Source organism: Nocardiopsis ganjiahuensis DSM 45031 (genome assembly GCF_000341085.1).
Taxonomy (GTDB): domain Bacteria; phylum Actinomycetota; class Actinomycetes; order Streptosporangiales; family Streptosporangiaceae; genus Nocardiopsis; species Nocardiopsis ganjiahuensis.
This window is the reverse complement of record NZ_ANBA01000009.1, coordinates 57,672-115,342: the sequence shown is the minus strand read 5'-3', so window position 1 is coordinate 115,342 and position 57,671 is coordinate 57,672. Positions and strand designations below refer to the sequence as shown.

General features: G+C 71.6%; 45 protein-coding genes and 1 riboswitch. Of the genes, 29 read left to right on the top strand and 16 right to left on the bottom strand.

Going from position 1 to position 57,671, the window contains the following annotated elements; genetic code table 11:
- Positions 1 to 137: 137 nt before the first annotated feature.
- From D458_RS0111765 to idi, 4 genes are all read left to right on the top strand, one after another.
- Positions 138 to 1,541: a family 2B encapsulin nanocompartment shell protein gene (locus D458_RS0111765; protein WP_017586949.1), complete on the top strand. Its 1,404-nt coding sequence runs from the start codon at positions 138 to 140 to the stop codon at positions 1,539 to 1,541.
- 35 nt (positions 1,542 to 1,576) lie between these two features.
- Positions 1,577 to 2,947 carry a family 2 encapsulin nanocompartment cargo protein terpene cyclase gene (locus D458_RS0111760; RefSeq protein WP_017586948.1) on the top strand — a complete coding sequence of 457 codons (1,371 nt, stop codon included), beginning with the start codon at positions 1,577 to 1,579 and terminating at the stop codon, positions 2,945 to 2,947.
- 115 nt (positions 2,948 to 3,062) lie between these two features.
- Positions 3,063 to 3,935 (top strand): geranyl diphosphate 2-C-methyltransferase, encoded by an 873-nt coding sequence (locus D458_RS0111755; RefSeq protein ID WP_017586947.1) that lies wholly within the window; start codon positions 3,063 to 3,065, stop codon positions 3,933 to 3,935.
- Between the two features lie 89 nt (positions 3,936 to 4,024).
- The gene (gene idi, locus D458_RS0111750; RefSeq protein ID WP_017586946.1) at positions 4,025 to 4,633 is read left to right on the top strand and encodes an isopentenyl-diphosphate Delta-isomerase; all 609 of its coding nucleotides are present in this window, start codon (positions 4,025 to 4,027) and stop codon (positions 4,631 to 4,633) included.
- 90 nt (positions 4,634 to 4,723) lie between these two features.
- On the opposite strand, the gene D458_RS0111745 is transcribed toward idi, so the two are convergent.
- The 5 genes from D458_RS0111745 to D458_RS0111725 all read right to left on the bottom strand — a co-directional run bounded on the left by D458_RS0111745 (position 4,724) and on the right by D458_RS0111725 (position 9,989).
- Positions 4,724 to 5,620 carry a GntR family transcriptional regulator gene (locus D458_RS0111745; RefSeq protein WP_017586945.1) on the bottom strand — a complete coding sequence of 299 codons (897 nt, stop codon included), beginning with the start codon at positions 5,618 to 5,620 and terminating at the stop codon, positions 4,724 to 4,726.
- Between the two features lie 61 nt (positions 5,621 to 5,681).
- Positions 5,682 to 6,704, bottom strand: coding sequence for a 4-hydroxythreonine-4-phosphate dehydrogenase PdxA (gene pdxA / locus D458_RS0111740; RefSeq protein WP_017586944.1), 1,023 nt, complete (start codon positions 6,702 to 6,704; stop codon positions 5,682 to 5,684).
- A complete protein-coding gene (locus D458_RS0111735) occupies positions 6,701 to 7,894 on the bottom strand; it encodes a four-carbon acid sugar kinase family protein (RefSeq protein WP_017586943.1) in 1,194 nt (397 codons plus the stop codon). The genes pdxA and D458_RS0111735 overlap by 4 nt, the downstream gene beginning before the upstream one ends.
- A complete protein-coding gene (locus tag D458_RS0111730; RefSeq protein ID WP_026119215.1) occupies positions 7,891 to 8,940 on the bottom strand; it encodes a 2-keto-3-deoxygluconate permease in 1,050 nt (349 codons plus the stop codon). Before D458_RS0111730 ends, D458_RS0111735 begins: the two co-directional genes overlap by 4 nt.
- A 371-nt stretch (positions 8,941 to 9,311) precedes the next feature.
- Positions 9,312 to 9,989, bottom strand: coding sequence for an HNH endonuclease family protein (locus D458_RS0111725; RefSeq protein WP_017586941.1), 678 nt, complete (start codon positions 9,987 to 9,989; stop codon positions 9,312 to 9,314).
- 367 nt (positions 9,990 to 10,356) lie between these two features.
- Between D458_RS0111725 and D458_RS0111720 the strand changes: the two genes are divergently transcribed.
- From D458_RS0111720 to D458_RS38235, 4 genes are all read left to right on the top strand, one after another.
- Complete coding sequence (locus tag D458_RS0111720) at positions 10,357 to 11,190, top strand: hypothetical protein (RefSeq protein ID WP_026119214.1); 834 nt, start codon at positions 10,357 to 10,359, stop codon at positions 11,188 to 11,190.
- Positions 11,191 to 11,418: 228 nt separating this feature from the next.
- On the top strand, positions 11,419 to 13,668 hold the full coding sequence (locus D458_RS0111715) for an AAA family ATPase (protein WP_152521117.1): 2,250 nt from the start codon (positions 11,419 to 11,421) through the stop codon (positions 13,666 to 13,668).
- Entirely contained in the window at positions 13,665 to 14,927 is a 1,263-nt protein-coding gene (locus tag D458_RS33400; RefSeq protein ID WP_017586939.1) for an McrC family protein, read from the top strand. Before D458_RS0111715 ends, D458_RS33400 begins: the two co-directional genes overlap by 4 nt.
- Positions 14,924 to 15,145: a DUF7669 domain-containing protein gene (locus D458_RS38235; RefSeq protein WP_449406590.1), complete on the top strand. Its 222-nt coding sequence runs from the start codon at positions 14,924 to 14,926 to the stop codon at positions 15,143 to 15,145. Before D458_RS33400 ends, D458_RS38235 begins: the two co-directional genes overlap by 4 nt.
- Here D458_RS38235 and D458_RS0111705 read toward each other — a convergent pair.
- Positions 15,142 to 15,660, bottom strand: coding sequence for a DoxX family protein (locus D458_RS0111705; RefSeq protein ID WP_017586938.1), 519 nt, complete (start codon positions 15,658 to 15,660; stop codon positions 15,142 to 15,144). The genes D458_RS38235 and D458_RS0111705 overlap by 4 nt on opposite strands.
- 688 nt (positions 15,661 to 16,348) lie before the next feature.
- On the opposite strand from D458_RS0111705, the gene D458_RS0111700 reads away from it, so the two are divergent.
- Positions 16,349 to 16,711: a cupin domain-containing protein gene (locus D458_RS0111700; protein ID WP_017586937.1), complete on the top strand. Its 363-nt coding sequence runs from the start codon at positions 16,349 to 16,351 to the stop codon at positions 16,709 to 16,711.
- A gap of 116 nt (positions 16,712 to 16,827) precedes the next feature.
- On the opposite strand, the gene D458_RS0111695 is transcribed toward D458_RS0111700, so the two are convergent.
- Positions 16,828 to 19,113 (bottom strand): HelD family protein, encoded by a 2,286-nt coding sequence (locus D458_RS0111695; protein ID WP_017586936.1) that lies wholly within the window; start codon positions 19,111 to 19,113, stop codon positions 16,828 to 16,830.
- Between the two features lie 406 nt (positions 19,114 to 19,519).
- Here D458_RS0111695 and D458_RS0111690 point away from each other — a divergent pair, with 406 nt between their 5' ends.
- The 5 genes from D458_RS0111690 (at position 19,520) to D458_RS0111670 (ending at position 25,786) form a co-directional block, all read left to right on the top strand.
- Positions 19,520 to 21,766: an anthranilate synthase component I gene (locus tag D458_RS0111690; protein WP_017586935.1), complete on the top strand. Its 2,247-nt coding sequence runs from the start codon at positions 19,520 to 19,522 to the stop codon at positions 21,764 to 21,766.
- 168 nt (positions 21,767 to 21,934) lie between these two features.
- Complete coding sequence (locus D458_RS37560) at positions 21,935 to 22,075, top strand: GPGG-motif small membrane protein (protein WP_017586934.1); 141 nt, start codon at positions 21,935 to 21,937, stop codon at positions 22,073 to 22,075.
- Between the two features lie 284 nt (positions 22,076 to 22,359).
- Positions 22,360 to 23,157, top strand: coding sequence for an FAD-dependent thymidylate synthase (gene thyX, locus D458_RS0111680; RefSeq protein ID WP_017586933.1), 798 nt, complete (start codon positions 22,360 to 22,362; stop codon positions 23,155 to 23,157).
- Positions 23,158 to 23,442: 285 nt separating this feature from the next.
- The gene (locus D458_RS0111675) at positions 23,443 to 24,414 is read left to right on the top strand and encodes a PRC and DUF2382 domain-containing protein (RefSeq protein ID WP_017586932.1); all 972 of its coding nucleotides are present in this window, start codon (positions 23,443 to 23,445) and stop codon (positions 24,412 to 24,414) included.
- Positions 24,415 to 24,601: 187 nt separating this feature from the next.
- Positions 24,602 to 25,786: an amidohydrolase gene (locus D458_RS0111670; RefSeq protein WP_017586931.1), complete on the top strand. Its 1,185-nt coding sequence runs from the start codon at positions 24,602 to 24,604 to the stop codon at positions 25,784 to 25,786.
- Between the two features lie 7 nt (positions 25,787 to 25,793).
- Here the strand turns inward: D458_RS0111670 and D458_RS0111665 are convergent, their stop codons facing one another.
- Entirely contained in the window at positions 25,794 to 26,369 is a 576-nt protein-coding gene (locus D458_RS0111665) for a chorismate mutase (RefSeq protein WP_017586930.1), read from the bottom strand.
- Positions 26,370 to 26,569: 200 nt separating this feature from the next.
- Between D458_RS0111665 and D458_RS0111660 the strand changes: the two genes are divergently transcribed.
- A complete protein-coding gene (locus D458_RS0111660; RefSeq protein ID WP_017586929.1) occupies positions 26,570 to 27,793 on the top strand; it encodes a hypothetical protein in 1,224 nt (407 codons plus the stop codon).
- Positions 27,794 to 28,016: 223 nt separating this feature from the next.
- Positions 28,017 to 28,601 carry an SRPBCC family protein gene (locus D458_RS0111655; protein ID WP_017586928.1) on the top strand — a complete coding sequence of 195 codons (585 nt, stop codon included), beginning with the start codon at positions 28,017 to 28,019 and terminating at the stop codon, positions 28,599 to 28,601.
- 15 nt (positions 28,602 to 28,616) lie between these two features.
- On the opposite strand, the gene D458_RS34825 is transcribed toward D458_RS0111655, so the two are convergent.
- The gene (locus D458_RS34825; RefSeq protein WP_017586927.1) at positions 28,617 to 30,344 is read right to left on the bottom strand and encodes a hypothetical protein; all 1,728 of its coding nucleotides are present in this window, start codon (positions 30,342 to 30,344) and stop codon (positions 28,617 to 28,619) included.
- Between the two features lie 253 nt (positions 30,345 to 30,597).
- On the opposite strand from D458_RS34825, the gene D458_RS0111645 reads away from it, so the two are divergent.
- The 9 genes from D458_RS0111645 to D458_RS0111605 all read left to right on the top strand — a co-directional run bounded on the left by D458_RS0111645 (position 30,598) and on the right by D458_RS0111605 (position 45,443).
- Positions 30,598 to 31,998 (top strand): flavin monoamine oxidase family protein, encoded by a 1,401-nt coding sequence (locus tag D458_RS0111645; protein WP_017586926.1) that lies wholly within the window; start codon positions 30,598 to 30,600, stop codon positions 31,996 to 31,998.
- A 198-nt stretch (positions 31,999 to 32,196) separates the two neighbouring features.
- Complete coding sequence (locus tag D458_RS0111640; RefSeq protein WP_017586925.1) at positions 32,197 to 34,002, top strand: carbon starvation CstA family protein; 1,806 nt, start codon at positions 32,197 to 32,199, stop codon at positions 34,000 to 34,002.
- 294 nt (positions 34,003 to 34,296) lie between these two features.
- Entirely contained in the window at positions 34,297 to 35,052 is a 756-nt protein-coding gene (locus tag D458_RS0111635) for a CDP-alcohol phosphatidyltransferase family protein (protein WP_017586924.1), read from the top strand.
- A 245-nt stretch (positions 35,053 to 35,297) separates the two neighbouring features.
- On the top strand, positions 35,298 to 37,802 hold the full coding sequence (locus D458_RS0111630) for a mannose-1-phosphate guanyltransferase (RefSeq protein ID WP_017586923.1): 2,505 nt from the start codon (positions 35,298 to 35,300) through the stop codon (positions 37,800 to 37,802).
- A 626-nt stretch (positions 37,803 to 38,428) separates the two neighbouring features.
- Positions 38,429 to 38,971 (top strand): FHA domain-containing protein, encoded by a 543-nt coding sequence (locus D458_RS0111625; RefSeq protein ID WP_026119212.1) that lies wholly within the window; start codon positions 38,429 to 38,431, stop codon positions 38,969 to 38,971.
- A 168-nt stretch (positions 38,972 to 39,139) separates the two neighbouring features.
- Positions 39,140 to 39,613, top strand: a complete 474-nt coding sequence (locus D458_RS0111620; RefSeq protein ID WP_017583139.1) for a bifunctional nuclease family protein — start codon at positions 39,140 to 39,142, stop codon at positions 39,611 to 39,613.
- A 466-nt stretch (positions 39,614 to 40,079) separates the two neighbouring features.
- Positions 40,080 to 40,568 (top strand): MerR family transcriptional regulator, encoded by a 489-nt coding sequence (locus D458_RS33390; RefSeq protein ID WP_017586922.1) that lies wholly within the window; start codon positions 40,080 to 40,082, stop codon positions 40,566 to 40,568.
- A 233-nt stretch (positions 40,569 to 40,801) separates the two neighbouring features.
- Positions 40,802 to 40,892: riboswitch (glycine riboswitch) on the top strand.
- Positions 40,893 to 40,989: 97 nt separating this feature from the next.
- Positions 40,990 to 43,887, top strand: coding sequence for an aminomethyl-transferring glycine dehydrogenase (gene gcvP / locus D458_RS0111610; RefSeq protein ID WP_017586921.1), 2,898 nt, complete (start codon positions 40,990 to 40,992; stop codon positions 43,885 to 43,887).
- Positions 43,888 to 44,183: 296 nt separating this feature from the next.
- Positions 44,184 to 45,443: a tetratricopeptide repeat protein gene (locus D458_RS0111605; RefSeq protein ID WP_026119210.1), complete on the top strand. Its 1,260-nt coding sequence runs from the start codon at positions 44,184 to 44,186 to the stop codon at positions 45,441 to 45,443.
- 239 nt (positions 45,444 to 45,682) lie between these two features.
- On the opposite strand, the gene D458_RS0111600 is transcribed toward D458_RS0111605, so the two are convergent.
- From D458_RS0111600 to D458_RS0111585, 4 genes are all read right to left on the bottom strand, one after another.
- The gene (locus D458_RS0111600) at positions 45,683 to 45,871 is read right to left on the bottom strand and encodes a DUF5999 family protein (protein WP_017586920.1); all 189 of its coding nucleotides are present in this window, start codon (positions 45,869 to 45,871) and stop codon (positions 45,683 to 45,685) included.
- Between the two features lie 220 nt (positions 45,872 to 46,091).
- Positions 46,092 to 47,522 (bottom strand): threonine/serine exporter family protein, encoded by a 1,431-nt coding sequence (locus D458_RS0111595; RefSeq protein ID WP_017586919.1) that lies wholly within the window; start codon positions 47,520 to 47,522, stop codon positions 46,092 to 46,094.
- A gap of 208 nt (positions 47,523 to 47,730) precedes the next feature.
- Positions 47,731 to 48,492, bottom strand: coding sequence for a response regulator (locus D458_RS0111590; RefSeq protein ID WP_017586918.1), 762 nt, complete (start codon positions 48,490 to 48,492; stop codon positions 47,731 to 47,733).
- Between the two features lie 101 nt (positions 48,493 to 48,593).
- Positions 48,594 to 49,397 carry a RecB family exonuclease gene (locus D458_RS0111585; RefSeq protein ID WP_017586917.1) on the bottom strand — a complete coding sequence of 268 codons (804 nt, stop codon included), beginning with the start codon at positions 49,395 to 49,397 and terminating at the stop codon, positions 48,594 to 48,596.
- 103 nt (positions 49,398 to 49,500) lie between these two features.
- Here D458_RS0111585 and D458_RS0111580 point away from each other — a divergent pair, with 103 nt between their 5' ends.
- Positions 49,501 to 50,673, top strand: a complete 1,173-nt coding sequence (locus tag D458_RS0111580) for a site-2 protease family protein (RefSeq protein WP_051049664.1) — start codon at positions 49,501 to 49,503, stop codon at positions 50,671 to 50,673.
- Between the two features lie 32 nt (positions 50,674 to 50,705).
- Here the strand turns inward: D458_RS0111580 and D458_RS0111575 are convergent, their stop codons facing one another.
- Both D458_RS0111575 and D458_RS0111570 read right to left on the bottom strand, forming a co-directional pair.
- Entirely contained in the window at positions 50,706 to 51,179 is a 474-nt protein-coding gene (locus D458_RS0111575) for a hypothetical protein (protein ID WP_017586915.1), read from the bottom strand.
- Positions 51,180 to 51,211: 32 nt separating this feature from the next.
- The gene (locus D458_RS0111570) at positions 51,212 to 52,543 is read right to left on the bottom strand and encodes a helix-turn-helix domain-containing protein (RefSeq protein ID WP_017586914.1); all 1,332 of its coding nucleotides are present in this window, start codon (positions 52,541 to 52,543) and stop codon (positions 51,212 to 51,214) included.
- Between the two features lie 294 nt (positions 52,544 to 52,837).
- Here D458_RS0111570 and D458_RS33385 point away from each other — a divergent pair, with 294 nt between their 5' ends.
- Positions 52,838 to 53,173, top strand: a complete 336-nt coding sequence (locus tag D458_RS33385; protein ID WP_017586913.1) for a hypothetical protein — start codon at positions 52,838 to 52,840, stop codon at positions 53,171 to 53,173.
- A gap of 269 nt (positions 53,174 to 53,442) precedes the next feature.
- On the opposite strand, the gene ppgK is transcribed toward D458_RS33385, so the two are convergent.
- Positions 53,443 to 54,198 carry a polyphosphate--glucose phosphotransferase gene (gene ppgK / locus D458_RS0111560; protein WP_017586912.1) on the bottom strand — a complete coding sequence of 252 codons (756 nt, stop codon included), beginning with the start codon at positions 54,196 to 54,198 and terminating at the stop codon, positions 53,443 to 53,445.
- Positions 54,199 to 54,396: 198 nt separating this feature from the next.
- Between ppgK and D458_RS0111555 the strand changes: the two genes are divergently transcribed.
- Both D458_RS0111555 and arc read left to right on the top strand, forming a co-directional pair.
- On the top strand, positions 54,397 to 55,383 hold the full coding sequence (locus D458_RS0111555; RefSeq protein ID WP_017586911.1) for a tRNA (adenine-N1)-methyltransferase: 987 nt from the start codon (positions 54,397 to 54,399) through the stop codon (positions 55,381 to 55,383).
- Between the two features lie 364 nt (positions 55,384 to 55,747).
- Positions 55,748 to 57,517 carry a proteasome ATPase gene (gene arc, locus D458_RS0111550; protein ID WP_017586910.1) on the top strand — a complete coding sequence of 590 codons (1,770 nt, stop codon included), beginning with the start codon at positions 55,748 to 55,750 and terminating at the stop codon, positions 57,515 to 57,517.
- Positions 57,518 to 57,671: the final 154 nt, after the last annotated feature.

The window sequence follows — 57,671 nt, the reverse complement described above, 5'->3', positions numbered from 1 at the left end:
CTCGTAAAGTGATCGGCGGTTTGCGGGGTGTGTTCCGGGCCCTCCGGTTCCGCCCCTTGGCCCTCTCATCTCCGTGTTCCCGACCATCGCCGGGAAGCCACGGTCACACGCGACCACCTTGAGGAGAGTCACCGCCGATGTCGATCGACTCAGCCCCCGAAGTAAGCACCAGCCAGCAGCGGAGCCTGACGACCGCGGCCGCGCGCAACCTGGCCACCACCACCAAGTCCGCTCCGCAGATGCAGGGCAAGAGTTCCCGCTGGCTGCTCAAGACCCTCCCCTGGGTCCAGACCGACGGCGGCGCCTACCGGGTCAACCGGCGTCTGACCTACACCATCGGCGACGGCCGGATCGACTTCGTGCAGACCGGCTCCGAAGTCCGCGTCATCCCGCGCGAGCTGGGAGAGCTGTCCCTGCTGCGCGGCTACGACGACATCGAGGTCCTGGAGGCCCTGGCCGGGCGCTTCGTCCAGCGGGAGTTCGAGCCCGGAGAGGTACTGGTCCAGGAGGGGAACCCCGCCGACCACCTCTGCCTGATCGCCCACGGGCGGGTGCACAAGACCAGCAGCGGGCCCTACGGCGAGACCAACCGGCTCGGCGTCCTGGCCGACGGCGACAAGTTCGGCGAACGCTACCTCCTCGACACCGAGCCCGGCTGGGAGTTCACCGTCAAGGCGGCGACCGCGGGCACCCTGCTGGAGCTGCCGCGCCAGGAGTTCATCACGATCCTGGACGACTCCCCGAGCCTGCAGGCGCACGTCCAGCGGTACCTGTCCGTGCCCGGTCAGCGCCAGAACAAGCACGGCGAGGCCGAGATCGCCCTGTCCTCCGGCCACTCCGGCGAGGTCGACCTGCCCGGCACCTTCGTGGACTATGAGCTCAAGCCCCGCGAGTACGAGCTGAGCGTGGCCCAGACCGTGCTGCGCGTGCACACCCGGGTCGCCGACCTCTACAACAAGCCGATGAACCAGACGGAGCAGCAGCTGCGGCTGACCGTCGAGGCGCTGCGCGAGCGGCAGGAACACGAGCTGGTCAACAACCCTGAGTTCGGCCTGCTGCACAACGCCGACTTCAAGCAGCGCATCCAGACCCACTCGGGACCGCCCACCCCGGACGACCTCGACGACCTGATCAGCATGCGCAGGGGCACCCAGTACATGTTCGCCCACCCCCGCGCCATCGCCGCCTTCGGCAAGGAGTGCAACAAGCTGGGGCTCAACCTCGGCTCCGTGGACGTCAACGGCCACCACCTGCCCGCCTGGCGCGGAATCCCGATCCTGCCCTGCGGCAAGATCCCGGTCTCGGAGCACCACACCTCGTCGATCATCGCGGTGCGTACCGGTGAGGACAACGAGGGCGTCATCGGACTGCACCAGACGGGGCTGCCCGACGAGATCGAGCCCGGCCTCAACGCCCGCTTCATGGGCATCGACGACCAGGCGCTCATCTCCTACCTGGTGAGCACCTACTTCTCCGCCGCCGTGCTCGTTCCGGACGCGCTCGGGGTCCTGGAGAACGTCGAGGTCCGTCCCCGTGCCTGACCGCCCGGCACCGTCAGGGAAGGAGGTCTGAGACGGTGTCACTGATGTCCAGGATGTCCGCGTCCACCGCCGGGCACAGGACGGCGGAACTGGTCAACGCCCTGCTCCGTGATCCGCACCGCCCCGGCAAGCCCGACCTGCTCGCGGAACCGAACGGCTCGGGCCCCTCCGGCCCGTCCCCGGCCGGGCCGACCGCCCCGGGCACGACCGCACCCCGTGCGACCGCACCCCTGCTGCCCCCCAGACCCACCGGGCTCGGCACGTCGGCGGCCAGGATCCTGCTGCCCGAGGCGCCCCGGAGCACCGGTCCGGTCCCGGCTGCGGCCTCGGTCGCCCGGAGCGCCGACGCCACGGCCTCGGTCCGGGCCCTCCCGAGGACCCCGACCGCACCGTCCGGGACCGGGTCGACCGGTACCGGGACGGCACCGGTGGACGGGGGCTCACCGGTGCCCGCCCTGTACTGCCCTCCCGCCGTCCGGGACGATCCGGCCCTGGGCGAGGAGGTCAACGACCGGCTGGTCGAGTGGGCCGCCGAGGTCGGCGTCTACCCCGGCCAGCTCGACAAGGTCCGGTCGGCCGGCTTCGGCCGCCTCATCATGCTCGCCCACCCCGAGACCAGCGATCCCGACAGGTTGTTGGCGGCGGCCAAGTGCGCCCTCGCCGAATGGTCCGTGGACGACCACTACGTGGACGGCGAGGTGGAGGAGGCCCGCCCGGAGCTGCTCGGCCAGCGGCTGGCGATCGCCCACTCGGTGATCGACCAGGCGCACCTGCCGCTGAAGTACGCACCCCAGCTGGAGGAGGTGGTGCGCGCGGACCCGGTCATGGTCGCCCTGCGTTCGAGCCTGGACAACCTGGCCGGAATCGCCTCCCACGCCCAGGTGCGCCGGCTCCGGCACGAACTCGGCATCATGTTCGTGGCCTACAACCAGGAGGCGGTCTGGGCGACGACGGGCCAGCGGCCGCCCGTGTGGGAGTTCCTCATGCACCGGCACGAGAACAGCTTCGTCCCGTGCATGGCGCTGATCGACACGATCGCCGGATACGAGCTCTCCCAGGAGGAGTTCGCCGACCCCCGGGTCCGCCGGGTGTTCACGATGGCGGGTTCGGCGACCGTGATCGTCAACGACCTGTACTCCATGGCCAAGGAGGACCCCTCCGACTTCAGCGTGCCCAGGCTGATCGCCACGGAGGAGGGCTGCTCCGACCGCGAGGCGGTCGAGCGCACCGTGCTCCTGCACGACGAACTGATGCACACCTACGAGGCGGAGGCGGCCGCGCTCGCGCTCACCGGGTCACCGGAACTGCGCCGCTTCCTCGCCGGGGTGTGGGCGTGGACCGGCGGCAGCCGCGAGTGGCATGCCAGCAGCGGCCGCTACCACGGCACCGGAACCGGCGCGAACTGACCGGAGGCCGAGCCGTACACCCGAAGTCCCCCGGCGCGGGCCCGCACGGCCCCCGCTCCGGTTCGCCACGCCGCGAACCGACCGAACACACCACCACGACAAGGAGTCACACACGATGACCACGACCATGCCCTCTCAGAACCAGGCGCCGACCCAGGTCCTGCGCACCGCCTACCAGCGGTCCGTGGCCGAGTACTGGAACGCGGAGAAGGACCCGGTCAACATCCGCCTCGGTGAGGTCGACGGCCTGTTCCACCACCACTACGGGATCGGTGACTACGACCCGTCCGTCCTGGAAGGGCCCGAGGAGACCCGGGAACAGCGGATCATCGAGGAGATGCACCGCCTGGAGACCGCGCAGGCGCACGTGCTGCTGGACCACCTCGGGGACATCACCCCGGACGACCGGATCCAGGACACCGGTTCCGGCCGGGGCGGCACCAGCTTCATGGCCAACGCCCGGTTCGGCTGCCACGTGGACGGTGTGAGCATCTCCGAGCAGCAGGTGGACTTCGCCAACGCCCAGGCCCGGGAGCGGGGCGTGGACGACAAGGTGCGGTTCCACTTCCGCAACATGCTGGACACCGGTTTCGAGTCGGGTTCGATGCGGGCCACCTGGAACAACGAGTCCACGATGTACGTGGACCTGTTCGAACTCTTCAGCGAGCACGCCCGCCTCCTGGAGTACGGTGGCCGCTACGTCACCATCACCGGCTGCTACAACGACGTCACCGGCGGCCGGTCCAAGGCGGTCAGCCGGATCGACGAGCACTACACCTGCAACATCCACTCCCGGAGCGAGTACTTCCGGGCGATGGCGGCCAACGGCCTCGTCCCGATCAACGTCGTCGACCTCACGGCCGCGACCATCCCGTACTGGGAACTGCGGGCGCAGTCGCAGGTGGCGACCGGGATCGAGGACCCGTTCCTGACCGCCTACAAGGAGGGCAGCTTCCACTACCTGCTCATCGCCGCCGACCGGGTCTGACCCGGCCGACCGGGGCCAGGGGCGCCCGCGGACACCGCGGGCGCCCCCGGCCGGACCGCCGCCACACCGTCGAACAAGGAAGGGCGCCCATGACCGCCGACACCGAAACCGACACCGGGACCACCGGCCCCGCGGACCGGACCGTGCCGGGCGAGCGCCGCCCGATCATGCTCGAACTGGTCGACGAGGACGGAACGACGACGGGCACCGCCGAGAAGCTGTCCGCACATCAGGCCCCGGGGCGGCTGCACCGGGCCTTCTCGGTCTTCCTCCTGGACGAACAGGGGCGGCTCCTGGTCCAGCGCCGTGCCCTGAGCAAGTACCACTCGCCCGGGGTGTGGTCCAACACCTGCTGCGGACACCCCTGGCCGGGGGAGCAGCCCTTCGCCGCCGCGGCCCGGAGGGTGGGGGAGGAACTGGGCACGGCACCCGCGTTCATGCGCGAGGCCGGGACGGTGTCCTACCACCACCCGGACCCCGACTCCGGTCTCGTGGAGCGCGAGTACAACCACCTCTTCGTGGGTCTGGTCCGGGGCGGGCTCCGCCCCGACCCGGAGGAGGTCGCCGAGACCGCGTTCCTCGGCCCCGCCGAACTGGCCCGGGCCCGGGACGGGGGTGCGTTCTCCGTGTGGTTCCCGACCGTGTTGGACGCGGTGCGGCCCGCGCTGAACGAGATGGGGGACGGCGCCTCCTGGTGAGCGCCGTCCGCCGTGGCGGGGCCGGCCCCGCCACGGGAAGGTCCCCGTCCACCGACCACGCCTCGGAGACCGGGCGGGGCGGTGCCGCGGTCAGCCCTGGCCGCGCAGGCGCTCCAACTCGGCGTGCAGTTCCCCGGCGAGGGCCACGGCACGGTCGAGACCGGCCGGCGGCGCGGAGCGCGCGGGCGCGGCCGGACCCGGTCCGGGCCGTTCGGTGAGAGACGGGTCCGGGGTGATGCGCACCTGGTCCGCGGCGCCGTCGGCCTCGATGTCGAAGACCACCCGGTCCGAGCGGTGCCAGCTCTCGAACCACTCCAGCGGCAGCCCGTTCTGGTCGAAGGTCCCGCCCTCCAGGAGCAGGAGCGGGGCTCCGTCCGACACTCCGAGTTCACGGGCGATGCGAGCGTCCGCGGGGACGGCGCGGATCTGTCTGCGGCCGCTGCTGGGCACCGCGTCGAAGCGGGTCTCCATCAGCCGGTGCAGGGAGGCGTCGCGCAGCATCGCCGCGTCCAGGTCGGCGAACCGGTCGGCGGGAAGCCAGGTACGCACGTAGGACAAGGCCTCTCCGTCGACCGAGCGAACGCGTTCGAGCCGCAGGAGTTCGACCGAGCCCAGGTGATGCACGGCCGAGGGGTTTCCGGCCCGGACGGGTTCCAGGGCGAGCACCGCGGTGGCCAGGTCCAGGCCCTCGGCGGAGAACTGGTCGAACAGCCCGGTGACCCGTTGCACGAGGCGGTGGTGCTCGGTGGGCACCGCCGCGACCGGGGCCCGGCCGCGCGTCCTGCGGACCGCTCCCTCCTCCTCCAGAGTGGCGAGGGCCTGTCGGACGACGCTGCGGGAGACACCGAAGCGTTCGCGCAGGGCGGCCTCACTGGGCAGGGCGTCGCCAGGCGGGATCGAGCGGTCGCGGATCTCCGCGCGCAGCACGCCGGCCACCTGCGTGTGCAGTGGCCGGGGGACGGAGCGGTCGACTGGCATGGCGGCCATTCTAGGGCGTGGGCGGGCCCCTGTTCCCCCGGAGTCCCGCGGCGAACAGGGGCGGGCGTGCTCAGGCTCCGGTGGCGCGCCACACGTGGCCCCAGCCGGGGGCGAGCTCGGCGGCCCTGCGCAGAGCCAGGACCAGGCTGGCCTCACGGGCGATGCCCCGGCCCGCGATGTCGAAGGCCGTGCCGTGGTCCACCGACACCCGCACCACGGGCAGCCCGGCGGTGATGTTGACCCCGTCGTCGCCGTAGACGGCCTTGAAGGGGGCGTGGCCCTGGTCGTGGTAGCAGACCGCCACGAGCTTCCACTTGCCCTTGACCGCTGCGGGGATGAGCGCGTCGGCGGGCAGCGGTCCGTGCGCGTTGATGCCCTCGGCGCGGGCCCGTTCGATCGCCGGGGCGAGGACGTCGGCGTCCTCGTCACCGAACAGGCGGTTCTCCCCGGCGTGCGGGTTCAGGCCGGCCACCCCGATGGGCTCGTCGGCGTCGCCCTGGGCACGGGCGAACGCGCTCATCAGCCGCAGGACCTCCAGCGTCCGCTCCTGGGTGACGTCGCCGATGGCCTGGCGCAGGGACACGTGCGTGGTCAGGTGGAAGAAGGACAGGTCGCCCGCGGACAGGACGAGGCTGTAGTCGCTGACCCCGAACTCGTGCGCGAGCAGTTCGGTGTGCCCCGGCCAGGCGTGCCCCCCGAGGTGCATGGCGGCCTTGTTCAGCGGAGGCGTGACGATGCCGTCGACGAGTCCGCGCTTGGCCAGGTCCACGGCCTCGATGACGAAACGCGCAGCGCCGTCACCCGCTTCCGCGCTGAGCTCGCCGTAGGGGACGTGGCCGAGGGAGGGGCCGGTCTGCACGATGTCGATCACCCCGGCAGCGTCGGCCGCGTCCGCGGGGGAGGAGACGGGGTTGACCGCTGCGGGGTCCCCGCCCACGGCGGTGACGGCCCTGCGCAGGGCGTCGGCGTCACCGATGACGACGGGCCTGGCGTGTTCGCGGACCCCGGGGTGGTGGAGCAGCGCCTTGGCGGTGATCTCCGGGCCGATGCCCGCGACGTCGCCGAGGGTGACCGCGAGGGTGGGGCGGTTCATGTGTTGCTGCCTTTCGTGTGGCGGACCGCCTGGGCGGCGTCCAGTAGTGCGTTCGGGGTTCCGAAACCCCCGGCCTTGGTGACGATGGCGCGGCCGTGGAGCGGTCCGCCGGACAGGGTGCCGATCGGGATTCCGGGGGCCACCTCCCCGGTCAGGGTGATGGCGCGGGCGTTCAGCGCTGTGGTGAGGGCGCGGGCCCCGTCGCCGCCGGTCACGACGAACCCGGACACCTCGTGCCGGGCCGCGAGGTCGGCGGCGAGGGTGCCGAGGCGGCGGGCCACGGCGGCCGGGTCGAGGGCGCCGTCGCGGTCCTCGGGCGCGACCAGTGCGGTACGGGGCCTGTCCTGCCCGAACCTGGCCAGCACCCCTTCCCTCCACGAACCCCAGGCCCCGGCGTCGGCGAGGTCCTCGGGCGCGGGCTGCTCGATCGCGGTGTGTTCGTCGGCGTCCAGCACCGCGACCTGTTCGCGGGCGTTCTGGTGCAGGGAGGTGACGACGACCAGGGCGGGCGCCGGGGCCGTCTCCCCCGCCCAGGTCCGGGCGAGGCGGGAGGCGAGTCCCGCCGAGCCCACGGGCACGGCGTCGGGGCCGAGCGCGGTGACGGCGGCGGCGACCCGGTCGAGGTCGGTGTCGGTCTCGGCGTCCACGACCACGACGGGGCCGTTCGCGCGCAGCCGGGCCGCGTCGGCGGCGGGGTCCGAACCGTCCAGGCGGACGTGTCGCGCGCCGAGGAGTTCGGGGACGCGGCTCTCGGTCACGGGGGTCACCGGGTCCCGGCCGACGGCGGTGCGGTGCACCTCGACACCGTCGACGAGCAGGACCCCGTCACGGATGGTGCGGCCGTTGGCGGGGAAGGCCGGGCACACCACGGCGACCGCGTTCGTCGACCAGACCGCCAGTACCGCGTCGATCTCCGCCCGGATGGGGCCGCGCAGTGTGGAGTCGACCTTCTTGTACAGGCGTTCGACTCCGGCTCCGCGCAGGCGTCGTACGGCCTCCGCGGCCTCGGCGGCGGCCTCATCCTCGGGCAGCGCCCGGGAGTCGGTGGTGACCGCGACGACCTCGGCAGCCGACTCGGCGGCGGTGAGCTGCAGTTCGGTCCGCCAGCCCGAGCGCACGAACTGGACGGCGGTGTCCCCGGCACCGGTGAGGTCGTCGGCGACCACGGCCACGTGCGGTGCGGCGGTCATGCGCCCTCCTCCTTGCCGTCGGTCCCGGCTGCCGTGTTCTCCAGTTCGGCGCTCTCGGCTTCAGCGCGTTCGGCCTCGGCGGGCGAGGCGCCGGCCCGGCGCAGGACCCAGGTGGTCACCAGGGGCGCGAGGAGCGCGGTGATCAGCACGCTCGCCGCCACCTGGGTGGTGGCCGTGCCCGCGTAGGCGGCGAAGGACGGGTCGGCGGCCGCGACGATGGCCGGTGTGGCCACGGCGTTGCCGGAGGCGGTTCCGGCGGCGAAGCCGATGCCGGACTCCTTGCCGCGCCGCAGCAGGTACCGGTAGCCGAGGTAGACGAATCCGCCGGTGACCAACGTGATGGCCACGCCCAGCAGGATGCCGGTCAGCCCGCCCCTGACCACGTCGGTGAGGTTGATGCCCGTGCCCAGGGCGAAGGCGAAGAAGGGGATGACGATCGAGGGGACCGGTTTGAGGACCTCGCGCCACTGGGCGTCCAGGTTGCCGATGAGCACGCCGAGGAGGAACGGGATGATCGCGGCGACCATGGTCATGGCGGGGATCTGCCCGAGCCCGGAGGCGCCGATGAACAGCAGGGCGAAGAACGGGCCGTCGTTGACCGCGCCCGCGATGTAGGCGCCCCGGTCCCTGGTCCGCCCGTACTGGCCGGTGACCGCGAGCCACAGCCCGCCGTTGGCGTTGGTGGCGGCGGCGATCATCGCCAGGACGGAGATGCCCAGTACGCCCTCGGGGCCGGTGAACATCGCAAGACCGATGATGAGCAGGCCGGGGATGACACTCTTGCCGAGGAGGACCACACCGGTGGTGGCCAGCACGGGGCCGCTGGTGCGGAGCGTGATCTGGGTGCCGGTGGCGAAGATCAGCAGGGCGATCAACGGCATGGCGCTGTCCTTGAACAGCGCGGTGGTGAAGCTGCCGATGTCGAGGGCGGCGGGTGAGAAGGTACCGATGACCGACCCCAGGACCAGGGGGATGAGCATGGTTCCGCCAGGGACCTTGTTCATCCAGTGGAAGAGGGGCACTGGTGACCCGTGGTTGTCGCGCATGAGTGTCCGTTCGGAGGAGCCCGGTCGGATGACGTGAGGCAAGGGACCGGTTCACAGATTGTCCGTACAGATTGTACGTACAATTTCGTGTGAGTCCAGCGCACGGGCACAGAAGTTCACACCCGCGGCCGGTGACCGGGCCGCGGAGCGGGCCCGGCCACCGGAGCGGAGCGCGCGATGGGGCGGGCTCCGGCCACCCGCGCCGCCCGGGCGGCCCCGGTTCTGGAACAGCGATCGGCCCGGAACTCGTGTTCCGGGCCGATCCGATCAGGTCGCCCCTGGCCGGGGGCCAGACCGTGCCGGGCGCCGTGCGGCCGGTCCTGGGCGAGGCCGCCGGTGCTGGACGGGCTCGGCGGACCGCACCACCGGCGTCAGCAGCGGGTGTTGATGGTGCTCTGGATGGAGGACTTCTCGGCGCTGGTGACCGAGAGGCCGTAGCGGTGTTTGACGTTGACCCACGCCTTGACGTAGTCGCAGTGGATCGCGGTCCGGGGCGGCATCCACTGGGACGGGTCCCGGTCGCCCTTGGAGCGGTTGCTGGAAGCGGTCACCGCCCACAGCTGGGGGGAGTTGACGTCGTTGGCGAAGTTCTGTCGCTGCGCCGTCGACCAGGTGTTGGCCCCGGACCGCCAGGCCTCGTGCAGGGGGACCATGTGGTCGATGTCGAACGAGGAGGCGTTGTCGGTCCAGACGCCGTCGTACTCGCTGGACCACCGCCCGGAGGTGGGGCGGCAGGAGCTGTCCACCTGGACGGTGTGGCCGTCCCGGCGCAGGACGTGCTCTCGGGCGTCGCACGGGCTGGAGATCACGACCCAGTGCGGAAAGAGGCTCCGGTCGTAACCGGAGCCGTTGTTCTTGGCCCGCACCGTCAGCCCGTTGAGCTGGGCCTGGGCGGCCGAGGCCGACGGGATGCCCGGAGGCAGGACGTGGTGGGCCAGCGCGGGGGTGGCCCAGCCGAGGACCGAGACGAGGACGGCCGCCGCCAGGAGAGTCAGGAGGCCGGTCAGGCTCCGGTAGGGGGCTCGGGGGCGAGAGGGGGTCGCGGGCAAGGTGTCTCCTTGGGGGAGGAGCGGGTTGTTCGAACCCTCACACCATGATCGTTCTCGTGGCGTCCGACCAGTCCCCTTGCGTTAATTTCCCACTGTCTTACGGTGGCGCCCCGGTGACGGACCCACCCGTGCTCAGCTCCCCGAGTCCCGGTGGCGGACCGGCCCGCGACACAGGAGGAGGGCTACGAGCCTTCGAGAACCTTCGGCGGGTGTTGTTGTGCCCGCCACCGCGGGTGAACCGCACGCCGTCACGCCGGCCAGGAGCGGCTCGGCGGATCGTGACGTAAGTGTGGTGTTCCTGAGCACGGGAAATGCGTATAAGCGAATTAAGTTCTCATTCGTCACGAAGAGAACGAAAGTTACCGTCATGCCCCCACGTTTCACCGCCGCCCCCTGGATGGCGGCTCTTCTCTGCCCGATCCTCGTCGGGTGCGCCCCGGTCCAGGACCTCCTGGACCGGTCCGTGCCGGACCTGGAGTCCGTCAGCGAGCTGAACCCCGCGGACCGGGTGGACCGGGACGACCCGTTCGCGGGCAGCCCCGCCGAGGACTACGGCGAAGGGTTCCCCGTCCCGGAGGCCGAGGCCGTCGGATCCTTCACCCGGGAACAGGTCGAGCAGTCCTACGCGCACACCCAGGAGTTGCTGGAGGCCGTCTACCTGAACCAGGACGCGGTCTTCGACGAGGACAACAGCGAGCTCACCGGACTGCTCACCGGCCAGGCCCTGGAGTGGTACCTGGACAACCTCGGCAACGAGGACTTCGAGCTCAACAGCCGCCACCTGCCCTTCAACCTCACCCCCGGCACCGCCGAACCCGTCGGTGACGAGGTCAGGGTGGACGGCTGGATGCGCGCGGAGGCGGCCCGGGACGACCAGGGCTGGGACTACCTCTCGGTGGTCACCGAGTACACCATCGTCCACCCCGTCGCCCGGCCCGGCGGCCACCCGGCCTCGACCCGGCTGGTCACCTCGCACTTCGGCGAGGTCGGCTTCTACGAGGCGGGCGGGGAGGAACTGGAGGCGGCACCCATGTGGACGCGCTTCGTGGCCCCGGTGCACTGCCTGGAGGAGTACACCTTCACCCCCCTCTACGAGGACGAGCAGCCCAGGGGGGAGCAGCCCAGAGGCCTGCGTGAGGACCCCTACGACATGGAGGGCACCGGGGACCCGGACAGCTGCGGGGCGGTCAAGGACACCTGACCGACTCGCGCCGAGCCCCAGGACCTGCCCGAGGCGCGCCGTGTACCGCCGGGACGGTGCCCGGCCTTCACCGGCAGCGGCGCGGCAGCCCTCCGCGGCGGTGACACGGGCAGGAGCGGACGCTCCACCAGCAGGGGCTGGGCCTCACGGGCCCGGTCCCGTTTTCTCTCCCGGAGCCGCACGGCGTATTCTTCGGCCGTCCGGAACGGGTGCGGGAGAGGCGGCCTGATGGTGGCGAACGGCAGCGGTGTGCACGGGGGAGCGGCGGGAACGCGCTGTGTGGAGGCCGCGGGGGCCATCCTGCGCGGGTCGGCGGTCACCGGGCGCTCGGCCTTCGCGCCCGAACTCGAGTCCTGGACCCCGGAGGTGGTCGAGGAGCTGGTCCGCGGGTTCGTGGAGCAGCCGGACACCTCCAGTGACGACTTCCTGACCAAGCTCAGGAAGCAGCTGCGCGGGGTCTCCGCCGAGGCGGTGGTCCTGGCCGCCGAACTGCTGTACCTGAACATGCTCCCGCTGGCGGGCGCCACGATCGGGGTCGGCCGCAAACGGGAGATCATCGCCGAAGTGCTCTCCTTGCAGGACCGGGACGTGGAACTGCCAGAGCGGTTCGACGCGGCGATGGAGGGCGTCGTCCTGGGCGGTACGGCCTTCCTCAACCTGCGCTGGGCCCAGTTCGCCTTCCTCATCCGGCTGGCCGGCGCCCTGCTCGACATGGAACCGCGGGAACGGGAGGTCCTGCTCTTCGACCCCTGGGCGTTTCGGGAGGCTGCCCGGCAGGTGATGCCCGACAGGGGCGGCGGCGAGCGCGCCCGGGCCCAGTACCACCTCCTGCTCTGGCTGGTCTTCCCCGAGACCTTCGAAGCGATCACCAACCTCGACCACAAGCGCCAGATCGTGGCGGCCTTCGCCGACCGGATCGGTGGCGGGAGCGCGGACGAGGACCGGGACCTTGCGGCCGTCCGCGCCGAACTCCAGCAGGCTGGCGGCGCTCGGGTCGACTTCTACGCCGAGCCCTGGGCCGGGCTGTGGCGCCCCGCCGAAACCGAGGTCACCCAGCGCGGCTGGCTGGTGCGGGGCGCCAACGTCGGCGGGGTCAACCTCGTCCCCGAGTGGCTGGAACGGGGGTTCTGCTCCCTGTCCTACCGCGAACTCGGCGAGATCGCCCCGGGCACCCCGCACGAGGAGATCGACCGGCTGCTGGCCGGGGCGTATCCGGACGCCACCGCCAACTCCAATATCCAGCAGCGCTCACAGATCACGGCGTTCCTCGACCGGATGTCCCCGGGCGACCTCGTCGTCACCGTCGACCCGGACCACGGGGTCCATGTCGGGACCGTGAGCAGCGACCCCTACTACGACGCCGCTGACGGGCGTGACCGGGCACGGCGCCGGGACGTGGCCTGGGCCCGCCCGACGTCGACCCCGCACCGCCACGACTTCTCGGAGAAGACGCAGAACACCTTGGGGAGCGTGCGTACGGTCAGCGAGATCACCCGCTACGTCGCCGAGTTCGCGGAGGCGGCGGGCCTGGGCGGGCAGGTGACGGAGGACGTCCTGGCGGTGGATGCCACCGGCGAGATGCAGGTCCGTCCGGTCACCGAGGAACTCGTCGACAAGCTCCACTTCCCCAAGAAGTGGCTCCAGGAGACCGTGGAGCTCCTCCAGCACAAGAAGCAGCTCATCCTGTTCGGTCCGCCGGGCACGGGCAAGACCTACCTGGCCCGGGCCATCGCCGACCACGTCGCCGATCCCGCCGCCAACCCCGGTGCGGTCTCCCTGGTGCAGTTCCACCCCTCCTACTCCTACGAGGACTTCGTGCAGGGGTTCCGGCCCCGTCAGAAGCGGGACGGGACCATGGGCTTCGACCTCGTGGACGGACCCGTCGCGCGCATGGCGGACCGGGCCAGGCGGAACCCCTCCCAGCCGCACGTCCTGGTGATCGACGAGATCAACCGGGCCAACCTCCCGAAGGTCTTCGGTGAGCTCTACTTCCTCCTGGAGTACCGGCAGGAGGAGATCACCCTCCAGTACGCGAAGGAGGACGAGACCTTCTCGCTGCCCGAGAACCTGTTCGTGATCGGCACGATGAACACCGTCGACCGGTCGGTGGCGCTGGTGGACGCGGCCATGCGCCGCCGGTTCGCCTTCCTGAGGCTGGCCCCGGACCAGCCGCCGGTGGACGGGCTGTTGAAGTCCTGGCTCCGGAAACGGGAGCTGCCAGACGACGCGGACCGGCTGCTGCGCGAGCTCAACCGGCTCATCGGCGACCCCGACCAGGCCATCGGCCCGTCCTACCTGATGAACCCCGACGTCGCCGATCCGGCCGTGCTGGAGCGGATCTGGCAGACGGAGATCCTCCCCCTGCTGGAGGACCAGAACTACGGCCGCGGGATCGAGGTGGCGGAGGTCTACGGACTGGCGGCGCTGCGGTCAGCGCTGGGTCCGGCCGCCGCATCCGGGGCGGACACCTCGGAATGACCACCGGAACGCCCTCCGGAGTGATCGCCCCGAGGCGGATCGACCTGACCGAGACCGGGCCGGGGGCATCGTTGGCGCTCACCCCGCCCCAGATCGCCACCCTCACCGCCGCCGCTCACCTGGTGCGTGTGGAGTCCGGTGGCGCTCCGGGCCGGTGGCGGCTCTCGGCGCGGCAGCGGGTGGGCGCGGTCCGGCTGGGCTCCGGCGAGGGCGCGGTCGAGCTGCGCATCCGGCCCAAGGTCGCGGTCGACCGCCTGATGTACCTCCTCGGGTTCGGCTCGGAACCCCGCCCCTGGCAGGCGGAGACACTGCCCGCCGAGGTGTCCCACGACCTCGTCCCCGCCTTCGCGGAGGTGTTCGCGCAGGTCGTCTCCCGGGTTCTGGGCGCCGGGGTCCTGCACGGCTACCGGGAGCGGGAGGACGAACTCAACGTCGTCCGCGGACGCATCCGTGTCCGTGAGCAGATGCGTCGCGGGTTCGGGGCGCCGATCCCGCTCGCGGTCGCCTACGACGACTTCAGCCCGGACATCCCGGAGAACCGCATCCTGCTCGCCGCGATCCGTGCCCTGACCGCGCTCCCGGGGGTCCGGCGGCGGACGGCACGCAACCTGCACCACCAGGCGGCCCGGCTGAGCGGGGTGGCCGCACTCCGGCCGGGGCCGCTGCCCGCCTGGACCCGCAGCCGGCTCAACGAGCGCTACGCGCCCGCTCTCCGCCTGGCCGAGACCGTGCTCGGCGGATCGGGGGCCGAGCACGGATTCGGGAACCGGGACAGGGACGGCGACGGGACCGGGAACCCCCGGGCGGGCGCACGGGAGCTTCCGGGGCTCGTGGTCGACATGGCGCGGGTCTTCGAGGACTTCCTGAGCGTCGCCCTCGGCTCGGGGCTGGCCGCACACGGACTGCGCTGTGCCGGCCAGGAGCCCCACCACCGCCTGGACGAGGCGGGCAGGGTCCGGATCAGGCCGGACCTGGTCGTGCGGGGCCGGGACGGCATCCGCTGTGTGGTGGACGCCAAGTACAAGGACCTCAAGGGCGGGCTGCCGCCCACGACCGACCTCTACCAGATGGTGTCCTACTGCACCGCCCTCGGCGTGGAGCGCGCACATCTGGTCTACGCGGGCGGCGCCGGGCAGACGGACACGCACTCCGTGCGCGGGGCGCCGATCTCCGTGCACGTCCATGTCCTGGACCCGTCGGGCTCCGTGACGGACCTGGAGAACCGGGTCCGCGCCCTGGCCGACGCCGTCGCGGGTTGAGGGGCTGGACCGCCGGGGCCCTGGTGCGGTGGTTCGGGGAACGCTGTCCGGACGTTGCCGGAGGGACCGTGCGCACCCAGTTGTCCGAGGCCTCCCGCGCACCGGGCCGCGGGCGGCAGCTGCTGGAGCGGGTCGGGAGGGGGTGTGTACCGGCTGGCGGCCGGTGGACCGGGAGAACCAGGCGACCCGAGCGGAAGCGGCCGTCGAACACGCCCTAAGCGGCGGAACCGTGACCTCTCCCGGACCTGTGCGGCGCGTTCTGCGGCCGGGCGGAGCGTTCCCGGTGCCGCTGTCGCCAGGCGTGCACCGCGACGCTCACGGTGGCTGCGAGGAAGATCGCCTGCATCAGGGTGCGCGGCAGGAGCTCCTGGTGCGGTGGCAGGTCGGCGCCGGTCAGCGCCAGGTGCACGTTGGCGGGGAACATCGCCAGGAGCAGGAGGGTGAGCCCCGCCGCGGCCCAGGGGGCGGTCCGCGACCACAGGAGGGCGGCGGCCCCGGCCAGTTCCAGGACGCCGGTGACGGTGACGAGCAGGCCCGGGTGGGGCAGCGACGGCGGGACCATCGCGACGAGTTCCTCGCGCATTCCGACGAAGTGGACCGCGCCGGTCAGCGCGAACATCGCCGCGAGCCCGCCGCGCAGCGCGACCGGCCAGGGTCGCAGGGGGCGGATACCGAACGCTCCGGCGGCCGACAGCACCAGCGTGACGCAGACAAGGGTGATCAAGGGTTCCATGGCCGTCTCCTCCTGAGTTTCCACTGGAAAGATTGGCGCACGGAACTGGATCTTGTCAATGGAAAGTTAGGGGCCGAAGGCGGGGAGACCCTTCGGGGAGGGCTTCTCCGGCTGTCCCCGCCCGGGGCGGACCGGGCAGGTGTCCGGGGCCGGTCCGGCCGGAGCCTTCCCGGGGAAGCGTCCCCTCCGAGGGGGTGCTCCGGGGGAGAGGCACGGTCGTCGACGGGCGTACCTCAGCAGGTCGGGCATGGCGAAGGGGCCGTCGGGGCCCTCGTCCGGCGGTGAGGGGCGGGCGGGCCCGGTGGGGCCGCCCGCACCGATGCCACTTCGTCGCGGGGGCGGGGCGGCATGACCGGTTCCGACCGCGACGACCCCGGGACGCGAAGCGAGGCCGGGCGGGCCGGGGCGGACGTCATATCGGCTCCGACGCCTCCGCCCCTGTCCGGAAGGTGATGCGGGTGGTGCATACGGCTTGACGGGGCGGGCCGACCGCCCCGGGCTCCGCGGCGACACGCCCGGCGCCCGCGCGCGCTTCCGGGGAGAACCGTGGAAGTCTGGGGCCGGTCCTCTTCTCCTGGGCGCTCGCGCTCGTGTCGGCGGGGCCGCCCGGGGCCGACCGTCCGAGCGCCCGCCCGCCGGAACGGTCCGGGGACAGTGCCCAGGCGAGCGACACGGACGGAGAAACCCCATGACGCGTGACACTTCCCCGGCCACCCTCATCACCAGTGGAATCGACCTGCTGCGCGAGCAGAACCCGATCAGGGACGGGCGGGTCTCACCCGAACGGCTGTTCTCCGGTGAGGACGTCCGCATCATGCACCTGGCCCTGGCCCCCGACACCGAGCTGACCGAGCACAGCTCACCCTCGCCCGTCGTCGTGCAGGTCATCGAGGGGGCCGTGCGCTTCGACGTCGAAGGTCTGAGCCACGAGCTGGGCGTGGGCGGCATGGTCCACGTCGCCGCTGCCGTGCCCCACGCCGTCACCCCGTTGGCCGGTCCGGCCCGGATCCTCATCCACCTGCTCGACCCCGTGCGGCACGTCGGGGGCTGACCGTCCGGCGGGCCCGGCACCGCGTCCTCCGGGGGCGGTGCAGCGCCTCCGGAGCCGCTCCCGGTATCCGCGGGCCGGGGCCGTCCGTGCCCCGGCCCGCTCCGTGCTTCCCGTGGTCAGCCCTCCAGCCGCTTGAGCAGCTCGGGCAGGTCGGCCTCGTGTGCGACGGTCAGGCGCCTGGTCGCGCGGGTGACCGCCACGTACAGGTCGTTGGCCCCGCGCGGCTGGGCCAGCAGCTCCTCGGGACGCACCACGACCACCGAGTCGAACTCCAGCCCCTTGGACTCCGTCGCGGTCAGCACCACCACGGAGTTGCCCAGCTCGTCGTCCGCACCCGATCCGGGGCGGCCCGCGCCGGGCAGCACCGCCGCCACCTCGGCCAGGGAGGCGTCGGAGGTGACCACCGCGATCCGGCCCTCGCCGACGGTCTCCCGCTCCTGGGCGACCACCGCGGGCAGGCCGTCGAGGCCCGCCAGCCGCACCGCGCGGGGCTCGTCACCCTCCGCGCGCACGGACTCGGGGATCTCCTGCCCCGGTGCGGCCTCGTGCAGCACGTCGGCGGCGACCGCCATGATCGGCGCCGGGGTCCGGTAGTTCACGCGCAGGTGCTCCACGTGCACCTTGCCGGGGGCGTACTCCTCCAGAGCCGCCTGCCAGGAGTCGGTCCCGGCGGGGCTGCCGGTCTGGGCGACGTCGCCGACGACGGTCAGGGAACGGGTCGGCACCCGGCGCATCACGGTGCGCCAGGCCATCGGGGAGAGCTCCTGGGCCTCGTCCACGATCACGTGCCCGTAGGACCAGGTGCGGTCCGCCCCGGCCCGGTCGGCGGTGGTCAGGTTCGGCCCCGAGTCGCGGTGGCGGGCGGCCAGGGTGACCGCGTCCAGGCCCTCCGCCGGGTCCTCGGTCAGGCCGGTGAAGTCCAGCACGCCCTGGGCGTAGCGGACCTCCTCCTCACGTTCGGTCTCCAGCTGTCGCTGGCGTGCGCGCAGGAGGCTGTCGTCCTGGCCGAGGTATTCGGCCACCTCGTCCAGCAGCGGCACGTCCTCCACCGTCCAGGGGGCGTCCGCGGGGCGTGCCATGGTTCCGGCCTCGGGGATCCCGGCCTCGGCGCCCACCCGGGCCAGGGCCTCGGGGTCGGCGTACAGGTCGCGCAGCAGCAGCTGCGGGGTGAGGTCGGGCCACAGGGCGTCCAGGGCCTGCTGCACGGGGACCTCGTGCCAGAGCCGCGCGCCCACGTGCGGGAGGTCCGCCTCGGTGAAGGGGCGGCTGAGCAGCTGGGACTCGGCCCGGGCGAGTTCGGTGAGCAGCGTGTTGACCAGGTACTTGCGCGCCGTGTTGTGCGGCAGCTTCAGGCCCCGGGTGGTCTCCAGCACCTGCTCGCACACCTCCTCGGGGACGACCAGCGTCCCCGCGTCGGTCGGCACGCGCAGGGAGCCCTCTCCGAAGGCCTGCCGGGGCGAGCGCTGCCGGTCCCGGACGGCGGCGCCCACGAGGTCGACCATGCGCGTGGAGCCCTTGAGCACGGCGGTCGCGTGGTGGTCGTGGGCGGCGGCCTCCACACCGGGGAAGAGCTCGCCGACCGTGCGCATCACCACGTCGGTCTCGCCGAGGGAGGGGAGCACGTTGCCGACGTAGCGCAGGAACGCCGGGTTGGGGCCCACCACCAGGACGCCGCGGCGCTCCAGCACCCGGCGGTGCGTGTAGAGCAGGTAGGCGGCCCGGTGCAGGGCGGCGACGGTCTTTCCGGTGCCCGGGCCGCCCTGGACGACCAGGACCCCGGCCAGCTGGGCGCGGATGACCCGGTCCTGCTCGGCCTGGATGGTGGCGACGATGTCGGCCATGCGTCCGGTGCGGCCGCGGTGCAGGGAGGCCAGCAGGGCCGCCTCGCCGACCAGCTGGCGGCGGTCGCCCTCGGTGAGCCCGTCGGCGTCGAAGACCTCGTCGTCCACACCGATGACCCGCCGGTTGCGCACCCTCAGGTGGCGCCGGCGGGTGATCCCCTCCGGGTCGCTGGGGGTCGCCGCGTAGAAGGGGCGGGCCGCCGGAGCGCGCCAGTCCACGAGGATGGTCTCGTGCTCGGAGTCACGCAGCCCGATCCGGCCCACGTAGCGGGCCTCGGTGTCCTCGGGGCCGTAGGAGATGTCGATCCTGCCGAAGCACAGGCCCTCCTCGACCGAGCTGAGCTGGGCCCGGCGGCGGGCGTGCTCGTAGGAGCGGGTCTCGCGTTCCACGATGGCGGCGTAGCCGCTGCGCTCCTGCAGGTGTGCGTCGATGAGCCGCTGGTTGGTCTGCGCTCGCAGGGTGTCCAGGCGCTCGTACATGACGCTGACACGCGCCTGCTCGACCGCGATCGCGGCCTCCTCGGGCGAGGTGGCCGAGCTGTCGGATTGACAGGAATCCATCAGGTTGCTATCCTTGCGCTTAGAAAGATTTCTGATAGCTTGTTATTCGGAATCGGGCACCGCAGCTTAGCAGGCTACTCCGCCCCCGCGCGAACCGGTCCTCCGCATCCGGTCGCCCCCTCTCGAAACCCCACCACCGACGACCTCCACGTCTGAGACCCTCCCCGGAACCGGCGAGGGTTTTTCTGTGTCCGGCCCCGTCCTGTGGTCCGAACCCGCTAGACTCGGCCCCATGCGAACCAGCCCGATCGTTCAGGGACAGTGGTGGCGCCGCTTCTAGGCGGCGCACCGACAGTTCGCATTCCCGAACACCACAGCGACCGCCCCGGACCGGCGGTCGTTTCCTTTTTCGGCGGCCCCGGCCGGTGACGACCACCCCGACCGTAGAGCGCCAAAAGGACCGGCCGTGAACCCCAGTGACGCACAGACCACCACGTACCGCACCCCGAGCGGCGTGACCGTCCATCGCAGCGCCACCCCCTGCGACCCCGAGATCCTCACCGAACTCGTCAGCTCGGTCGAGTACCGCCGCGGCGGCGTGCTCTCCTCGGGGATGGAGTATCCGGGCCGCTACGACCGCTGGCACCTGGGGTACGTGGACCCCTGCCTGGAGATCAGCACCCGGGGCCGCCGGGTCACCGTCACCGCCTTCAACGCCCGCGGCCGGGTCCTGCTTCCGGTCCTGGCCGAGGCGCTCGACACCGTGCCCGGGGCGAGCGGCCGTGAACAGGGCGCCGACCGGGTCGCCGTCACCGTGCCCGAGCCCGACCCCGACGCCTTCTTCACGGAGGAGGAGCGCAGCCGCCGCCCCAGCGTCTTCACCGCCCTGCGCGCCGTGGTCGCCGCCCTGCGCAGCCCCGAGGACCCCAACCTGGGTCTGTACGGCGCCTTCGGCTACGACCTCGCCTTCCAGTTCGAGCCGGTCCAGCAGCACATCGACCGCGACCCCGCCGACCGCGACCTGGTCCTGCATCTGCCCGACGCCATCGTGGTCCGCGACCGCAAGCGCGAGACCTGCGTGCGCTACACCTACGAGTTCACCGTCCCCGCCGGGGACGGGCGCCCCGAGGCCGCCACCGAGGGCCTGCCCCGCGAGACCGAGCCCACCCCGCCGGTGGTCGCCACCGAGGTCCCGCCCGGCCCCCTGCCCGGCTCCTACGCCGAGGTGGTCGCCGAGGCCAAGAAGAAGTTCCGCCGCGGCGACCTGTTCGAGGTCGTCCCCGGCCACCGCACCTACGCCCGCTGCTCCTCGCCGGCCCGCTTCTACGAGCTGCTGCGCGGACGCAACCCCGCGCCCTACGAGTTCTTCTTCAACCTGGGCGAGGGCGAGTACCTGGTCGGCGCCTCCCCGGAGATGTTCGTCCGGGTCACCGGCGAGCCCGGCACCGGGCAGCGGGTGGAGACCTGCCCCATCTCCGGCACCATCCGCCGCGGCGAGGACGCGCTCGGCGACGCCGAGAACATCCAGGAACTGCTCTCCTCGGTGAAGGAGAAGTCCGAACTCACCATGTGCACCGACGTCGACCGCAACGACAAGTCGCGGGTGTGCGAACCGGGCAGCGTCAAGGTGATCGGCCGCAGGCAGATCGAGATGTACTCGAGGCTGATCCACACCGTCGACCACATCGAGGGCACCCTGCGCCGCGACTTCGACGCCCTGGACGCCTTCCTCACCCACATGTGGGCGGTCACCGTCACCGGGGCGCCCAAGACCTGGGCGATGCGCTTCATCGAGCAGCACGAGACCAGCCCCCGCCGCTGGTACGGCGGCGCCGTCGGGGTGGTCAACTTCGACGGTTCCATGAACACCGGCCTGACCCTGCGCACCGCCCACATCCGCGACGGCGTGGCCGCGGTGCGCGTGGGCGCGACCCTGCTCTACGACTCCGACCCCGAGGCCGAGGAGAAGGAGACCTTCCTCAAGGCCCGCGCCCTGCTGGAGACCCTCGCCCTGGGCGAGGAGGCCCTGGAGGCGGAGCGGGCCGGGCAGGACGCGCCCGGCCGGGAGGAGAGCGCGAACGAACCCGCCCCGGCCCCCGCCGAACAGCCGGGTGCGGGGATGCGCGTCCTGCTGGTCGACCACGAGGACTCCTTCGTCAACACCCTCGCCGACTACGTGCGGCGCCACGGGGCCGAGGTCACCACCGTCCGCTACGGGTTCGCCCCCGAGCTGCTGGACCGGCTCGCCCCCGACCTCGTGGTGCTCTCACCCGGGCCCGGACTGCCGGTCGACTTCGCCATGTCGGACGTGCTGGACGCCCTGGCCGCCCGCCGCCTGCCGGTGTTCGGGGTGTGCCTGGGCCTGCAGGGCATGGTCGAGCACGCCGGCGGAGAGCTGCGCACCCTGGACGAGCCGGTGCACGGCAAGCCCGGCCGCGTCCGGGTGAGCGGCGGCCGGCTGCTGTCGGGGATGGGAGAGGACGGCGCGTTCCCCGCCGCCCGCTACCACTCCACCTACTCCACACCCGACCTGGTGAAGCACTACGATGTCACCGCGGTGCTGGACCGGGAAGCCGGCGAGGAGCCCGTGGTGATGGCGATCGAGGACCCGGTGGCGCGCTGGTACGCGGTGCAGTTCCACCCGGAGTCGATCCTGACCGCCGGTGTCGGCGAGGGGATCGTCTCCCGGGTCCTGGAGCTCGCCAAGCGCTGACCGGAACCCTCTGCTGGGGGGTCGAGGGCCGTGAACGCTGGGAGAGACGGGACGCGCGTGAGAGTTTTTACGCGTGTGGACCGCCTCCTACCTGCACGGGAGACAATCATTCCCGAAACCTTGCCGTTAACGAAGTTTGATCAACCCGTTAGCGGACAGGGGTTGCGTATGGGTATTTTGCTTTCAATCCTCGGAATCATCCTTATCGTCGCCGGCGTTCTGGGCGTGCTTCGCGGTCAGCTCCTCTGGGGCATCATCGCCATCGTGGTCGGCCTGTTCGTGGCACCTGGCTACTTCTACGGCTTCTAGCGGATGACAGGTCCCCTGACCCCTCTCAGTGAATCGTTGCCGATACTGGTCCGGGGCCGGGTACCCGACCGCGCTGTCGCGCGAGTCGGGTACCCGGCCCCGTCTCTGTGAGGTCGGCCCCCGCGCCGCGGTTTCGCTGCGGGCCCGACCTCGCTCCCGCGCCGGACGTGTACCCTCGGGGGAGGTCAATCGGCCCAGCCCCACACACTCTTCCGTGCCCCGGAAAACCCTGGTCATGGCCCTGAAGTGTGCCCTGGGGCGGGGAGCTGCGAGAAGAGGGTGCTGTGAAGAAGGTCGAGCCCCAGGTCCGCCTGGTTGCACGTCCGCAGGTGGACTACGACGCGATCACCGACTACCTCAAGGAGGTCGGCGGCGAGGCGTGGCTGGAGCGGTTCGACCGGGGTGAGCTGGACGCCCACCTCAACGACCCCCAGAACCTCGCCGAGTTCGCCGGGCGCCTGTGCTACCGCTCGTGGGAGCCGGGTCTGAACCCGAACGTCACCCGCGTGCGCAAGGACCAGGACGCCTACCTGGGCAACATCCTGGCGAGCCTGCACGGCTCGGTGCTGGAGCACGTCAGCTTCAGCTTCGTGCTGCACAACGTCTCGCGGGTGCTCACCCACGAGCTCATCCGCCACCGGCCCGGCGTGGCCGTCTCGCAGGAGTCGCTGCGCTTCGTGCGCCTGACCGACCTGCCGTTCTGGTTCCCCGACTGGGCCGAGGAGGACCCGGAGCTGATGGAGCGCGCCACGGCGATGCTCCAGCAGATGGAGGAGTTCCAGTTCTGGATGGCCGAGCACTTCGGGCTGGACGACGAGGGCGTGAAGTTCGCGGAGAAGAAGCACAAGACCTCCTTCATGCGCCGCTTCGCCCCCGAGGGCGTCGCGACCGGTCTGGTGTGGACCGCCAACGTGCGCACCCTGCGCCACACCCTGGAGGCCCGCACCGCCCCCGGTGCGGAGGAGGAGATCCGCCTGCTGTTCAACCTCATCGGCGAGACCCTGAAGGAGGAGGCCCCCGCGCTCTTCGGCGACTACACCGTCGAGGACGGCGTCTGGGTCCCCCAGCACCGCAAGGTCTGACCTCCGCCCGCTGAACGAACACGACGGCGCCCGTCCCGGATCCCCGGGGCGGGCGCCGCGCCGTCTCCAGGGGTGGGGACCGGTACGACACCAACGGCCGACCAGCGGCCCCCCACGGGCAGGCCACAGGGAGAGGCCCAGGTCAAAAGCGTGGTCTAGGGACGGTACTTCCTCGTACACGGAGTGGCGGAAAGGCCCGTACCGGCCTTCTGACCGGGTAGAGGCCGGGTGGATCCAGGGGGCGGGCGCGTCCCCATCCGCAGCGGACCAGGAAGGGGAAGCTCCGTGACAGGTGAACTCGTACCCGAGAACCTCGTCGGCCACCGTGTGCTCGACACCGAGGGCCAGAACGTGGGGAAGATCAAGCAGGTCTACCTCGACGACCAGACGGGGAAGCCGAGCTGGGTGTCGGTCCACACCGGGCTGTTCGGTCTCAAGGAGACCCTCGTCCCCCTCCAGGGGGCGCAGCCGATGGAGGAGGACATCCAGATCCCCTACGACAAGGACACGGTCAAGGACGCGCCGCAGGTCGACGCTGACCGGCACATCTCCCCGGAGGACGAGGAGCTCGTCCGCGACTACTTCGCCCGGCAGGGCGGGTTCCCGCAGCAGGCGCGGGGAGAGTCCGACACGGCCGCCGGAACCTCTGACGAGCACGTGGCGGGCCAGATGCCCGGCACGGTCCCGGTCGGGCAGGAGATGCCGGAGTGGGCCGGCGGCCAAGGCCTCCCGGGCGGGCGCGAGGGCCGCGGGGACGAGCCGGAGATGCACGGGGGCGACCCGGCCGACGCGATGACCGGTTCGGCTTACGGCGAGACCGCCGATCCGCTCGCCGACCCGCGCGCCAACGAGCGGCTCGGGGGACCGGGCACCGACATGGAGGACCGGTCGGTCATTCGCCACGAGGAGCAGGTGGACATCGGCGTCGAACGGCGTGAGGGCGGGCAGGCGCGGATGCGCAAGCACGTCGACACCGAGCGCTTCGACGAGACGGTCCCGCTCCACCACGAGGAGCTGGAGGTGGAGCGCAGGCCCATCACCGACCCCTCGCAGGTGATGGACTCCGGTCACATGGAGGAGGGGGAGGAGGTCTTCACCCTCTACGAGGAGCGTCCGGTGGTCTCCAAGGAGGAGGTCCCGGTCGAGGAGATCCACGTCCGCAAGCGGGACGTCACCCGCGAGGAGCACGTCGAGGGCGAACTCCGCAAGGAGCGGATCGAGTTCGAGGGCGAGGACGACGAACCGCCCCGGCCGTGATCCCCGTGCCCTGACGGCTCCGGCCGTCACCGCGGCGTAGCTGGAAGACAGAGCGGCCCCTCCCGACCGAGGGGCCGCTCCTCTTCGCCGGGAACAGGTTCGGTCCCGGTGAACACCCCTGAGACGCGCCCGCCCGCGGGTTCTGGCATCCTCCAGATGTTGGTATACCACTATCGGGAGGGCTGTCATGGCCGAACAGAACCGCACCACGATCTTTCGGGACGTACGGCCGATGGGCGGTGAGCCCGTGGACCTGGTGGTGGCCGACGGCCGGGTGTCCGCCGAGGCGGGCGGGGACGCCGCCGAGGTGGTCGACTGCGGGGGGCGGATCGCCCTCCCCACGCTGGTCGACGCGCACATCCACCCGGACAAGACCACCTGGGGCGAGCCCTGGTACACGCGCCGCCCCGCCCGCGGGATCGCCGAACTGGGCGAGCAGGACGCCGAGGTCTTCCGGAATACCCCCACCTCGGTCGCCGTGCGGGCCGAGCGCCTCATGGGCCACGCCGTCACCCGGGGCACCCGGGCCATGCGCGCCCACGCCGACATCGCCCCCGCCTACGGGTTGGAAGGCCTCCAAGGGGTCAGGACGGCCGCCGAACGCCTGGCGCACGCCCTGGACGTGAAGATCGTCGCCTTCCCCCAGCACGGGGTCCGGCGCGCGCCCGGCACCGACGCCCTGCTGGAGGAAGCGCTGCGCACCGGGACGGCCGACCTGGTCGGCGGGATCGACCCCGAGGGCTTCGACGGCGACCCCGACGGCCAGCTCGACCTCGTGTTCGGCCTGGCCGACCGGTACCGGGTCGGGGTCGACATCCACCTGCACGACAGCGGCCCCGTGGGTGCGCGCACGATGCGGGCGATCATCGAACGCACCCGAGCCCTGGACCTGGGCGGCAACGTCACGGTCAGCCACGCCTTCGGCATGACCGGGGCGGAGGAGGACTTCGACACCCTGGCCGCGGCCCTCGGCGAGGCCGGGATCGCACTGACCACCGTGGCCCCGAGCCCGGAGCGGGTCCTGCCGGTGGCGCGCCTGCGCGAACACGGCGTCCGGGTCGGGGTGGGATCGGACGGTGTCCGCGACTCCTGGAGCCCCTTCGGCGACGCCGACATGCTGCACCGCGCGCACCTGCTGGCCAAGGCATCGAGGGCCCGGCTCGACGAGCAGCTCTCGGACGCCTTCCTCACCGCTGCGCACGACGGGGCCGCACTGGCCGGCCTGCCCCGGGCCGACTTCGAGGCGGGCGCCCCCGCGGACTTCCTCCTGGTGGAGGGCGAGTGCCTGCCCCAGGTCGTGGTGGACCTGCCCGAGCGCCAGGCGGTGGTGCGCGCGGGCCGGGTCGTGGCCAGGCGGGGCCGACTCGTCTGAGGGGTCCTCAGACGCAGACGGAGGCCAGGGACCGGGTCAGCGCGGCGGTGTGCACCGCGTCCGAACCCCGCTCGCGCGCGTCCCGGTCGGCGCTCAGGGCCAGGCGGGCCGGGCAGTCGGCGCGGGCGCGCCCGCGCTCCGTGGCGGCCAGTTCCCGGACCAGTCCGGAGGTGATCCGGTCCAGCTCGGGGCGCACTTCGCTCAGGTCGGGCTCCTCGGCCGGGGCCCGGTCGGGCAGGACGGTCCACCGCGCGTGCAGCGTGTGCTGGACCGTCTTGTGCGCCTCGATCTGGTCGCGGACGACCGCCGCGGCGTGCTCGGGGTCGGTCGCCGACCGCTCCGCCTGTTCCCGTGCCGCCTCCAGCACCTGTTCCTCACGCGCGGGGTCGTCGACCGGGGAGCCGGTGTGCCACTTGGCCGCGGCGACCGCCTCCGCGGTCTCCAGCCGCTCGGCGGACAGCCCCACCAGGGTGTCGAAGTCGGCCGGGGGAGCGGTGGAGGCAGGAGAGGCGAGCGCGGCCGCGGGCGACAGGCTGAGGAGGGCGGCCAGGGCCAGGGCCGACGGGGTTCGGGACAGGTGCACGAGGGCTCCTTCTCAGGGCGAAGTGACTACGGAGAGTATCCGATCATGTGGGATCCGGTGAAAGGCGGATTGAGGGGCCGATGGTTGGACCGGTAGTGGGAAACCGCTTTCCGTGCTAGCTTCCGGAACCCACGGTACGGAAACCGTTCCGCACCGTGATCGTGACCCCCAGCCCTACGGGCCCGCACACGAGGAGCAGCATGAGATCCGAACACAGGAACCGACCACGTCCCCGCTGGACCCTGCCGGCCGCGGCCCTCGCCGCGGTCGCGGGTCTGGGGGTGGCGGCCGCGACCCTGGTCCCCTCCGGCCCGGGCCCGGAACCCGAGCTCCAGAGCGCCTCCGCCGCAGTCCCGGCTACGGACGGAGCCGCGGCCGAGTGCGGCGCGGGAACCTACGACGCGGAGGCCGAACTCAACGGTTCGACCTGGACCGTCCGCCACGGCGGGGGCGTCGTCCACGAGGGCTCCGACATGCTCACCGCCATGCGCGCCGCGGTCGACAGCCTCGACCCCGGCCGGACCGCGCAGGAGAGCGTGGTCGTCCGCGGATCCGGGTCGGTGCCCGGGAACGCGTCCCTGGACCTGCCCAGCCACACGTCCTTCGAGGTGTGCGGCACCATCGACGTGACCGGGGCGGTGAGCGCGGACAACGCCGCCGTGCGGATCCGCAACGTCAGCGACGTGTCCGTGCCCCACCTGTCCCTGAGCGGCTCGCCCTACTTCGGAGTCTTCGTCCGCAGCGCCCAGGACGTCCACTTCGGGCAGGTCGACCTGGACATGTCCGGCGGCCACGGCATGCGTATCGACAGCAGGGACAACGACGCCGTCCGGCAGGCCCGCAACATCAGCATCGACGACGTCCGGGTGTCGGGCACCGACAACCACGGCGTGGAGACCTACGGCGTCGACGGGTTCACGGTGGGCACCCTCACGGCCCGGGACACCGCCTACTCGGGCCTGCTGCTCAACGACACCGAGAACGCCGACATCGGGCTCGTCGACGCGGTGAACGCGGGCGCGGGGACCGGATACGCCGCCTTCCGCATGGCCAACCGCAACGGCAGGGTCGCGGACGGATACCCCGTCAACATCCGGGTCGGCGAGGTCCGTGCGCGCGGCGGCGGCCGCGGGATCTTCTGCGTCTCGGAGAGCGGCGGAGCCGTCATCGAACACGTGGACATCTCCGGGACCGGCAGCAACGCGGTCCTGATCGAGAACTGCCACAACGTCACGCTCGCGGGAGGGACGGTCGAGGGGCCCGGCGACATCCGGCTCGCCGCCCGGGACGAGTTCGCCAACACCTCGGGTGTCACCCTGGAGAACCTGACCGTCGTGGACACGGCGATCAACGAGCAGCCGTGCGCGGAGGGAACCGTCCTGCGTGACATCACCTGGCAGAACAGCCGGGACAACACCTGCTGACCCAGGGCCGGCACGGTCCGGGACCGTGCCGCGGGTGGCGGAGCCCGGCAGAAGAAATCTGAAAGCCTTGCGCACTAGGTTTCCGGATGGGCGAGAGCCGGGGGAGACGATGGCGCCACCGCCTCCCCCGGCGACCACACGGGCCCGGGCCCTGCCACCCGGGTGCCCGGAGCGGCTTGGACGGAGCCGCTCGCGCACGCGGGGGCGGCGGTGGGTGGGAAGAGTGCCGACCGCCGCTCCGCAGACCGTCACCGTCCAGGGGATGGTCACCGGCCCGCGCTACCGTCGGGGTCCGGACACGGACTACCGAAAGCGGGTGCACACCATGGGCCGACGACAGCGGGAACAAGAGCGGGTCGACCGGGGCGAGCGGATCGTCGAGGCGCCGCCGACAGAGGTCTACCGCGCCATGACCGAGCCCGCGGCCCTGGAGGCCTGGCTGCCCCCGGAGGGAATGACCGGCCGGATCGAGCGCTTCGAGCCCCGGCCCGGCGGCGGGTTCCGCATGGTGCTGACCTACCTCGACGCCCGGGCCGGGCTCGGCAAGACCACGGAGTCCACCGACGTCACCGAGGTCGGGTTCGTGGAGCTGGTCCCCGACGAACGGATCGTGCAGCGCGTCGGCTTCGCCTCGGACGACCCCGACCTCTCCGGGACGATGACGATGACCTGGCGGCTCGAGGCCGTCCCGGAGGGCACACGGGTGGCCGTCGAGGCGACCGGTGTGCCTCCGGGCATCTCACCCGGGGACCACGCGGCCGGACTCGCCTCGTCCCTGGCCAACCTCGCCGCGCACGTCGAACCCTGACCTCCGGGGCTCCGGCTACCCGCGTTCGCGTGCCCGCTCCAGGCGTGCACGCAGCCAGGGCGGCGTGTGCTCGGCCGAGCGCGGATAGTACACCTGGTCCAGGGCGAAGCTCCAGTCCGTCGGGTCGGACTCGAAGGCGGGTTCCCCGGCGTCGTACTCCACGCCGCGCCCATCGCCGGTGAGGGCCATCCGGAAGCCGAACCAGGTACCGCGGTCCGGCTCGTAGGAGCCCGCGCGGAGCCGGCCCAGCAGAGGCGGGATCTGGTGGTGCGGCCACAGTCCGCGCCGCTCCCCGTCCGCGGTGGTGGCGACGACCCGCACCCGGCGGTACCCGGCGAGGTAGGACGCCTCCAGGACCACCTCCCGGTAGCGGTCGCCGACTCGGGGAAGCCGGTCGAGGACCTTTCCCAGCAGTTCCTCCCGGTCCTCGGCGCCGAGCGGTTCCAACGGCAGGCTGGGCTCCCGGACCGGGGTGGGCGCGGGCGGGCGCTCCCGCGTGGTTTCCTCCAGCAGGCCGGCCCATCCGGGCCGGCGCTCGGGAACGATCCGGGTGTACTCCGTGCGCAGCCGGAACAGGGACTGGTGGAGCGAGACCTCCTCCCCGGGGGCCCACGACGGCCAGTGGTCATAGGCCCGCTCCGCGCTGTGTCCGTCGGCGGTCACGGTCAGACGCAGGTACAGCCAGCGCTGCCCGTGCCGGTCGGCCTCGGCCTCCCGCACCGGTGCCAGCAGCCGGAGCAGCGAACCGTCCCGGTCCACGTACCGCTCCCCGGAGGCGGTGGTGAGCAGGCGCGGGTCGGTGTGGCCGTCCACGAGCACGGCTGCCCCGGCGCCGTCCAGCGCGTTCGCGCGTACCCAGGCCACCAACTGCCGCAGCTCTTCGGTCTCCGGGACCGCGGGACGCTCCCGTTCCCGGGCCCGGCGCATCTCGTGGCCGACGAGCAGGGCCCACTCCTCCTCGCTGACCACCGGGCGGGAGGGGCGAGGCGGGCGGCCCGAACCCGGCGCCAGTCCGGGGCGGCGCGTGCCCGGAGTCAGCCCGTAGCGGGCGGCGTGCGCGACGACGGCGGCCGGGTCGAGGGTCACCTCGTCCTCGTCCTCCTCATCATCCTCCAGGTCCAGTTCCTCGCGCCTGGTCCGGTTCACGCGGTCCAGCACACGGGCGACCCCGGCCACGGCGGGTTCACCGACCGCCCCCTCCACGGCCGCCGTCAGGAGGGAGCGCACGGGGGCGGGCCAGTCGCCGCAGACCTCCTCCTCGGGCGGATAGCCGTCGAGCAGGCGTTCGACGAACTCGTCGACCCCGACCTCGACCCAGGAGGTTCCGCCGAACCGCGTACCGTCGTCCTGCCAGTCGTCGGGGTAGGGGCCGCGCGCCCAGCGCCCGTCCTCCCACCAGTAGACGTAGCCGATGTTGTGCAGTCGCCGCTCCAGATCGGCGATCCACCCCCAGGGCAACCAGTCCGGCCCCTGGGCGAACAGGTCGACCGGGCGCCGGTCGGAGCGCGGGGAGTCGCTGAAGTCGTTGTCGTAGCCCACGAGCAGTGCGCGGTCGGCGCCGCACCGGACCAGCCGCCACTCGGCGCCGCCGCGGTCGTCGTGGACCAGTGCGGGGCCTTCCAGCCGGGTCGGGCCGCCGTCACGGTTGCTTCCGGCTTCCAGCGCGGCGAGTGTCCCGGACCTGGCCCAGAGGACGGACGGGGGCGGGAGGTCCTCGGGGCGGCCTGCCGAGTGAAGGGGCATCAGCGGTCTTTCCGTGTATCGGGTCGGGAGCGACACCTCCGTTTCTAGCGTGCGTTCCCGACGGCGGCGAAAGGGGAGGCCGTCCGGAAGACACCCTGTGTGCGGGGGAGGTCCCGGGCGGCCCCCTCCGGGAAGGGCGGTCCAGGCGCTCTCCCCGGCGTCCCGGCCGGGCTCTTCTGGTGTGTCCTCCCTGGTCCGGACAGACCGGGAGCTTAGGGTCGCACTTGTCGGACGCCGGCGGAGGGGGAGTGCGATGAGTGAGGACGTGAGCGCGGAGACCACCGAGGGGGAGGTCTCCGGCGGAGAGCCCGAGCAGGGGGAGGGCGCCCGTGCCGAGCCCGAACCGCGCGGACGCGAGGCCGGTCCGGGCCGGGGGCACACCATCGTCGTGGGCGCCGGTATGGCCGGACTGGCCGCCGCGGACCGGTTGGCCGACCAGGGAGAGCGCGTCACCGTGGTCGAGGCCCGGGACCGCGTCGGGGGCCGCATCCACTCGGTGCGCACCTGGGACGGCACGACCCTGGACGTGGGCGCCTCCTGGATGCGCGGGGAGGAGAACAACCCGCTGTCCCGGCTGGTGGAGGAGGCGGGAGCGCGCACCACCGTGTTCAACCGCTCCACCGAGACCGCCTACGACCCCAAGGGCCGCAGGCTCCTGTTCGACCGGCACAGCCGCAACATGGAGGACGTCAACCTCCTCCACGAACACATGTACTGGTCGACGGTCCGGGCGAGCCCCGAGGAGTCCATGGAGGAGGGCATCAACCACGCCCTCTACGACGTCAACCTCGTGCGCTCCCGGGCCAGGGACGCCGCCGAGATCGTCCACCGCATCGCCGAGGCCGACCACGGGGCGGACGCCGAGGAGATCGCCTTCACCGCGGTCGGCTCCCGGCACGAGTTCAGCGGTGACGACGTGGTCTTCCCCGACGGGATGGGACAGCTCACCGACCACCTCGCCCGCGGCCTGGACGTGCGCCTGGAACACGTGGTCCTGGAGGTCGCCCACGACGACCACGGTGCCCGTGTGCGGGTGGACACCCCCGACGGCGAAAAGACGCTGACCGCTGACCGCGTCCTGGTCACCCTGCCCCTCGGGGTCCTCCAGTCGGGCCGGGTCGGCTTCGTGCCGGACCTGCCCGCGGACAAGCAGGCCGCCCTGGAGCGCCTGGGCAACGGCCGCCTGGAGAAGCTCTTCCTGCGTTTCGACGACGTCTTCTGGGGCGACGCCGAGGTGCTGGTCCACCTGGGCACCGAGGAGGGCACCTGGTTCCACTGGTACGCCGGGCAGAACGCCCTGGGCGAACCGGTCCTGGTCAGCCGCAACGGAGGCAACGCCGCGCGGTTCCTGGCCGGGATGGACGAGGGGGCGGTGGTCGAGCACGCCATGGCCTCCCTGCGCGGCATGTTCAAGAAGGCGCCGGACCCGATCGACCACTACCTCACGCACTGGATGGACGACCCCTTCGCCAGGGGCGGTTTCTCCTTCACCGCGGTCGGTTCCGGGGACGGCGACCACACGGCGCTGGGCGAGCCGATCGGTGAACGTGTCTTCTTCGCGGGCGAGGCCACCGAGGTCGAGCACAGCGCCACGGTGCACGGGGCCCTTCTGTCGGGGCGGCGCGAGGCCGAACGCATCCTCGCCGCCGGCTGACGCGCTTGCCTCACCGCCCCCACCGCCCGGGTGGCGGTGGGGGCGCCTCCGGTGGGGGAGCGGCGGATTCCCCGGGGAGAAACACTTCTCTGTGGTGAAAGTCACGTGCTAGCTTCGCGTAGTTGCATACGTACCAGTGAGGCACCGGCCTTCGTCTCCCCGTTCGCACCAGGTGCCACGAATGTGAGGGAACCCCCCATGCCCGCCGTCGCAGTCCTTCTGGGATCCCTGGCGCTGTTCGCCCTCGGGTACCGCTTCTACTCGACCTACCTGGCGAAACGGGTCTACGCCCTGGACCCGGACTTCGTCACCCCCGCCCACGCCTACAAGGACGGGATCGACTACGTCCCCACCAACAAGCACATCGTCTTCGCCCACCACTTCATCTCCGTAGCCGGAGCGGCACCGATCGTCGGGCCCGCCATCGCGGTCTTCTGGGGGTGGGGACCGGCGCTCCTGTGGGTGGTGCTCGGGACGATCTTCGCCTCCGGCGCGCACGACTTCGGGGCGATCGTGGTGTCGGTGCGGCACCGGGGCAAGAGCATCGGGGCACTGGCCAAGGACGTCATCGGCACCAGGGCCAGGATCCTGTTCCTGCTGATCATCTTCTTCCTGGTGACCATGGTCAACGCGGTGTTCGCGGTGATCATCACGGGCCTGCTCATCGCCAACCCCGAGGCGGTGCTGGCCGTCCTGGTCACCATCCCGCTGGCCATCGGAGTGGGACAGGTCGTCTACCGCAGGCGGAGCGCCGCGCTCGTCCCCTCGCTGATCAGCCTGCTGGTCATCTACGCGTGCATCCCGCTCGGCCAGGCCCTGCCCATCACCGTGGACCCGCTCGCGGACCTCGTGGGGGCCGACCCCACCCTGGTGTGGCTGGTGCTGATCTTCGTCTACACCTTCTTCACCTCGCGGCTGCCGGTGTGGATGCTCCTGCAGCCCCGCGACTACATCAACCAGCAGCAGATGGTGCTGGGCCTGCTCGTCATCATGGTCGGCATCGTCGTGGGCATGGACACCATCCAGGCCCCCGCGTTCCGCAGCGGGCTGCCCGAGGGGAGCCCGCCCATCTTCCCGCTGCTGTTCATCACCATCGCCTGCGGCGCGGTGTCGGGCTTCCACAGCCTGGTCGCCTCCGGGACGACGTCCAAGCAGCTGGGCAAGGAGACCGACGCGCGCTACGTGGGCTACCTGAGCTCGCTCGGTGAGGGCGCTCTGGCGGTCTGCTCCATCCTGGCCTGCACCGCGGGGATCATGGTCTTCTCGGCCAACCAGGGAACCGCGTGGACCGACATCTACGTCGACTGGGCCGCGGCGGGCACCAACCCCGCGGGCCGCTTCGTCGAGGGCGTGGCCGGGTTCGCGGCCAACATCGGGGTCCCCGAGGGCGTGGGCCTGGTGTTCGCCACGGTGGTCGTGGTGAGCTTCGCCGCCACCAGCCTGGACACCGCGGTCCGGCTCCAGCGCTACACGATCCAGGAGATCAGCGCCATCGTGCAGGAGCGGGCCGCCGAAGGCGGTGTCCTCCGGCGCTCCGCGCGCTTCCTGGCACGCAACATCACCGCCGCCACGCTGATCGCGGTGGCGATCCCCTTCGGCCTGGCGCTCGTCCCCGGCAACTTCGCGGCGGGCACCCTCTGGCAGCTCTTCGGCACCACCAACCAGCTGACCGCCGGCCTGGCGCTGTCGGTCATCGCGGTGTGGGTCACCAAGAGGGGGCGCAACCCCGTCGCGATCCTGGTGCCCCTGGTGTTCCTCGCCGTGATGACCTCGTGGGCCCTCGTCGTCCAGCTGTGGGACTTCGCGATGAGCACCGACCCCATGCAGCGTTTCGTGCTCGCCCCGTTGGACCTCGTGATCTTCGTCCTGGCGGTGTGGATGATGGTGGAGGCCTTCCTCGCCCTGCGCAAGGCCTTCGCCGAGAGGTCGGCCGGGGGACAGGGCTCCCCGCAGGGGGAGAGCGCGGTGGCCGAGGAGGCCCCCCGAGGCGACGAACAGGCCTGACCGGTCGTGGGCGGGCGCCCGGCCCGGGCGCCCGCTCACCCGCTCCCGGCGGCGTGCACGAGCCTGACCGGTCCCAGGTTCCCCTCCCGTCACATCAGCACCTTCCGGCAGTGAAAGCGCAGGTTGTTCCCGGGTCACGGGAGAAGTCCGTACACGATACGATTAGGGTGCGGGCGTCCGCCGGGCATCTGGGTCCGGCGGAGGGCGAGGTGGCGGGAAACGACGGTCCCGCCCGTTATCGTTGGCGCTATGGGGCGATCCGCGGAAGAAGGCAGACACGAGGCGGGGGGCGACGTGGCCGGCCCGGTGGTCAGTGACCGCATCTGGACGGTTCCCAACCTGTTGAGCATGCTCCGGTTGTTGGGGGTTCCGCTGTTCCTCTGGCTCATCCTGGGGCCGCAGGCGGACTGGTGGGCGCTGCTCGTGCTCGCCCTGGCCGGAATCAGCGACTGGCTGGACGGCAAGATCGCCCGGGCCTGGGACCAGGCCTCCAAACTGGGCCAGATCCTCGACCCGCTCGCCGACCGCCTCTACATCTTCGCGGCCCTGCTCGGCCTGGTGCTGCGCGGCATCATCCCGTGGTGGCTCATGGGCATCCTGGTGCTGCGCGACCTCATCATCCTCGGCGCGCTCCCACTGCTTCGCCACTTCGGCTACGGACCGCTGCCGGTCAACTTCGCCGGCAAGGCCGCCACGCTCTGCCTGCTCTACTCCTTCCCGCTCCTGTTCATCGCCGGATACGCGTCGATCGTGGGAGATGTGGCGCGGATTATAGGTTGGGCCTTCGCCCTGTGGGGAACGGCTCTTTACTGGTGGGCCGGACTGCTCTACGCCGTACAGGGGCTGCGACTGATCGACCAGACCCGCCGCGACGAACGCGCTGATCGCACGGGCCTCCGCACGGGTTCCCGGGACAGCGACCGAGCGCGCGGCCACAGCGCGGATCGACCCGATCCAACCGCACCGGAGACCGCTGACGGCAACCCCGGCGCGGCACCCGAGGGCCCGGACGTACCGGGCCTACCGGATCAGGGCAGGACCAGGCCCTGATCCACCGAGCGAACCGGCGGACCGGCTCACCAGAGTCCTGTCGGATCGAGAGGGAGTGTCATCTCCGCCATGAGAACATGTCCCATCGCGCGCCCCGGCGCGCGTTCCGAGCACCTACCCCCCGCCGCGCCTCCTGACGGCCCAGCCGTTCGGAGGTCCCGGCGATGACCACATCCAACGTCACCCCCGGTGCCTCACCCGGCGCCGCGTCCGGGGAAGAGGCGGCAACCGCCCCGACACCCCCGATGAAGGCCGTGGTGATGGCGGGCGGCGAGGGCACGCGCCTGCGCCCCATGACCGCCAACCAGCCCAAGCCGCTCCTGCCGGTGGTCAACAAGCCGATCATGGAGCACGTGCTGCGCCTGCTCCGCAAGCACGGGTTCACCGAGACCGTGGTCACCGTGCAGTTCCTGGCCACGCTCATCCGCAACTACTTCGGTGACGGCGAGGAGCTCGGCATGAAGCTCCACTACGTCGCCGAGGAGGTTCCGCTCGGCACCGCGGGCAGCGTCAAGAACGCGGAGGAACACCTGCGCGGGGAGCCGTTCATCGTCATCTCCGGCGACGCGCTCACCGACATCGACCTCACCGACATGGTCCGCTTCCACAAGGAGCGCGGCGCCAAGGTCACCATCGCCCTCAAGCGGGTTCCCAACCCGCTGGAGTTCGGCATCATCATCGTGGACGACCAGGGGCGCGTCCAGCGCTTCCTGGAGAAGCCCACCTGGGGTCAGGTCTTCTCCGACACCGTCAACACCGGCATCTACATCATGGAGCCGGAGGTGCTCGAACGCGTCGCCGCGGGCGAGGTGGTCGACTGGTCCGGTGACGTCTTCCCCGAGCTGCTGGAGGAGGGCGAACCCATCTACGGCTACGTCGCCGACGGCTACTGGGAGGACGTGGGCACCCACGAGAGCTACCTCAGCGCCCAGGCCGACGTCCTCTCGGGCAAGGTCGACGTGGAGATCGACGGCTTCGAGGTGTCCCCGGGTGTGTGGGTCGGCGAGGGCGCGGAGGTCGACACCAGCGCCGTCCTGAAGGGCCCCCTCTACATCGGCGACTACGCCAAGGTCGAGGCCGGCGCGGAGCTGCGCGAGTTCACCGTGCTCGGCAGCAACGCCGTCGTGCGCGCGGAGGCCTTCTGCCACCGCACCGTGCTCCACGACAACGTGTTCGTCGGCCGCGGCGCCAACCTGCGCGGCTGTGTGATCGGCAAGAACACCGACGTCATGGCCGCCGCCCGGATCGAGGAGGGCGCGGTTGTCGGCGAGGACTGCGTCATCGAGTCCGAGGCGTACGTCAACAACGACGTCAAGGTGTACCCGTTCAAGACCATCGAGGCCGGCGCGGTGGTCAGCACCAACGTCGTCTGGGAGTCGCGCGGGCAGCGCTCGCTGTTCGGCCCCCGCGGCGTGTCCGGCCTGATCAACGTCGAGATCACGCCCGAGCTCGCGGTCCGGCTGGCCAACGCCTACGCCACCACGCTCAAGAAGGGCGCGATGGTCACGACCTCCCGTGACGTCTCGCGCGCGGCCCGAACGCTCAAGCGGGCGATCATCAGCGCGCTCACGGCCGCCGCCATGGACGTCCGGGACCTGGAGGTCGTGCCGCTGCCGGTGGCGCGCTTCCACACGTCCCAGAGCGGGATCAGCGGCGGCATCACGGTGCGCACCAGCCCGGGCGACCCCGAGTCCGTGGACATCCTGTTCCTGGACGGTGAGGGCGCCGACCTCTCGCCGGGGGCCCAGCGCAAACTCGACCGGGTCTTCTCCCGGGCCGAGTACCGGCGGGCCTTCCCCGGTGAGATCGGTGAGCTGTCCTTCCCCTCGCGCAACGTGGAGAACTACTCCCACGAGCTCCTGCGGGCCGTGGACACCTCCGGGGTGGCCGAGGCCCAGCTGAAGATCGTGGTCGACTGCGCGGGCGGCACGGGCTCGCTCATCCTGCCCTCACTGCTGGGTCGGATCGGCGTGGACGTGCTCACGGTCAACAACCGGCTGGACGAGGACTCGCCCACCGACACCGTCGCCAAGAAGATGCGGGACCTGGAGCGGCTGGGCGAACTGGTCGCCAACTCCGGGGCCGACTTCGGTGTGCGCTTCGACCCGGTGGCGGAACGGCTGGCCATCGTGGACGAGAACGGCGAGCTGGTGGACAACGACCGCGCGCTCCTGGTGGTCCTGGACCTGGTCGCCGCCGAACGCGGAGGCGGCCGGGTGGCGCTGCCGGTCACCACGACCCGGGTGGCCGAGCAGGTGGCCGGCTTCCACGGGGTCGAGGTGCTCTGGACGGCCACCGCCACCGACGAGCTGACCAAGGCGGCCCGTTCCGAGGGCGAGGAGATCATCTTCGCCGGTGACGGCCGGGGCGGGTTCGTCATCCCCGAGTTCAGCCCCACCAGTGACGGCATCGCCGCCTTCGTGCGGCTGCTGGGACTGGTGGCGCGGACCCGGCGCTCGCTGGGCCAGATCGACCGTGCGATCCCCCGGGCGCACCTGCTGCGCCGTTCGGTGCCCACGCCGTGGGCGGTCAAGGGGAGCGTGATGCGCGCGGTCGTGGAGGCCGCGGGTGAGCGCGAGCTCGACACCACGGACGGGGTTCGGGTGATCGAGGCCGACGGCAGTTGGGCGCTGGTCCTGCCGGACACCGCCGAGGCCGTGACCCATCTTTGGGCCGAAGGTCCTGATTCGGACACCGCGCAACGTCTGCTCGACGAGTGGGCGGCCGTGGTGGAGCGGGCCGAGGGCTGACGGAACGCCGCGTGGGCGCGGGCGGAACGCCGTCCGCGCCCACGCGGCGTGTTCGGGACTCTGCTTCGGACAAGGCTTCTCATCCCGTGAAACCCAGGGATAAAATGGACAGAAGTCCAGTTCAGCGCCTGGGCGGGAGGTTCGCGAAAATCCACCCGGGAATCCGGAGAACCAAACGGCCGGACCGGGCATCTGCCCCAGAACAGGTGTTGGTCTCCTGCGAGGCCTGTCCGAGACCGTTCCGGGACCGAGGCGGCACCCCAGGTGCCGACGCGGCCCAACCCCGTCGCACGGGCGCCCCGGAGGTGTTCGCAACGGGCCGAGAGGGAGCAAAACCCTGTCTGGACAGGGATATGGTTTAAAGTCGAGTGTTCCCTGAAGCACCGCGTCACCACCCGCCCCGGGAATCCCGGCAACGGCGGACACCCAACGGGGGGTGACAAGGAGTACAACAGGGGGGATGAGACCTAGCGACCGACCGTGTGAGCTGTTCCGCTGCCGCGACAGCGGACCGTCTCACCGTGTTCCGGACGGTGTGTGGGCACGGTGCCCGCCCGACGTCCGGGACGCGCCACCGATCAGCCGAATCAAGCACCGCCCCGTGCGGTAGGAGGCCGAGCCGACCTATGTCGAGCGTTTACTGCACGCAGTGCGGTCACGCCGTTGCGGATGATGCCCGTTTCTGCTCCCACTGTGGAACCCCCGTCCGCAGGGCCGAACAGCAGAGCCCACGGCCCAACTCGGGCGGCGACTCCGCGGGAGATGTCACGTCGACCATCTCCATCTCCGGTATACAGGCGCTGGAGGAGGAGGAATCGGGTGACGAGCTCGGCGGAGACGACCCCGCCAGCACCGACGCCCTTCCGCCCGGAACCGCTTTGCTGGTGGTCCGGCGAGGCCCCAACGCCGGGAGCCGTTTCCTCCTGGACAGCGACGTGACCACCGCTGGCCGACACCCCAACAGCGACATCTTCCTCGACGACGTCACCGTGTCCCGACGCCACGTGGAGTTCTTCCGCCGCGGCAACGGCTTCGGGGTCCGCGACGTCGGCAGCCTCAACGGGACCTATGTCAACAGGGAACCCGTGGACGAGGCCGAACTGGGCGGAGGGGACGAGATCCAGATCGGCAAGTTCCGCATGGTCCTGCTGACCAAGCCGCGCCGATGACGGTGCGCTGACCACGGTCGACGGGGGTGGGAGGGCCGAAGAGGTTTGCGGCCCCCCGCCTCCGGAGAGCTTTGTAACGAAGGGTGGCTTTGCCCTCGGGATCCTGATTCGACGGGGGAGCAGGGACGAGCGCCCATCCGGCATGACGACTCGTGGGACGGAGCCGCTGTGAAGCACATGGAGGTCGTCGGCGTCCGGGTTGAGATGCCCTCGAACCAGCCGATTGTCCTGCTCAAGGAATCCGAGGGGGACCGCTACCTGCCGATCTGGATCGGCGGGGTGGAGGCCACCGCGATCGCGCTCGCCCAACAGGGGGTGGCGCCGGCGCGCCCGCTCACTCACGACCTGTTCCGGGACGTCCTGGACGCACTGGACACGGGGCTGGAGACGGTGAACATCACCGGCCTGAGTGACGGCATCTTCTACGCCGAGCTGGTTTTCAGCAACGGTGTGGAGGTCAGCGCCCGGCCTTCGGACTCGATCGCCCTGGCTTTACGCACGGGCACCCCGATCTACGCCCACGAGGACGTGATCGAGGAGGCCGGGATGCCGATCCCGGACGAGCAGGAGGACCAGGTCGAGGCGTTCAGGGAGTTCCTGGACAACATCTCGCCAGAGGATTTCGGCCGACGCAGTACGTGACACGACGGGGTCCGCCCACTGCGGGCCCCGTCGTACGTTCGCGGGCATGTGTCCTGGGTGATCGGGTGATCCCCCCAGAACACGGACTTGACCTGCAGCTATGCCAGACGGGCCGATGGTAGATTGGGTGAAGGGAACGGACGTGGGGGGTGCAGCCGAAAACCGTCGTGCGGGTTCGGGTCCTGCCGGGCCCGGTGCCGCGGCTCCGTTGCCGTGGGCACTTGGCGACGCGCCGCGTGGCTTCGTTGACGCTGCCGTGCGGTCGTCCTACGGTCAGTGCTGTGAAACCCACGGCGCACCCATTCCCTGAGTGGACCTTCCCCTGTCGATGCCGCCGTGGGACGAGAAGCCGGAGGTCGGCGTGGCGGTAGCGAGCGGCAAGCGGGATCCCCAGGACAGGCGGTCCGCGCTGCGGCTAGCGGGGCAGCAGGGCCTACTGTGCGAAGAGGACGTGGTGGCGCTGCCTATGGACGTCGGGTACCGGGGCCCAGCGGCGTGTACGGCCGCGGGAATCACCTATCGACAGCTCGACTACTGGGCCAGGACCGGCCTGGTGGAGCCGAGCGTGCGCACAGGCGCCCACAACGCCCCCCTGTACAGCCTGCCGGACATCCTGATGCTGAAGGTCGCCAAGCGGCTCCTGGACACCGGGATATCACTCCAGCAGATCCGGACCGCGGTCGACCACCTGCGCGGCCGGCCCGCCGCGGAACTGTCCCGGATCACCCTCATGAGCGACGGCGTCAGCGTCTACGAGTGCACCTCGCCGGACGAGGTCGTGGACCTGATGCAGCGCGGCCAGGGCATGTTCGGTCTGGCGCTGGCCAACGTCTCCCGCGAGCTGGAGGAGGCCCTGGGGGTGGTGCCCGCCGAGGAGCGGGCCGACCTCCCCGCCGCTGCCCCCCAGCCCGTGGACGAGCTGGCCCGGCGCCGCCGGGAGCGGCGTACCGGCTGAGCCCGGCCGCCGGACCCCGAACCGGCCGTCGATCGGCGGCCGTGCGACCGCTCTCCCTGTGAGGGCGGTCACGCGTGTGCGCGGTGACCGGCGGGAACGTCCGTAGGATCTGCCGAAAAGGTGCGCCCTGACTCGGTGGTTCGAGGGCTGATCGAGTACGGTCGTAGTCGCGACAGGGATGAAAACCGACATTCTCCCTGGTTGTTTACATATACAGAGCGTCAGCAGGCTGTTGATACCGCGCGGGAGAGACCTCGGCAACGGGGCGCCGACGGGGCAATACTCCCCAGTAACCTCTCAGGCACCATGGACCGCGCGGAGTAGGCCGCTCTGAAGCCTCGGCACCGCTGTGCCCGGTGACAGAGGGGGAGACCGTGAGGAACACCGCCGACCCGATCGGCCCTGTCACCAGGAGGTCTCCGTGCCTGACCCGTCGAACGTCCCCACCTCGGGCGCTCCAGCCCGGGTCTTCGCCGACCGCCACATCGGCCCGACCCCCGCCGAGACCGCGGAGATGCTCAAGACGGTCGGCTACGGCTCCACCGCCGAGCTCATGACCGCGGCGGTACCCGAGTCGATCCTCTCCTCGCCCGGCCAGAGCGCGACGCTCGACCTGCCCGAGGCCATCGGCGAGGCCGAGGCCCTGGCCGAGCTCCGCGACCTGGCCGCGCGCAACAAGGTCAACACCACGATGATCGGCCGCGGCTACTACGGCACGATCACGCCCCCGGTCATCCTGCGCAACATCATGGAGAACCCGGCCTGGTACACGGCCTACACGCCCTACCAGCCGGAGATCTCCCAGGGCCGCCTCGAGGCCCTCATCAACTTCCAGACCATGGTCTCCGACCTCACCGGTCTGCCCATCACCGGCGCCTCCCTCCTTGACGAGGCCACCGCCGCCGCCGAGGCCATGACCCTGGCCCGCCGGGCCTCCAAGGCCAAGAGCGACGTCTTCGTGGTCGACTCCGACGTCTTCCCGCAGACCCTCCAGGTCCTGCGCACCCGCGCCGAACCCCTGGGCATCGAGGTCGTCGTCGCCGACCTGACCCAGGGCCTGCCCGAGGGCGACGTGTACGGCGTCCTCGTCCAGTACCCCGCCTCCAGCGGTGTGGTGCGCGACCCCAGCGCCGTCATCGCCCAGGCGCACGAGCGCGGCGCCCTGGCCGTGGTCGCCGCCGACATCCTCGCCCTGACCCTGCTGCGCAGCCCCGGGGACCTGGGCGCCGACATCGCGGTGGGCTCCACCCAGCGCTTCGGTGTCCCGCTCGGCTTCGGCGGCCCGCACGCCGGTTACATGTCCGTGGGCGAGAAGCTGCGCCGCCAGCTGCCCGGGCGCCTGGTCGGCGTCTCGGTCGACAACGCGGGCAAGCCCGCCTACCGCCTGGCCCTGCAGACCCGTGAGCAGCACATCCGCCGTGAGAAGGCCACCAGCAACATCTGTACCGCTCAGGTGCTGCTGGCCATCATGGCCGGGATGTACGCCGTCTACCACGGCCCCGACGGCCTGCGCGCGATCGCCCGCCAGGTCCACGCCCGCACGGCCGCCCTGGCCGACACGCTCACTCAGCGCGGCTTCGAGGTGGTCCACAGCGCCTACTTCGACACCCTGCGCGTGCGGGTGCCCAACGCCGACCGCGTGGTGGAGCGCGCCCTGGAGGCCGGGATCAACCTGCTCCACGCCGGCCAGGGCACGGTCGGCCTGAGCGTGGACGAGACCACCACCGTCGCCGATCTCGACCGTGTCCTGGCCGCCTTCGGCGAGGCCGACCGGGGCGCCGAGCGCGGCCCGGTCACCGTGGACGAGAACGCCGACCGCCTGCCCGCCGACCTGGCCCGCGGCGTCGACTACCTCTCCCACCAGGTGTTCAACACCCACCGCAGCGAGACCTCGCTGCTGCGCTACATGCGCCGCCTGTCCGACCGCGACCTTGCGCTGGACCGCACGATGATCCCGCTGGGCTCGTGCACCATGAAGCTCAACGCCACCGCCGAGATGGAGTCCATCACCTGGCCGGAGTTCGCGGGCCTGCACCCGTTCGCCCCGCTCGACCAGGCGGCCGGAAGCGTCTCGCTCATCCGCGACCTGGAGAGGTGGCTGGCCGAGGTCACCGGCTACGACGCGGTCTCCCTGCAGCCCAACGCCGGCTCGCAGGGCGAGCTCGCCGGTCTGCTGGCGATCCGCGGTTACCACCGCTCGCGCGGCGACGACCACCGCGACGTCTGCCTCATTCCCAGCTCCGCGCACGGCACCAACGCCGCCAGCGCGGTCATGGCGGGCATGCGGGTGGCCGTGGTGGCCTGCGACGACGACGGCAACGTCGACCTCGAGGACCTGCGCGCCAAGACCGCCGCGCATGGCGAGGAGCTGGCGGCCATCATGGTCACCTATCCCTCCACGGCGGGCGTGTACGAGGACACCATCACCGAGGTCTGCCGCCTGGTCCACGAGGCGGGCGGCCAGGTCTACGTCGACGGCGCCAACCTGAACGCGCTGGTCGGCTGGGCCAAGCCGGGTGAGTTCGGCGCGGACGTCAGCCACCTGAACCTGCACAAGACCTTCTGCATCCCGCACGGCGGCGGCGGTCCGGGCGTGGGCCCGGTCGCGGTCCGCTCGCACCTGTCGGGCTTCCTGCCCAACCACCCGGAGCAGCCCGAGGCGGGCCCGCACACCGGGGTCGGCCCGGTCTCGGCGGCGCCGTTCGGCTCCGCGGGGATCCTGCCCATCTCCTGGGCCTACGTGCGGATGATGGGCGGCGACGGCCTGCGTTCGGCCACGGAGACCGCCGTCCTGTCGGCCAACTACGTGGCCAAGCGCCTGGAGCCGTACTACCCGGTGCTCTACACCGGTGCGGGCGGCCTGGTCGCGCACGAGTGCATCATCGACATCCGTCCGCTGCAGAAGGCCAGCGGTATCAGCAACGAGGACGTCGCCAAGCGCCTGATGGACTACGGCTTCCACGCGCCGACCATGTCCTTCCCGGTCAACGGCACGCTGATGGTGGAGCCCACCGAGAGCGAGAACCTCGCCGAGCTGGAGCGGTTCATCCAGGCGATGATCGCCATCCGCGGTGAGATCGACCGGGTGGCCGAGGGCGAGTGGGACGCGGAGGACAACCCGCTGAAGGGCGCCCCGCACACCGCCGAGGCGGTCACCGCCGACGACTGGAAGCACGGTTACACGCGTTCGGAGGCGGTCTACCCGCTGCCGTCGCTGCGCCAGGACAAGTACTGGCCGCCGGTCGGCCGGATCGACCAGGCCTACGGTGACCGCAACCTGGTCTGCTCCTGCCCGCCGCCGGAGGCCTTCGAGCTGTAGGGAGCGAGCGCCGAGGACGCGGGCTCCGGGGAGAGCGGGGCGCCGACCCGTGAGGGAGGCGCCCCGTTTTTCCGCCCAAATGTGAATCTACGAAGTAAAGGTCCGACTCGGGCGAACCGGAAGTGGAATCGGGGAACAACCACGGGAGCCGACACCCGCCCCACGGGCCCCGATCCCCTGCGGGACGGCGCGTTAGAGTTGCAGCGCCACCGGTCGCCACGACACCGGTAGCGGTCACGCCTACGGTCCGTGCTCCCCATCGCCCGGGCCCGACACCCCCATGGAAAGCGGAACGAATGACCACGACGTCCGGACCTCCCGCGCGCTCTGGCCCCGCCGACCCCGACCCCGCGCCCAGGGCCACCGACCCCGACGACGCCGAGGACACCGCCGTGCCCCCCGCGGAGGGCGCGGCCGACCTGTGCGACCAGGCCCAGGACCTGGCCGAGAACGGCCACCTCAAGCGGGCCGCCAAGCTCTACCAGCAGGCGGTCGCGGCCAACCCCCGCCCCCGGGTCCAGGCCAGAGCGTTGCTCGGGCTGGCCGTGGTGCAGGACCAGCGCGGGGACCTCGCCGCCGCCAGGGAGGCCGCACGCCGCGCACTGGCCACCGGGGACGCCCGCTACGCCCCGCGCGCCGCCTACCACCTGGCGCTCTCCCTGGAGCAGGAGGGCGCGCACGGTGAGGCCGCGCGGGTCTGGCACCGCCTGCTGGACCTGGGCGGGACCGCCTACACGGCGGTGGCCCGCTACGGGCTGGCCCGCGAGGCGGAGCTCCGCGGCGAGGAGGCCGAGGCGGAGGAGCACTGGGAGGCCGTGCTCGAGCTGCCGCCCGCGGACACGGCGATCAGCCGCCTGCACGCCTCCACCGTCATCGACGCCGCCCGCGACCTGGCCGGTCGCCTCCTCGAACGGGGACGGCCGGAGGCCGCCGCGGTGGCGGTCGAACGCGGCCTGACCGTCGGGGACGACCCCGGCCTGCGGCTGCTGCGCGCCGCCGCCCACCTGGAGCGGGCGATCGCGGACGTGGGTGCCGTCGTCGACCCCGGCCCCTCGGAGGAGGAGCGGGGCGCGCGCCCGGAGCCGCACACCTCCGGGGCCGCGGTGGAGCTGCTCGCGGGCCTGCTGGCGCTGCGGGGCGAGCCGGACTCGGCCGAACGGGTGTGGCGGACGGGGCTGGACAGCCGTGACCGGGACACCGCGGACGCGGTGCGCGAGCGGTTGCGGCGGTCCTTCGCCCAGCGGGCGCAGGAGGGCGAGGAGGAGCCCCCCGAGCCCTGGTGGGACGTCTACCTGGAGGAGGCCGTGGCCACCTCCAGCGCACCCGCGCTCGCGGGGGAGCTGTTCGCGGTCGTCACCCAGATGCACGCACTGCTGGCGGTCCCCGTGGTCGAGGGCGAGGCCCGTCCGGCCGCGTTGCGCGCGGCCATGGAGGAGGCCCTGCGCACCCCGAGCGAACTGGTCTGGGGCGATTCCGTGCACGCCGACTTCCGGCGCCGGCTCAGCGACGCGATGGGTGAGGACGTACTGCCCGAGAACTGGCCCGACGGCCGCTGAAGGGCGTGCGCGCACACGTCACCGCCCGGGGCCGGGAACGACCAGGGCCCGGGCGGAAGCGGTTCCGGTGGGGCGGTGGGGGCGCCGGGAGTCCGGGTTCGAGCAGACACAGTGCGAGACGGGTCGAGCCGATCGAAGACCGGGCGTGGACGAGGGCGCTGTGCTGCCTGAAACCCGGGTTCCCCCTTCCGGGCGCCCGAACACCGGGCAGGTGAAGCGGGGCTCGGGAACAAGCAGAGTCAGGCGGCGACTCGGGGGCGGTGCGGGGCGACAACCGCCCCGTCGGGGAGGAGTTCGCCGGTGTCGTCGAAAAGGACCACGCCGTTGCAGAGCAGACTCCAACCCTGTTCCGGGTGGCTGGAGACGATGCGCGCGGCCTCGCGGTCGGTGTCCTCGAAGGACGGGCAGGAGGGTGAATGGCTGCACATGACAGAGCCTTTCGTCTGAGTGCTCCTCGTTGAGCTGAAGCCAACAGTAGTGGCTGACATCACATGGTGTTGACGGTTTAGGTCCACAATGTTTGCCACCGCCTTCTGTTCGCTCCTGACAAGTGAGACTCCCGTCACCCGCTCCGGGTTCTGTCCGGGCGAAGCTTTCCCTGTCCGGGTCCGGCCGGAGGGGATCCTGGGGCCCTTCCGGCCGGCCGGATCAGTAACCGCCTCGGGTGCGTCGCGCCGCCGGACGGCTGCGCATGCCCGCCCCGGCCAGTCCGCCGCGCTGGAAGGCCCGGACGAGTTCCCCGCCGAGGTTGACCCCGGCGCCCAGGGCCAGCGCCACCATGACCGCCTCAGCGATGCTGAGCAGGCCCGAGACCGCGGTTCCCTGGGTGATCTCGATCAGCCCCCGGTACAGGATGCTGCCGGGCAGCAGCGGCGCGATCGACGGGATCAGGTAGGGCAGCACCGGCCGCCGGGTGCGCCGGGCCAGCCAGTGCCCGACCACGCCCACGGCCACCGCGCCCGCCACCGTGCCCACCACCGGGGGCACCTCCAGGACCGAGCGCATACCCGCGTAGATCAGCCAGATCATCACCCCCAGGACACCGATGGTGGGCAGCATCCGGGGCGGCACCGCCAGCGAGATCGCGAAGGCCATGGCGATCCCGGCAGCGCCGATCAGCACCGGCACGTCCATGGCGGTTCCGGCCGAGGGCAGGTTCTCCAGGTCCAGGTCGATGCCCAGACGGGTCGCGGTGTAGGCCACGGTGACCACTCCGGTCACGATCGCGCCCAGGGTGAAGAAGGTCTCCAGCAGCCGTGCGGCCGCCGAGACGTAACTGCCGCTGATCCCGTCCTGGAGGCTGGACACCAGCGGACGGCCCGGCAGCAGCGCCATGATGTTGCCGGTGATGATCGCGCCCGCCTGGAGGCCCAGGCCCATGGTCGTGCTCACCCACAGCAGGCCCACCCCGATCGAGGCGGCCACCACCGCGGCCGCCGCCATCTGGTAGAACTCCGCGACCCCGCGATTGGCCAGGAACACCGAGGTGCGGTCGCCCAGCACCGTGGCGAGGAAGGCCACGGCGGCCACGATCGGACCGCCGCCCACCATCAGACTGGCGCTGGAGGCGATCAGCCCGAAGCCCATCGCGATCATCCAGTTGGGGTAGGGCATGCGCGCCCGGCGGATCTGCTCCAGCCGCGCCTTGGCGTCCTCCAGTTCGAGCAGGCCCAGCGCCGCCTGCTGGACCAGGGTGTGCAGCTCGTTGACGCGGAAGTAGTCCAGGGTGCGGCGGCGCACCACCCGTTCACCGGTGATGGGCGGGCTGTCCCCGCCCGGGTGGGTGGACAGGGAGATGGTGGTGAAGGTGACCGACACCTCCGAGCGGGGCAGGTCGAAGGCGACCGAGAGGCTCAGCATGGCCTCGCTGACGGCCTCGGTGCTCTCACCGCTGGCCAGCATGAGCTCACCCACGCGCAGGACCAGGTTGATCGCCCGGGCGTCGGGGAGCTTGAGCTCCTCGTCGTCCTCCAGGTTGTCCGGGGTCAGTTCGCTCTCGTGCTCGGCGCGCCAGTCGCGCATCCGGCTGAGCATGAACTCCTCGCTCGGCGGCCCCGAACGCTCCCGCTTGCTTGCCATCGCTGTTCTCCGTTTCCTCCCCGTCGCCCGCCCCCATGGTGGTCGGCGCACTGCCTCGGCAACCCCAAGGGGGACGCCGTGCCCACGGGCGGGGTTCGCCCCCGTGGCGGGGCGGCACCGGTGAGTTCGGTCACCGGATCATCCTGCCAAGGCGCGCGGGCCCCCGCGGGCGCCGACGCGCCGGGGTCCGGGGCCGGAAGGGCGGGGCTCAGACCGGGGAGCCCGGTGCGCGCCCGTTCCGGCCCTCGGCCTCCTTCCCGCCCTGTTTCCCGCCCTGACCTGGGCGGACCACGCCGGTCTCGTAGGCGTGCACGACGGCCTGCACGCGGTCGCGCAGGCCGAGTTTGGTGAGGATACTGCCCACGTGGGACTTGACGGTGGTCTCGCCGACCACCAGGTGGGCGGCGATCTCCCCGTTGGACCAGCCCTTGGCGATCAGCCGGAGCACCTGGCGTTCGCGGGCGGTGAGGGTGTCCTCGACCTGCTCGGGATCGGGGCCGGGGGAGGGTAGCAGCGAGGCGAACCGGTCCAGGAGGCGGTTCAGGACCGCGGGGGAGATGACGGAGGAGCCCCCGGCGACCACCTCGACCGCGGAGACGAGTTCGGCGGGCGGGGTGTCCTTGAGGAGGAACCCGGCGGCGCCGGCGCGGAGCATTCCGACGGCGTACTCGTCCAGGTCGAAGGTGGTCAGGGCCAGGACCCGCACCCGGTGGCCGAGCGGGCGGGCCCATCCGACGATCTCCCGGGTGGCCTCGACACCGTCCATGCCGGGCATGCGGACGTCCATGAGGACGACGTCGGGCAGCAGGCTCCGGACCGCGCGCGCGGCCTGGCGTCCGTCGGAGACCTCGCCCACCACGGACAGGTGCGGGGCGGACTCCAGGATCATGCGGAAGCCCGCGCGGACGAGGGGCTGGTCGTCGGCGAGCAGGACGGAGACGGGGCGGGAGGCGGCTTCGGAGACGGACACGGGCCCGATTCTCCCTCACCCCGGGAGTCCTCGGGGCGGGTGACCCGCCCGGCCGCCGGGCCGGCTCTCCCGCGGTGGGTTCCCGGGTGGTCGGCGGGGTCTCAGCCGGTGGGCAGGGGCGGAGGGGTGCCGCCGAACTCCGGGCACAGGGCCTGGTGCTCGCACCAGCCGCACAGTTTGCTGCGCTTGGGTTCCCAGACGCCGGCGCGCCCGGCCGCCTCGATCCGCGCCCAGATGTCGGCGATCTCGGCCTCGGCCGCGGCGAGCTCCTCCTCGGTGGGGTCGTACCAGCGCACCGATCCGTCACCCAGGTAGATGAGCTGCAGGCGGGCGGGGACCACGCCCAGGTCGCGCCAGATCATCACGGCGTAGAAGAAGATCTGGAACTTGGCCTTGTCCTCGAAGCGGGGGTGCGGTGACTTGCCGGTCTTGTAGTCGACCACCCGTATCCGGCCGTTGGGGGCCACGTCCAGCCGGTCGACGTAGCCGCGCAGCCGCAGACCGGTGGGCAGGGAGACCTCCAGGCGCATCTCGCGCTCGCGCGGTTCCAGGAACTCGGGGTTCTCCAGGTCGAAGTAGCGCCGGACCAGGGTCCGGGCCGACTCCAGCCACTCGTCGAGCCCTTCCTCGCCGGGGAAGAGCTGTTCGGCGACCTCCGGTTGCCTCTCCCGGATCCTGGCCCACTGCGGGTCGACCAGGCTCTCCGCGGTGCGGGGGGTGCGGGTGTCGGCGGGCAGCTCGTAGAGGCGCTCCAGACAGGCGTGCACGAGTGTGCCGCGCAGGGCGGCGGCGCTGGGTGCCTCGGGGAGGCGGTCGATGGTGCGGAACCGGAACAGGAGCGGGCACTGGAGGAAGTCGGAGGCCCGGGAGGGTGAGAGGGCGGTCGGCAGTGGTGCGGTGGTCATGGTTCGAGCCTATGAGAGGCGGCCGACCGGCGTGTGGCCCCGTGCGCATGAGGGGTGACGGGCCTGTGAGGGGATCATCGGGTGTGGCAATAGTGTTGGTGCCGTGAGCAGAGGCAGTGACCGCACCGGACCCGGCACCGACGAGCGTGCGAGGAAGAGCCCTGGGTTACTGCTGGGCCGACCCTTCGGGGTGCCGGTCTACGTCACCTCCTCGTGGTGGATCGTGGCCGTGCTGATCACGCTGGTCTACGGGGGGATCGTCCAGTCGAGGCTGGCGCTGGGGCCCTCCGCCTACCTGCTCGCGTTCGTCTTCGCGGTCCTGCTCTACGCCTCCGTGCTCGTGCACGAGCTGGCGCACTCGGTGGTGGCCCGTCGGTACGGGCTGCCGGTGCGCCGCATCGTCCTGTACGTGCTGGGCGGGGTCTCCGAGATCGACCGGGAGGCGCCCACGCCGGGCCGTGAGTTCTGGATCGCCTTCTCGGGGCCGTTGCTGTCGTTGGTCCTGGCGGCGGGCGCGTTCGCGCTGTCGTTCTTCGCCGATCCGTTCTCCGTGACCGGTGAGCTGCTCTTCCAGCTGTGGATCGCCAACCTGCTGGTGGGGGTGTTCAACCTGCTGCCGGGGCTGCCGTTGGACGGTGGCCGCCTGCTGGGCGCCGGGGTGTGGAAGCTGACCGGGCGCCGGCACACCGGCAGTGTGGTCGCGGCCTGGGGCGGCCGGGTGCTGGCCCTGGGCGTGGTGGCCCTGCCGTTCCTGTTCGCCTGGAGCGCTGGGAGCACCCCGGGGCCCTGGGCGGTCGTGTGGGGGCTGGTGCTGGCCGGGTTCATGTGGATGGGTGCGAGCGAGGCGCTGCGCAACGCCCGGGTCCGGGCGCGGGTGCCCGGGCTGCGGGCGCGGGCGCTGGCCCGGCCCGCGGTGGCGGTCCCGGCGGACCTTCCGCTGGCGCAGGCCGACCTCCGGGCCCGGGAGGCGGGTGCGGAGGTCGTCGTGGTCACCGACGGGGAGGGCACGCCGGTCTCGGTGGTGCACCCCGCGGCGGCAGAGGCGATCTCCCGGGCGCGCCGGGCGTGGGTCCCGGTCTCGGACGTGGCGCGGGCGCTGACCGAGCACTCGACGGTCTCCGCGGATCTGGTGGGGGAGGAGCTCCTGACGGAGCTCACCAGGTACCCCTTGCCGGAGTACCTGGTGGTGGAGGCCGACGGTGCGCTGTCGGGGGTGCTGCGGGCCTCGGACGTCAACGCGGTGATGTCCGGGCGGGCCGGGGACGGCCGGGGCTGAGTTCGGGGCGGTGCGGGTCGCCGCCCGCGGGCTCAGCGCCGGGCGCCCTCGGGCCACAGGACCGTGACGGGGCGGTCGAGCGCGCGGGCGTAGGCCACCACGTCGGCGGTGCCGCCGGGGCCGCGCGCGGGCTCTCCGTCCCAGACCGCGACCAGGTGGTCGCACTCCTCGACGAGCACGCGTCCCGCGGCCATGTGGGCGCGGGGTTCGGACTCGCTGTGGGGTAATTCGTGGACGCGGACGGCCTGGTCGAGGAGCTGGTCGTAGACCGGGTGGTGTTCGGTCGGCAGTGCCTTCCGGTACCCGGTGGCGGGGATGATCGCCTCCAGTGGGGCGCCGGCGGCCACCACCGCCTGTGCGAAGACGGCGTCGGCGCCGTCCGCGAGGCAGGACAGGCCCACCATCTCGCATCCGTACGGTGCCAGGTGAGCCTTGACCAGGTCGGCGACGGCGCCGCTCACGTCAGGGGTCAGGTCGCGGTGTCCGGTGATTCCGATGCGAATCACGTAACCTCCCTGCTGTTCGCTTCGCCGGCTTTCTACCCACTGATGGGTATACCGGTAACAATCGACGAGAGTCTGTTGTCGAGGTCCTCGACACAGTGCGCCCGGGGGCCCCGGTAACGCCTGCGGAAGGAGCGGACCCGGCCCACCACGCGCTCGGAGTCGAAGCGCACCCCGGTGGTGAGCGCCTCCTGTGCGAGCCGGAAGGCCTCGTCGACGTCTCCGGCCTCGGCGTGGGCCGAGGCGAGTTCGACCTTGAGCAGGGCGGACTGCTTGACGTTGCGGGGCGCGGGGGCCACGGCCTCGGCGAAGGCGGCGCGGGCGTCGTGCGGGCTGCGCAGGCGCACTCCCACCAGGGCCCGGTACCCGGCGACCTTCGCCTGGTCGAAGGCGAACACCCACGGCCAGGGCGGTTGGGCGTTGTCCGGGCGGGCGACCTCGCGTTCGGCGCGTCTGATGGCCCGTGCGGCGGCGACGCGGTCACCGATCCCGGCGTGGGCCAGCGCTCCGACGCAGGCCAGCCAGGCGCGGGCCGTGGGGTGGGCGGTGGGCCCCAGGACGTGTTCGGCCTCCTGGACGAGGCCGAGGCCGAGTTCGGGGTCCTCGGCGACGTCGATCTCGAAGGCGGCCAGCGAGCCGAGCATGTAGACGTCGAGCAGGCGCATCCCGGCCTGGCGGGCGCGGACGACCGCGGTGCGGTAGTGCATGCGGGCCGAGCCCATGTCGCCGAGGTCGGCGTTGAGCCAGGCGGCGAAGCCGGAGGCCTCGCTGGCTGCCGCGCTGAGTTCGGTGTGGAAGGGTGTCCCGCGCGCGTTGCCGAGCATCTGCTCGGACAGGTGCACGTGCGCCACGGCGCCGGGCAGCAGGTGGCGGGCGGGGGAGGTGGCGTCCATGCGGCGCTGGCCGCCGGTGATGGAGCGCAGGGCGGGGCCGGTGGTCTCGTCGATGCTGTGGTGTCCCTCGTGCTCCCCCGGGTAGGGCTGCGCCGTGGCCACGAAGGCGCCCGTGGCGGCCTTGCCGAAGTCGCGGCGCCGTGTGGGGTCCACCCCCTTCCGGCTGGGGCTCTCGCGTGTCCCCGTGCCGTTCGGTGTCCCGACGAGGCTCTGCGGCCCGGTGCCGTCCTGCGGCCCTGTGCGGTCCTGGGCCCCCGCTCCGCCGAAGCGGAGCAGGTGGAGCGGGACGTCCAGTCGTTGGGCGAGGTCGTGGACCTGGCTGACGGTGAGGGACTGCTGACCGTTGACGACCCGGGAGACCCAGCTCTGCGAGTAGGTGAGCGCCCGGGCCAGGTCGCCCTGGGACCATCCGCGTGCGGCGCGCACGCCTTCGATGACCGTCGGCATGTCACAGGTGGCCAGTGCGGCGGCCATGCGCGGTCGGGTCCACAGGTCGTTGGGAAGAACGCCGTCTGGTTGGGGCATGCAGCTTAGGTTAGGGATTCCGGGCGCCCTTGGTGGCTATGTGTGAAAAAGAAGGCGCAATGCGTGATCCGCATAGTGGTACGTGCGCCTTCCCGCGGTGCGGCACAGTGAAGGGGTCGTTGGTCCGGACGGGCGCGTGCGCCGGTCCGGGAGTGAAGAGGGGGCCACGTGAGCGTTGGGACGCCGCCGGCGGGTAACCGGAGCCTGTCCGGGAGCGGACGCGAGGATCGTGGCGTCCCGCCGTTGGGCGTGTTCGGCGTGAACCCTCCTGCCGAGTCCGGGTACCGCGCGGACCCGGCCGCCCTCGCCCTGAGGGGGATGGCCGCGGAGCTGCGGGCCCACGGAATCGAGGCCAGGGAGGACGGCGTGTCGGGTCTGGTCGACGCCGGTCCGGCCGCCCGCCCGCAGAGCGCGCTGCTGCGCCCCCACCGGGGCGACCTGTGGTGGTGGATGCGGTGGCCCCGCCAGGACGGTGTTCCCTCGTCACTGTCCGGCGTGCCGCTGTCCCCGGTGACCCGGACCTCCGACGCGGCCCGGAGGATCGTGGGCGCCCTGTCCACCTCGGCGGAGGGCGGCTGAACCAGACATGTCCGGGTGCTGGGGCCGCCGCATCCGGACCAGGACGGGCTGTGCACGCGCACGGTCCCGGGTGTCGGAACGGTGTCTGGGGTGATCCCGTGCCCCAGTCTCCCTCTGCGCGGGTCCCGGACCCGTTCGGCACCCGAAGCGGGGCCGTCCCTCCTGCCCGGTCCGAGGGGCGGCGGCGTCCACCCCCTGAGGGGCACTCGGCGACTTCCCTCGAAGCCGAGGCCCCTCACCCCCCACAGAGGGTCCGTCGCGGGGGACCCCTAGACCTCCGCGGCGGACAGGGCCGCGCCGACGATCCCCGCGGTGTTGCGCAACTCGGCGGGCACGATCGGGGTGCGGATGTCCAGGTGGTGGAGGAACTTCTCCGACTTGCGGCTCACCCCGCCGCCGACCACGATCAGGTCCGGCCACACGAGGTCCTCGATCACCCGGTAGTAGCGCTGGAGCCGCTTCTTCGCCCAGTCGTGGTAGGACAGCCCCTCCCGTTCCTTGGCCCCGGAGGAGGCGCGCGACTCCGCGTCGTGCCCGTCGATCTCCAGGTGGCCGAACTCGGTGTTGGGCACCAGGCGGCCGTCCACGACCAGCGCCGTGCCGATCCCGGTGCCCAGCGTGGTGAGCAGGACTGTGCCGCCCACGTCCCGGGCCGCCCCGTAGCGGTTCTCGGCCAGCGCGGCGGCGTCGGCGTCGTTGAGCACCCGTACCGGACGGCCCGTGGCCTCGGCGAACAGGGCGCGGGCGTCGGTGCCGACCCAGCTCTTGGGCAGGTTCGCGGAGGTGCGCACCACCCCGCCCTGGACGACTCCGGGGAAGGTGACGCCGAGGGGCGTCCCCGCGGTCTCGGGGAAGTGGGCGGCGATCTCGCCGACGATCCGGGCCATCGCGGCGGGATCGGCGTTTTCGGGGGTGAGGATCTTCAGCCGGTCCCGGAGGAACTCGCCGGAGACCAGATCGACCGGGGCGCCCTTGATCCCGCTGCCACCGATATCGATTCCCAGGCCTGTGGTCAGCTGTGACATCGGTCGTGTCTCCTGTGGTCCTCGTGCGTCGAATGGGGGTCGTGGATGTTCCACAAGCCTGATACTGCCCAAGGGGAGGGGGTTTCGCACGCCTGACGGACGCCGTCCGCCGCGCGCGGTGGTTCGTGCTGGTCCCGGAAGGCCGATACGCTGGGCGACTGCCCTGACCAAACGCGACGTGGGAAGACGAGAGCGACGTTGACCGGTATCCATGGCCGCCGCGGCCCCTTCACCGACGGCGACACCGTGCAGTTGACCGACCCCAAGGGTCGCATGCACACCATCACACTGCGTGAGGGTGGAAGCTTCCACTCGCACAAGGGCAAGGTCGAACACGACGACCTCATCGGCGAGCCCGAAGGCAGTGTGGCGCGTTCCAACACCGGCACGGCCTACGTGGCGCTGCGCCCCCTGCTCATCGACTACACGCTCTCCATGAAGCGTGGTGCGACCATCGTCTACCCCAAGGACGCCGCCCAGGTCATGGTCGAGGCCGACATCTTCCCGGGCGCCCGGGTGGTCGAGGCCGGCGCCGGATCGGGCGCGATGTCCAACTGGCTGCTGCGCGCGGTCGGCGAACAGGGCATGGTCCACTCCTACGAGCGCCGCGAGGACTTCGCGAAGATCGCCCGCAAGAACGTGGAGACCTTCTACGGCGGCCCGCACCCGGCCTGGAAGCTCACCGTGGGCGACCTGGTCGAGGAGCTCGACGAGACCGACGTGGACCGGGTCTTCCTGGACATGCTCGCGCCCTGGGAGTGCCTGGACGCGGTCGCCGGGGCGCTGATCCCCGGCGGCCTGGTGTGCTGCTACGTGGCCACCACCACGCAGCTGTCCCGTGTGGTGGAGGAGTTGCGCGGGGACGAGCGCTTCTACGAGCCGCGCTCCTGGGAGACCATGTTGCGCACCTGGCACGTGGAGGGTCTGGCGGTGCGCCCCGACCACCGGATGATCGGCCACACCGGGTTCCTGGTGGTCGCGCGCCGTCTGGCCGACGGTGTGGAGGCGCCCGAGCGGCGCCGCCGTCCGGCCAAGGGCGCCTACGGCAAGGACTACGAGGCCGCCAAGGCCGCCTCCGACGCCGGAGCCAGGGCGGCCGCGCCCGCCGCCGCGCCGGCGACGGAGAGCACCGCTGAGGCCGCGGTGGAGCCCGCCGCGGCCAAGGGACCCGAGAGCGACGAGTAGCCGCCTCGACGATATGCCGTGGCGGAGCGATCCGTCATGGGGAAGGGGCCCGTCCGGACACCGCGTCCGGGCGGGCCCCTTCCGTGCGTCCGGGGGCGTGCCGGGAAGCAGCCGGGGCCGTCCGGGGTTGTCCGCAGGTGCAGGGGAGGGACCGCCCGCGGTCGGCGGTTCGTGCCGAAACACCTGGGTGGCGCTTGCCCGACCCCCGCCACGGAGGTTACTTTCTCATTACGTCGACTCATTCGCTACCACTGTGATCTGCGAGAACGCAAGATCCAGAAATGAGGTCTACGACACTCGTGCACGGTTACAGGTTAGGAATTGGGCATGGGTAGGTAGGTTTCCGAGTAGTTCTTACAGGGAGGTGGCGGACGTGGCCGAACGCGAGGACGAGCGTCAGGGCGATCGGGACCGTGAAGTCGCTGAGCTCACGGCCCAGGTGGCCTACATGGAGAAGGAACTCAGCGTGGTTCGGCGCAAGCTCGCCGACTCACCCCGACACGTGCGTCTGCTGGAGGAGCGACTGCGGGAGGCCCAGGCCAACCTCGCCGGCGCGAACGGGCAGAACGAACGGCTCGTCTCCACGCTGAAGGAGGCGCGCGAGCAGATCGTGGCACTCAAGGAGGAGGTCGACCGGCTCGCGCAGCCGCCGTCGGGCTTCGGTGTCTACCTCGGGTCCCGCGAGGACGAGACCGTCGAGATCTTCACCAACGGCCGCAAGATGCGGGTCAACGTCAGTCCCTCCGTGGACATGGACAACCTGCGTCCGGGCCAGGAGGTCATGCTCAACGAGGCGTTCAACGTCGTCGAGGTGGAGTCGTTCGAGACCGTCGGTGAGGTCGTCCTGCTCAAGGAGCTCCTCGAGGACGGCGAGCGGGCGCTGGTGATCTCGCACCATGACGACGAGAAGATCGTCCGGTTGGCCGAACCGCTGCTGGGCGAGCCGATCCGTCCGGGTGACTCCCTGCTGTTGGAGCCCCGTTCGGGATACGTGTACGAGAGGATTCCCAAGTCCGAGGTCGAGGAACTCGTGCTCGAGGAGGTCCCCGACATCTCCTACACCGACATCGGTGGCCTGTCGGGGCAGATCGAGATGATCCGCGACGCGGTCGAACTGCCCTTCCTGCACAAGGAACTGTTCCTCGAGCACAAGCTCACCCCGCCCAAGGGCGTACTGCTGTACGGCCCGCCCGGGTGCGGTAAGACGCTCATCGCCAAGGCGGTCGCCAACTCGCTGGCCAAGCGGGTCGCCGAGCGCACCGGCAAGGACGTCGGCAAGAGCTTCTTCCTCAACATCAAGGGCCCGGAGCTGCTGAACAAGTACGTGGGCGAGACCGAGCGGCACATCCGCCTGGTCTTCCAGCGTGCTCGGGAGAAGGCTTCCGAGGGCACCCCGGTCATCGTGTTCTTCGACGAGATGGACTCGATCTTCCGTGTCCGCGGTTCGGGTGTGTCCTCCGACGTGGAGAACACCATCGTCCCGCAGATGCTCAGCGAGATCGACGGTGTGGAGGGCCTGGAGAACGTCATCGTCATCGGCGCCTCCAACCGTGAGGACATGATCGACCCGGCGATCCTGCGGCCGGGCCGCCTGGACGTCAAGATCAAGGTCGAGCGGCCCGACGCCGAGGGCGCCCGGGACATCTTCGGCAAGTACGTCACCGAGGACCTGCCGCTGCACGAGGAGGACCTGGCCGAGCACGGCGGGTCCGCCCGGGCCACGGTGGACGCCATGATCCAGCGGGTCGTGGAGCGGATGTACACCGAGGGTGAGGAGAACCGCTTCCTGGAGGTCACCTACGCCAACGGTGACAAGGAGGTCCTGTACTTCAAGGACTTCAACTCCGGCGCGATGATCGAGAACATCGTCTCGCGTGCCAAGAAGATGGCGATCAAGGACTTCATCGACCACCAGTCCAAGGGTCTGCGGGTCTCGCACCTGCTCCAGGCCTGCGTCGACGAGTTCAGCGAGAACGAGGACCTGCCCAACACCACCAACCCGGACGACTGGGCCCGGATCTCGGGCAAGAAGGGCGAGCGCATCGTCTACATCCGGACCCTGGTGACCGGCAAGAAGGGCGCCGACTCCGGTCGGTCCATCGACACCGTCGCCAACACCGGCCAGTACCTGTAGCACTCTGAGAGCGCTTTGAGGGGCCGATCGGATCTTCCGGTCGGCCCCTCCTCGTGTCGGCTGCTCCCGGGTCCCGGGACGGCAGGGCGATGGCAGAATTCTGAGGTTCTGGTCCGTGCCGGACCGGGAGGACTCCCTGGAACCGCCCTCGGAA

What these genes read in the sequence shown, in the direction of transcription:
- D458_RS0111765 (WP_017586949.1), top strand. Translation starts at nt 138, where the DNA reads ATGTCGATCGACTCAGCCCCCGAAGTAAGCACCAGCCAGCAGCGGAGC.
- D458_RS0111755 (WP_017586947.1), top strand. Translation starts at nt 3,063, where the DNA reads ATGACCACGACCATGCCCTCTCAGAACCAGGCGCCGACCCAGGTCCTG.
- idi (WP_017586946.1), top strand. Translation starts at nt 4,025, where the DNA reads ATGACCGCCGACACCGAAACCGACACCGGGACCACCGGCCCCGCGGAC.
- D458_RS0111745 (WP_017586945.1), bottom strand. Translation starts at nt 5,620, where the DNA reads ATGGCCGCCATGCCAGTCGACCGCTCCGTCCCCCGGCCACTGCACACG.
- pdxA (WP_017586944.1), bottom strand. Translation starts at nt 6,704, where the DNA reads ATGAACCGCCCCACCCTCGCGGTCACCCTCGGCGACGTCGCGGGCATC.
- D458_RS0111735 (WP_017586943.1), bottom strand. Translation starts at nt 7,894, where the DNA reads ATGACCGCCGCACCGCACGTGGCCGTGGTCGCCGACGACCTCACCGGT.
- D458_RS0111730 (WP_026119215.1), bottom strand. Translation starts at nt 8,940, where the DNA reads ATGCGCGACAACCACGGGTCACCAGTGCCCCTCTTCCACTGGATGAAC.
- D458_RS0111720 (WP_026119214.1), top strand. Translation starts at nt 10,357, where the DNA reads ATGCCCCCACGTTTCACCGCCGCCCCCTGGATGGCGGCTCTTCTCTGC.
- D458_RS0111715 (WP_152521117.1), top strand. Translation starts at nt 11,419, where the DNA reads ATGGTGGCGAACGGCAGCGGTGTGCACGGGGGAGCGGCGGGAACGCGC.
- D458_RS33400 (WP_017586939.1), top strand. Translation starts at nt 13,665, where the DNA reads ATGACCACCGGAACGCCCTCCGGAGTGATCGCCCCGAGGCGGATCGAC.
- D458_RS0111705 (WP_017586938.1), bottom strand. Translation starts at nt 15,660, where the DNA reads ATGGAACCCTTGATCACCCTTGTCTGCGTCACGCTGGTGCTGTCGGCC.
- D458_RS0111700 (WP_017586937.1), top strand. Translation starts at nt 16,349, where the DNA reads ATGACGCGTGACACTTCCCCGGCCACCCTCATCACCAGTGGAATCGAC.
- D458_RS0111695 (WP_017586936.1), bottom strand. Translation starts at nt 19,113, where the DNA reads ATGGATTCCTGTCAATCCGACAGCTCGGCCACCTCGCCCGAGGAGGCC.
- D458_RS37560 (WP_017586934.1), top strand. Translation starts at nt 21,935, where the DNA reads ATGGGTATTTTGCTTTCAATCCTCGGAATCATCCTTATCGTCGCCGGC.
- D458_RS0111670 (WP_017586931.1), top strand. Translation starts at nt 24,602, where the DNA reads ATGGCCGAACAGAACCGCACCACGATCTTTCGGGACGTACGGCCGATG.
- D458_RS0111660 (WP_017586929.1), top strand. Translation starts at nt 26,570, where the DNA reads ATGAGATCCGAACACAGGAACCGACCACGTCCCCGCTGGACCCTGCCG.
- D458_RS34825 (WP_017586927.1), bottom strand. Translation starts at nt 30,344, where the DNA reads ATGCCCCTTCACTCGGCAGGCCGCCCCGAGGACCTCCCGCCCCCGTCC.
- D458_RS0111645 (WP_017586926.1), top strand. Translation starts at nt 30,598, where the DNA reads ATGAGTGAGGACGTGAGCGCGGAGACCACCGAGGGGGAGGTCTCCGGC.
- D458_RS0111640 (WP_017586925.1), top strand. Translation starts at nt 32,197, where the DNA reads ATGCCCGCCGTCGCAGTCCTTCTGGGATCCCTGGCGCTGTTCGCCCTC.
- D458_RS0111630 (WP_017586923.1), top strand. Translation starts at nt 35,298, where the DNA reads ATGAAGGCCGTGGTGATGGCGGGCGGCGAGGGCACGCGCCTGCGCCCC.
- D458_RS0111625 (WP_026119212.1), top strand. Translation starts at nt 38,429, where the DNA reads ATGTCGAGCGTTTACTGCACGCAGTGCGGTCACGCCGTTGCGGATGAT.
- D458_RS33390 (WP_017586922.1), top strand. Translation starts at nt 40,080, where the DNA reads ATGGACGTCGGGTACCGGGGCCCAGCGGCGTGTACGGCCGCGGGAATC.
- D458_RS0111605 (WP_026119210.1), top strand. Translation starts at nt 44,184, where the DNA reads ATGACCACGACGTCCGGACCTCCCGCGCGCTCTGGCCCCGCCGACCCC.
- D458_RS0111600 (WP_017586920.1), bottom strand. Translation starts at nt 45,871, where the DNA reads ATGTGCAGCCATTCACCCTCCTGCCCGTCCTTCGAGGACACCGACCGC.
- D458_RS0111595 (WP_017586919.1), bottom strand. Translation starts at nt 47,522, where the DNA reads ATGGCAAGCAAGCGGGAGCGTTCGGGGCCGCCGAGCGAGGAGTTCATG.
- D458_RS0111585 (WP_017586917.1), bottom strand. Translation starts at nt 49,397, where the DNA reads ATGACCACCGCACCACTGCCGACCGCCCTCTCACCCTCCCGGGCCTCC.
- D458_RS0111570 (WP_017586914.1), bottom strand. Translation starts at nt 52,543, where the DNA reads ATGGCCGCCGCACTGGCCACCTGTGACATGCCGACGGTCATCGAAGGC.
- ppgK (WP_017586912.1), bottom strand. Translation starts at nt 54,198, where the DNA reads ATGTCACAGCTGACCACAGGCCTGGGAATCGATATCGGTGGCAGCGGG.